This window comes from Nocardia sp. NPDC055053 (assembly GCF_053608285.1).
On the sequence record NZ_JBSGVD010000031.1, the window covers coordinates 1 to 57671 of the forward strand.

At 70.1% G+C, this 57671-nt stretch carries 53 protein-coding genes and 1 riboswitch; of the genes, 34 read left to right on the forward strand and 19 right to left on the reverse strand.

Annotation, left to right across the window (positions count from 1 at the left end; all coding sequences use genetic code 11):
- Positions 1 to 54 precede the first annotated feature (54 nt).
- The gene (locus ACWF82_RS26155) at positions 55 to 483 is read right to left on the reverse strand and encodes a DUF3040 domain-containing protein (RefSeq protein WP_189033688.1); all 429 of its coding nucleotides are present in this window, start codon (positions 481 to 483) and stop codon (positions 55 to 57) included.
- 125 nt (positions 484 to 608) lie between these two features.
- Positions 609 to 1058, reverse strand: a complete 450-nt coding sequence (locus tag ACWF82_RS26160) for an SAV_6107 family HEPN domain-containing protein (protein ID WP_189033687.1) — start codon at positions 1056 to 1058, stop codon at positions 609 to 611.
- 116 nt (positions 1059 to 1174) lie between these two features.
- Here ACWF82_RS26160 and ACWF82_RS26165 point away from each other — a divergent pair, with 116 nt between their 5' ends.
- From ACWF82_RS26165 to ACWF82_RS26185, 5 genes are all read left to right on the forward strand, one after another.
- A complete protein-coding gene (locus tag ACWF82_RS26165) occupies positions 1175 to 1807 on the forward strand; it encodes a GNAT family N-acetyltransferase (protein ID WP_189033686.1) in 633 nt (210 codons plus the stop codon).
- The gene (locus tag ACWF82_RS26170) at positions 1804 to 3381 is read left to right on the forward strand and encodes a phytoene desaturase family protein (RefSeq protein ID WP_452505281.1); all 1578 of its coding nucleotides are present in this window, start codon (positions 1804 to 1806) and stop codon (positions 3379 to 3381) included. Before ACWF82_RS26165 ends, ACWF82_RS26170 begins: the two co-directional genes overlap by 4 nt.
- Before the next feature lie 178 nt (positions 3382 to 3559).
- Positions 3560 to 4366: a carotenoid biosynthesis protein gene (locus tag ACWF82_RS26175; protein WP_452505283.1), complete on the forward strand. Its 807-nt coding sequence runs from the start codon at positions 3560 to 3562 to the stop codon at positions 4364 to 4366.
- A gap of 133 nt (positions 4367 to 4499) precedes the next feature.
- Positions 4500 to 5246: an LppM family (lipo)protein gene (locus tag ACWF82_RS26180; protein ID WP_452505390.1), complete on the forward strand. Its 747-nt coding sequence runs from the start codon at positions 4500 to 4502 to the stop codon at positions 5244 to 5246.
- Between the two features lies 1 nt (position 5247).
- The gene (locus ACWF82_RS26185; protein WP_452505285.1) at positions 5248 to 6420 is read left to right on the forward strand and encodes a glycosyltransferase; all 1173 of its coding nucleotides are present in this window, start codon (positions 5248 to 5250) and stop codon (positions 6418 to 6420) included.
- 41 nt (positions 6421 to 6461) lie between these two features.
- On the opposite strand, the gene ACWF82_RS26190 is transcribed toward ACWF82_RS26185, so the two are convergent.
- Positions 6462 to 7160 carry a hypothetical protein gene (locus ACWF82_RS26190; RefSeq protein ID WP_452505287.1) on the reverse strand — a complete coding sequence of 233 codons (699 nt, stop codon included), beginning with the start codon at positions 7158 to 7160 and terminating at the stop codon, positions 6462 to 6464.
- Positions 7161 to 7372: 212 nt separating this feature from the next.
- A riboswitch (SAM riboswitch) is annotated at positions 7373 to 7466 on the forward strand.
- 15 nt (positions 7467 to 7481) lie between these two features.
- Here ACWF82_RS26190 and ACWF82_RS26195 point away from each other — a divergent pair.
- From ACWF82_RS26195 to ACWF82_RS26240, 10 genes are all read left to right on the forward strand, one after another.
- On the forward strand, positions 7482 to 9101 hold the full coding sequence (locus ACWF82_RS26195) for an ABC transporter substrate-binding protein (protein ID WP_452505289.1): 1620 nt from the start codon (positions 7482 to 7484) through the stop codon (positions 9099 to 9101).
- Between the two features lie 2 nt (positions 9102 to 9103).
- A complete protein-coding gene (locus ACWF82_RS26200) occupies positions 9104 to 10135 on the forward strand; it encodes an ABC transporter permease (protein WP_452505291.1) in 1032 nt (343 codons plus the stop codon).
- A gap of 56 nt (positions 10136 to 10191) precedes the next feature.
- Positions 10192 to 11082, forward strand: coding sequence for an ABC transporter permease (locus tag ACWF82_RS26205; RefSeq protein ID WP_452505293.1), 891 nt, complete (start codon positions 10192 to 10194; stop codon positions 11080 to 11082).
- The gene (locus tag ACWF82_RS26210; protein WP_452505295.1) at positions 11079 to 12734 is read left to right on the forward strand and encodes a dipeptide ABC transporter ATP-binding protein; all 1656 of its coding nucleotides are present in this window, start codon (positions 11079 to 11081) and stop codon (positions 12732 to 12734) included. Before ACWF82_RS26205 ends, ACWF82_RS26210 begins: the two co-directional genes overlap by 4 nt.
- Entirely contained in the window at positions 12731 to 13852 is a 1122-nt protein-coding gene (locus tag ACWF82_RS26215) for an LLM class flavin-dependent oxidoreductase (RefSeq protein ID WP_452505297.1), read from the forward strand. Before ACWF82_RS26210 ends, ACWF82_RS26215 begins: the two co-directional genes overlap by 4 nt.
- A complete protein-coding gene (locus ACWF82_RS26220) occupies positions 13849 to 15216 on the forward strand; it encodes an NtaA/DmoA family FMN-dependent monooxygenase (protein WP_452505299.1) in 1368 nt (455 codons plus the stop codon). Before ACWF82_RS26215 ends, ACWF82_RS26220 begins: the two co-directional genes overlap by 4 nt.
- Complete coding sequence (locus ACWF82_RS26225; protein WP_452505301.1) at positions 15213 to 16022, forward strand: DUF1684 domain-containing protein; 810 nt, start codon at positions 15213 to 15215, stop codon at positions 16020 to 16022. Before ACWF82_RS26220 ends, ACWF82_RS26225 begins: the two co-directional genes overlap by 4 nt.
- On the forward strand, positions 16019 to 17170 hold the full coding sequence (locus tag ACWF82_RS26230; RefSeq protein ID WP_452505303.1) for an LLM class flavin-dependent oxidoreductase: 1152 nt from the start codon (positions 16019 to 16021) through the stop codon (positions 17168 to 17170). The genes ACWF82_RS26225 and ACWF82_RS26230 overlap by 4 nt, the downstream gene beginning before the upstream one ends.
- Before the next feature lie 115 nt (positions 17171 to 17285).
- On the forward strand, positions 17286 to 17888 hold the full coding sequence (locus ACWF82_RS26235; protein WP_452505305.1) for a DUF2867 domain-containing protein: 603 nt from the start codon (positions 17286 to 17288) through the stop codon (positions 17886 to 17888).
- Positions 17889 to 17930: 42 nt separating this feature from the next.
- Complete coding sequence (locus tag ACWF82_RS26240; RefSeq protein ID WP_452505307.1) at positions 17931 to 19415, forward strand: AAA family ATPase; 1485 nt, start codon at positions 17931 to 17933, stop codon at positions 19413 to 19415.
- Positions 19416 to 19492: 77 nt separating this feature from the next.
- On the opposite strand, the gene ACWF82_RS26245 is transcribed toward ACWF82_RS26240, so the two are convergent.
- Together ACWF82_RS26245 and ACWF82_RS26250 are read right to left on the reverse strand one after the other, a co-directional pair.
- Positions 19493 to 20635 (reverse strand): Fic family protein, encoded by a 1143-nt coding sequence (locus ACWF82_RS26245; RefSeq protein WP_452505309.1) that lies wholly within the window; start codon positions 20633 to 20635, stop codon positions 19493 to 19495.
- A gap of 158 nt (positions 20636 to 20793) precedes the next feature.
- Positions 20794 to 21795, reverse strand: coding sequence for a methylenetetrahydrofolate reductase (locus ACWF82_RS26250; RefSeq protein ID WP_452505311.1), 1002 nt, complete (start codon positions 21793 to 21795; stop codon positions 20794 to 20796).
- A gap of 278 nt (positions 21796 to 22073) precedes the next feature.
- On the opposite strand from ACWF82_RS26250, the gene ACWF82_RS26255 reads away from it, so the two are divergent.
- The 4 genes from ACWF82_RS26255 (at position 22074) to ACWF82_RS26270 (ending at position 27625) form a co-directional block, all read left to right on the forward strand.
- Positions 22074 to 23228 carry a polyprenyl synthetase family protein gene (locus tag ACWF82_RS26255; protein ID WP_452505392.1) on the forward strand — a complete coding sequence of 385 codons (1155 nt, stop codon included), beginning with the start codon at positions 22074 to 22076 and terminating at the stop codon, positions 23226 to 23228.
- Between the two features lie 7 nt (positions 23229 to 23235).
- On the forward strand, positions 23236 to 24807 hold the full coding sequence (crtI, locus tag ACWF82_RS26260) for a phytoene desaturase family protein (RefSeq protein ID WP_452505313.1): 1572 nt from the start codon (positions 23236 to 23238) through the stop codon (positions 24805 to 24807).
- Between the two features lie 101 nt (positions 24808 to 24908).
- Complete coding sequence (locus tag ACWF82_RS26265) at positions 24909 to 26570, forward strand: alpha-(1->6)-mannopyranosyltransferase A (RefSeq protein ID WP_452505315.1); 1662 nt, start codon at positions 24909 to 24911, stop codon at positions 26568 to 26570.
- 47 nt (positions 26571 to 26617) lie between these two features.
- Positions 26618 to 27625, forward strand: a complete 1008-nt coding sequence (locus ACWF82_RS26270) for a phytoene/squalene synthase family protein (RefSeq protein WP_452505394.1) — start codon at positions 26618 to 26620, stop codon at positions 27623 to 27625.
- An 11-nt stretch (positions 27626 to 27636) separates the two neighbouring features.
- Here ACWF82_RS26270 and ACWF82_RS26275 read toward each other — a convergent pair whose 3' ends face one another.
- A complete protein-coding gene (locus ACWF82_RS26275) occupies positions 27637 to 27996 on the reverse strand; it encodes an ArsR/SmtB family transcription factor (protein ID WP_452505317.1) in 360 nt (119 codons plus the stop codon).
- Positions 27997 to 28085: 89 nt separating this feature from the next.
- Between ACWF82_RS26275 and ACWF82_RS26280 the strand changes: the two genes are divergently transcribed.
- Positions 28086 to 30179, forward strand: coding sequence for a heavy metal translocating P-type ATPase (locus tag ACWF82_RS26280; protein WP_452505319.1), 2094 nt, complete (start codon positions 28086 to 28088; stop codon positions 30177 to 30179).
- 40 nt (positions 30180 to 30219) lie between these two features.
- Here ACWF82_RS26280 and ACWF82_RS26285 read toward each other — a convergent pair whose 3' ends face one another.
- On the reverse strand, positions 30220 to 30588 hold the full coding sequence (locus tag ACWF82_RS26285; RefSeq protein WP_379309518.1) for an Rv2175c family DNA-binding protein: 369 nt from the start codon (positions 30586 to 30588) through the stop codon (positions 30220 to 30222).
- A gap of 160 nt (positions 30589 to 30748) precedes the next feature.
- On the opposite strand from ACWF82_RS26285, the gene pknB reads away from it, so the two are divergent.
- Positions 30749 to 32686, forward strand: coding sequence for a Stk1 family PASTA domain-containing Ser/Thr kinase (gene pknB / locus ACWF82_RS26290; RefSeq protein ID WP_452505396.1), 1938 nt, complete (start codon positions 30749 to 30751; stop codon positions 32684 to 32686).
- A gap of 249 nt (positions 32687 to 32935) precedes the next feature.
- Here pknB and ACWF82_RS26295 read toward each other — a convergent pair whose 3' ends face one another.
- A complete protein-coding gene (locus ACWF82_RS26295) occupies positions 32936 to 34321 on the reverse strand; it encodes a class II 3-deoxy-7-phosphoheptulonate synthase (RefSeq protein WP_379309516.1) in 1386 nt (461 codons plus the stop codon).
- A gap of 154 nt (positions 34322 to 34475) precedes the next feature.
- Here ACWF82_RS26295 and ACWF82_RS26300 point away from each other — a divergent pair, with 154 nt between their 5' ends.
- Positions 34476 to 34853, forward strand: a complete 378-nt coding sequence (locus ACWF82_RS26300; protein WP_452505321.1) for a hemophore-related protein — start codon at positions 34476 to 34478, stop codon at positions 34851 to 34853.
- An 18-nt stretch (positions 34854 to 34871) separates the two neighbouring features.
- On the opposite strand, the gene ACWF82_RS26305 is transcribed toward ACWF82_RS26300, so the two are convergent.
- Together ACWF82_RS26305 and ACWF82_RS26310 are read right to left on the reverse strand one after the other, a co-directional pair.
- Positions 34872 to 36047, reverse strand: a complete 1176-nt coding sequence (locus ACWF82_RS26305) for a sensor histidine kinase (protein WP_452505323.1) — start codon at positions 36045 to 36047, stop codon at positions 34872 to 34874.
- Positions 36044 to 36700: a response regulator transcription factor gene (locus ACWF82_RS26310; RefSeq protein WP_452505325.1), complete on the reverse strand. Its 657-nt coding sequence runs from the start codon at positions 36698 to 36700 to the stop codon at positions 36044 to 36046. The genes ACWF82_RS26305 and ACWF82_RS26310 overlap by 4 nt, the downstream gene beginning before the upstream one ends.
- Before the next feature lie 172 nt (positions 36701 to 36872).
- Here ACWF82_RS26310 and ACWF82_RS26315 point away from each other — a divergent pair, with 172 nt between their 5' ends.
- Positions 36873 to 37370, forward strand: a complete 498-nt coding sequence (locus ACWF82_RS26315) for a polyadenylate-specific 3'-exoribonuclease AS (protein WP_452505398.1) — start codon at positions 36873 to 36875, stop codon at positions 37368 to 37370.
- 64 nt (positions 37371 to 37434) lie between these two features.
- Here the strand turns inward: ACWF82_RS26315 and qcrB are convergent, their stop codons facing one another.
- The 4 genes from qcrB to ctaE all read right to left on the reverse strand — a co-directional run bounded on the left by qcrB (position 37435) and on the right by ctaE (position 41848).
- The gene (gene qcrB / locus ACWF82_RS26320) at positions 37435 to 39060 is read right to left on the reverse strand and encodes a cytochrome bc1 complex cytochrome b subunit (protein ID WP_452505327.1); all 1626 of its coding nucleotides are present in this window, start codon (positions 39058 to 39060) and stop codon (positions 37435 to 37437) included.
- Positions 39057 to 40196 (reverse strand): cytochrome bc1 complex Rieske iron-sulfur subunit, encoded by a 1140-nt coding sequence (qcrA, locus tag ACWF82_RS26325; RefSeq protein WP_452505329.1) that lies wholly within the window; start codon positions 40194 to 40196, stop codon positions 39057 to 39059. Before qcrA ends, qcrB begins: the two co-directional genes overlap by 4 nt.
- Positions 40197 to 40317: 121 nt before the next feature.
- Positions 40318 to 41181 carry a cytochrome bc1 complex diheme cytochrome c subunit gene (gene qcrC, locus ACWF82_RS26330; protein ID WP_452505331.1) on the reverse strand — a complete coding sequence of 288 codons (864 nt, stop codon included), beginning with the start codon at positions 41179 to 41181 and terminating at the stop codon, positions 40318 to 40320.
- 55 nt (positions 41182 to 41236) lie between these two features.
- Complete coding sequence (gene ctaE / locus ACWF82_RS26335) at positions 41237 to 41848, reverse strand: aa3-type cytochrome oxidase subunit III (RefSeq protein ID WP_189033662.1); 612 nt, start codon at positions 41846 to 41848, stop codon at positions 41237 to 41239.
- 179 nt (positions 41849 to 42027) lie between these two features.
- Here ctaE and ACWF82_RS26340 point away from each other — a divergent pair, with 179 nt between their 5' ends.
- Together ACWF82_RS26340 and trpD are read left to right on the forward strand one after the other, a co-directional pair.
- Complete coding sequence (locus tag ACWF82_RS26340) at positions 42028 to 42447, forward strand: hypothetical protein (protein ID WP_452505333.1); 420 nt, start codon at positions 42028 to 42030, stop codon at positions 42445 to 42447.
- Positions 42448 to 42540: 93 nt separating this feature from the next.
- Complete coding sequence (trpD, locus tag ACWF82_RS26345) at positions 42541 to 43602, forward strand: anthranilate phosphoribosyltransferase (protein WP_452505335.1); 1062 nt, start codon at positions 42541 to 42543, stop codon at positions 43600 to 43602.
- Between the two features lie 9 nt (positions 43603 to 43611).
- Here the strand turns inward: trpD and ACWF82_RS26350 are convergent, their stop codons facing one another.
- From ACWF82_RS26350 to ACWF82_RS26370, 5 genes are all read right to left on the reverse strand, one after another.
- Complete coding sequence (locus ACWF82_RS26350; protein WP_452505337.1) at positions 43612 to 43887, reverse strand: Lrp/AsnC family transcriptional regulator; 276 nt, start codon at positions 43885 to 43887, stop codon at positions 43612 to 43614.
- Positions 43888 to 43891: 4 nt separating this feature from the next.
- Positions 43892 to 44443 (reverse strand): phosphoribosylanthranilate isomerase, encoded by a 552-nt coding sequence (gene trpF, locus ACWF82_RS26355; protein WP_452505339.1) that lies wholly within the window; start codon positions 44441 to 44443, stop codon positions 43892 to 43894.
- A 70-nt stretch (positions 44444 to 44513) separates the two neighbouring features.
- Positions 44514 to 46364 carry a DEDD exonuclease domain-containing protein gene (locus ACWF82_RS26360; RefSeq protein ID WP_452505341.1) on the reverse strand — a complete coding sequence of 617 codons (1851 nt, stop codon included), beginning with the start codon at positions 46362 to 46364 and terminating at the stop codon, positions 44514 to 44516.
- Between the two features lie 121 nt (positions 46365 to 46485).
- Positions 46486 to 47652 carry a tetratricopeptide repeat protein gene (locus ACWF82_RS26365; RefSeq protein ID WP_452505343.1) on the reverse strand — a complete coding sequence of 389 codons (1167 nt, stop codon included), beginning with the start codon at positions 47650 to 47652 and terminating at the stop codon, positions 46486 to 46488.
- Positions 47653 to 47662: 10 nt separating this feature from the next.
- Positions 47663 to 48883 (reverse strand): ATP-binding protein, encoded by a 1221-nt coding sequence (locus tag ACWF82_RS26370; RefSeq protein ID WP_452505345.1) that lies wholly within the window; start codon positions 48881 to 48883, stop codon positions 47663 to 47665.
- A gap of 666 nt (positions 48884 to 49549) precedes the next feature.
- On the opposite strand from ACWF82_RS26370, the gene ACWF82_RS26375 reads away from it, so the two are divergent.
- From ACWF82_RS26375 to ACWF82_RS26415, 9 genes are all read left to right on the forward strand, one after another.
- On the forward strand, positions 49550 to 50119 hold the full coding sequence (locus ACWF82_RS26375) for a C40 family peptidase (protein ID WP_452505347.1): 570 nt from the start codon (positions 49550 to 49552) through the stop codon (positions 50117 to 50119).
- A 228-nt stretch (positions 50120 to 50347) separates the two neighbouring features.
- Positions 50348 to 51361: an NlpC/P60 family protein gene (locus ACWF82_RS26380; protein ID WP_452505349.1), complete on the forward strand. Its 1014-nt coding sequence runs from the start codon at positions 50348 to 50350 to the stop codon at positions 51359 to 51361.
- Positions 51362 to 51368: 7 nt separating this feature from the next.
- Positions 51369 to 52382, forward strand: a complete 1014-nt coding sequence (locus tag ACWF82_RS26385) for a hypothetical protein (protein WP_452505351.1) — start codon at positions 51369 to 51371, stop codon at positions 52380 to 52382.
- Between the two features lie 32 nt (positions 52383 to 52414).
- Entirely contained in the window at positions 52415 to 53542 is a 1128-nt protein-coding gene (locus ACWF82_RS26390; protein ID WP_452505353.1) for a glycosyltransferase family 4 protein, read from the forward strand.
- A gap of 43 nt (positions 53543 to 53585) precedes the next feature.
- Positions 53586 to 53981: a polyketide cyclase / dehydrase and lipid transport gene (locus ACWF82_RS26395; RefSeq protein ID WP_452505355.1), complete on the forward strand. Its 396-nt coding sequence runs from the start codon at positions 53586 to 53588 to the stop codon at positions 53979 to 53981.
- 53 nt (positions 53982 to 54034) lie between these two features.
- Entirely contained in the window at positions 54035 to 54472 is a 438-nt protein-coding gene (locus ACWF82_RS26400; RefSeq protein ID WP_452505357.1) for an SRPBCC family protein, read from the forward strand.
- 26 nt (positions 54473 to 54498) lie between these two features.
- Positions 54499 to 55749, forward strand: a complete 1251-nt coding sequence (locus ACWF82_RS26405; protein ID WP_452505400.1) for an ArsA family ATPase — start codon at positions 54499 to 54501, stop codon at positions 55747 to 55749.
- On the forward strand, positions 55739 to 56614 hold the full coding sequence (locus tag ACWF82_RS26410) for a hypothetical protein (protein ID WP_452505358.1): 876 nt from the start codon (positions 55739 to 55741) through the stop codon (positions 56612 to 56614). Before ACWF82_RS26405 ends, ACWF82_RS26410 begins: the two co-directional genes overlap by 11 nt.
- Positions 56611 to 57606 carry an ROK family protein gene (locus ACWF82_RS26415; RefSeq protein ID WP_452505360.1) on the forward strand — a complete coding sequence of 332 codons (996 nt, stop codon included), beginning with the start codon at positions 56611 to 56613 and terminating at the stop codon, positions 57604 to 57606. The genes ACWF82_RS26410 and ACWF82_RS26415 overlap by 4 nt, the downstream gene beginning before the upstream one ends.
- Positions 57607 to 57671 lie beyond the last annotated feature (65 nt).

The following is a 57671-nucleotide window of genomic DNA, read 5'->3' on the forward strand; positions in this document are numbered from 1 at the left end:
CCCGATCGGGTGCGGCGCCGCCTTCGATGCCGTTACGCTCCGGCTACAGCCGAGCTACTCCTGCTCGAACCTTCGGCGGAACCGATCCTCCATCCGCTCGGAGAAGCCGCCCGACTTGCGGGGACGGCCACCGCGCCCGGTCGAGCCACCCGACGGGCCACTGCCCGCGGCGGGAGTCTCGGTCGAGTCCGGACGAGCGGACCTGCGCGAGTTGCCGATCATGAGCAGGACACCCGCGCCGAACATGGCGATGAAGCCGACGAGACTGATGATCGGGAAACCGCCCGGCTTGAACGGGGCGGCGATGCCGGCGACGAGCAGGAACAGGCCGATGGCGAACAACGCCGCGGCCTGGAGTCTGCGTCGACTCGACGTGGAGCGAAGTCGTCCGCCGCGGACGGACGAGGCGAACTTCGGATCCTCAGCATAGAGAGCGCTCTCGATCTGTTCGAGCATGCGCTGCTCGTGCTCGGAGAGTGGCACGGTACCTCCCCCGGCACTAGGCGTGGCTGGTCGCCTCCGGGTAGGCGACGGGTAGCCGACCTTGGCGGCTATCTGCTCCCCATGATACGAGTTCGATCGAAGCCGTACCACCTACTCGGTGATAACTAAGCAGTCATGTCCCGGTCGCGACTCGGCTGCGGGCGTGTCTTGGCCGCGGCTACCAGCGCATCGTCGACGTCGTAGAGGAATGCGCCGACCCGTGAACAGAACTCGTCGGCCCGGGTGTCGGTGATCGCGCGGTCCAATCCGGCCTCCAGATCGGCCCGCAGCTGCGAATGAGCCTCGAAGTAATCCGCCCACATCGCGAACTCGGGTGTCGCGCGTCTCAGCAGTACCCACGCGCTGCGCGACCTGGCCCGGGGCGCGCGGTCGGCACCGGTGAGCGCGATCATCGCGCCCGCTCCGCGCAGGGCGGCCAGGTAGGCGGTGCGGAATCGCTCGCCCGGCTCGTGTTCCCAGGCCGAATCGGTGAGCAAGGCGTCGGCCTGACGTAGCAGCCCGCCCGCGCGACCGTCGTGCCCCGCGTGCTCCCGACCATCGTTGCGACCAGCCATCTGCTGCCCCTTTCGCCCCTCGCACAGATCGAACAACCATTCGAACGTTTGAATTGAGATTGAATATAGGGACACCCACCGACAACTTCCGCGCCTGCGCGCTATCGACGAGAGCCATGACAGCCGTCAAGCCGAATCACACCCCCGCACCCGTCGTCGTCGACCTCACCGTCGCCGCCCTGCGGTCGCGCCTGCACGACGCCCTCTCGGTGTATGTCGCCGCGATGGACTATCCCCGCGGCACCGAACACCACCGCGCGCCGATGTGGACCGAGCACACCACCCGCGCCGGCTGGCGCGCCGTGGCCGCCCTGCTCCCCGACGACTCGGGCTCGGTCGACCTGCGCACCGCCCCGATCGTCGCGATCGCCTACGGCTACAGCGGCGCACCGCGGCAGTGGTGGCATCAGCAGGTGCACACCGGAATGCGCAGGTGCGGCTGGCCGGAAGCGGCCGCCCGCGACCTGCTCGCCGACTATTTCGAGCTCACCGAACTGCACGTGCACCCCACCGCGCAGGGTCGCGGAATCGGGTCGACGCTGCTCGAGCGCCTGCTGGCGGACCGGCCGGAGGCGGCCGTGCTGCTGTCGACGCCGGAGGTGCCCGAGGAGGCCAACCGGGCGTGGCGGTTGTACCGGCGGGCCGGATTCACCGATGTGATCCGCAATTTCGTGTTCGCGGGCGACACCAGGCCGTTCGCCATTCTGGGGCGGCGGCTGCCGCTGCCCGCGTCCGGCAGCCGAGCGTGAGGTCGGCGGGAACGACGGTCGTCGTCGGTTCCGGTCACAACGCGCTGGTGGCCGCCTGCTATCTGGCTAGGGCCGGGCAGCGGGTGCAGGTGCTCGAACGCGACGAGGTGCCCGGCGGCGCGGTATCGACGGTCGAGCGGTTCCCCGGTCATCTGGTGGATCGCGGGTCCTCGGCGCACATCATGATCCGGCACACCGGGATCATCGAGGAGCTCGAGCTCGCGCGATTCGGGCTGCGCTACATCGACTGCGATCCCTGGGGTTTCACGCCGTCCGACGGCGTGCGCCCGCCGATCGTCTTCCATCGCGATCTCGACCTGACCTGCGCGTCGATCGCCGCGGCCTGCGGTGCACGCGACGCCGAGGCCTATCGCCGTTTCGTCGCGGTGTGGGGTGAGCGCAGCGCGCGGGTGATGCGGTCCTTCGGTGGTCCGCCGACGCCGGGCAGGCTGCTGCGCTCGTTCTGGGGGCTGGACGCGCGCGACGGCGGCAGCGCGCTGTCACGGGAGTTCCTGCAGTCCGGTGACGCGCTGCTGGACTACTGGTTCGACGACGAACGGCTCAAGGCGTCGCTGGCCTGGTTCGGCGCGCAGTCGGGCCCGCCGATGTCGGAACCCGGCTCGGCGCCGATGGCCGGTTTCGCCGCGCTCATGCACACCCTGCCGCCGGGCCGGGCCGTGGGGGGAAGTGGGGCGCTCGGTGCCGCCCTGATCGCCCGGCTGCGCTCCGACGGCGGCGAACTGCACACCGGTGACGCCGTCACCGCGCTGCGCCGCACCGGCAGCGGCTGGCAGGTGACCACCGAATCCGGCCGAAACCTGCACGCCGACACCGTGGTCGCCGGCTCCCACATCCTGGCCACCCTGGATCTGCTGCGCGCGGGCGGTTTCGACGCAGGCACCCTCGACGACTGGCAGCGCCGGATCCGGGTCGGCCCCGGCATCGGCATGGTGGTGCGTCTGGCCACCGACCGGCTACCGGAATACCCCGGCGCCTCCCCCGCCGAATCCGCCCGCGGCCTGCAGTTCCTCGTCTCGGACCGTAACCAGCTGCGCCTGGCCCACGGCGCGGCACTGGCCGGTTCGCTGCCGCCGCGGCCGGTGGTGCTGGCGATGAGCTTCAGCGCCCTCGACCCGACCATCGCGCCCCCTGGCGAACATCAGCTATCGCTGTGGGCACAGTGGCACCCCTACGAGCTCGCCGACGGCAGCGACTGGGCGGCACACGCCGAAAGCGAGGCGGATCGGATCATCGCCGAGGTCGACCGGTACGCACCGGGGTTCGCGTCCTCGGTGCGGCAGCGATTCGTGCAGACCCCGGTCGATCTCGAACGGGAGATGGGACTGCGCGGCGGCAATGTCATGCACGTCGAGATGTCGCTCGACCAGATGATGCTGTGGCGGCCGCTGCCCGAGCTGTCGGGTCAGCGGGTACCGGGCGCTCCCGGCCTGTATCTGACCGGCGCGTCCACCCATCCCGGCGGTGGAGTGTCCGGTGCCAGTGGGCGCAGCGCCGCGCGGCTGGTCCTCGGCGATCGGAGGACCCGCCGGTTCTCGTTGCCACGCAGACGATGAGGGCGGGACCGAGCATGCGCGGCGCGACCGACTGCCCGCCACCCACGCAGGCCCACCGCACGCCTGCCTGTCCACGCGCCGTCGACAGGCAGCGCCCGTGATCGGCTCAGATCGATTCGATCGCCTCCGTTGGATCGCTCACCAGTCGGGACGCGGCGCCGCGGCGTTCGGCCAGTGGTTGCGTGCTGATCCACAGCGCGCGCTGCCGACCGCCACCGCGATTCTGCTTGTCCTGGTGCAGATCGCCTATCCGTTGAGTGCGGGCACGATCCGCGATCGGATCACGATTGTCGTCGTGGTCCTCTCGGCGGCGACTGCCCTCCTGCATGCGGCGACGACCCGCGGATGGCGCTGGGCCACCGGGTTCTTCGCCATCGTCTCGGGTCTCGGCCTCACCGCCGAGGTCATCGGTACGGCCACCGGGTTCCCGTTCGGTGACTATGCCTATGCCGTCGACCGGATCGGGCCCGCGCTCGCCGAGGTTCCGCTGGTCGTCCCGCTGGCGTGGACCGGCGGGCTCTACCCGATCTGGATCGTCGCGGGTCTGCTCGTGCACCGGGACGCGAGCATCGGGGCGGCCGTGCGACGCGCCGGGCTGTTCGTCGTCGGTGCGGTCGGCTGGGATCTGTTCCTCGATCCGCAGATGGTGGCCGACGGCCAGTGGACCTGGCGGGTCACCGGCGCGGGGCTGCCCGGTCTCCCGCAGATTCCGTACACCAACTACCTCGGCTGGGCGCTGGTCGCCGCGGTGATGGCGCTGCTGCTCACCGTCCTGGACCGGCAGGTGCCGCCTGCCCGTGACCCGTCGGTGGCGGTCCCGGTGGCCGTGTTCGGGTGGACCTGGCTCGGCTCTACGCTCGCGCACGCGGTCTTCCTCGGACTGCCCGCCTCCGCGGTCTGGGGTTTCCTCGGCCTGGCGCCGCTCGGCATACCGCTCCTGCTGCGCGCCCGATCGCGCGACACAGCCGCGGACCGCACGAGCTGAGGCGCCACGGCCCGGAATCATGGGCGAAATGCCTGTTCGGCACGGGTCGGCGCGACCTGGTGGGCCCGTCGTGTGGGTTCTCGGGCCCGGGCCTGGCACGATGTCAACCGTGCAGCCGAGTCTCGTCGCCGACATGCCCACTCCTTCGCCGCGTCGTCATGGGCCCGCGCGGCGCGTCGCGGCCGTCGCCGTCCTGCTGGCGCTGCTGGTGCCCGCGCTGGCCGGGTGCCTGCGCGTGCAGGTGTCGATGGGCGTGTCGTCCAACGACCGGGTGTCGGGGCGGATCGTCGCCGCCGTCGTCCCGACCGGCGCCGACGACAAGGGTCCGCAGCTGAAGGCGCCCGATGCGCTGGCGGCCAAGGTCCGCGTCGAGAACTACAACCAGGACGGGTACGTCGGCACGCAGGTGTTCTTCGACGACCTGTCCTTCGGCGAGGTCGGCCAGCTCGGCGGCCTGTCGGATCAGACCCAGGGCATGTTCACCCTGGAGTTCCAGCGCAACGGCGACCTGGTGAGCCTCACCGGCCGCGTCGACCTGGAGTCGGTGCCGCCGCAGGGCTCGGACGTGCAGTTCTCCATCGCGTTCCCGGCGCGCGTCGCCAAGACCAACGGCACCCGCGAGGGCGACAGCACCGTGTCGTGGAAGCTGCCCGCCGGTGAGGTCTCGACGCTGCGCGCCGAGGTGAAGTACGCCGACCCGAACACGCGCTCGTTCGCCGGCTGGGCAGGCATCGTCGGCGGCATCACCCTCGCCGTCGCCGCGCTCATCGCCGGCCTGGCCTTCCGCGACCGCAATCCCGGCCCGCCGAACGCGCCGCGCGGTGGTTTCTCGCCACAGGAGATGTGGCGCGAGATCACCAGCCGCAGGCTGGGCCGCTGACATGGGCGCGGCGGTCCGCTACCTGACCTGGGCAGGCACCGGGCTGGCCGCGCTGGGCGCGACCACCGCCGCCTACAACCTGGTCACGTTGCGTACCCTGCCGCGCCGCGTCGCCGGCGTGATCGAACCGGTGACGGTGTGCGTGCCCGCCCGCGACGAAGCCGACCGCCTGCCCGACCTGATCGCCGACCTGCGCGCCCAGACCGGCGTACCGCGCCTGCGGGTGCTCATCCTCGACGACGCCTCCACCGACAACACCTACGAGGCCGCACTCGCCGCGATCGGCGACGACGACCGCTTCAGCGTGCTCCGCTCGGCCGCCCACCCCGCCCCCGGCTGGACCGGCAAGGCCGCCGCCTGCGCCCGCCTCGCCGCCCGCACCGACGCGGCGGCCCTGGTCTTCGTCGACGCCGACGTTCGCCTCGCCCCGCACGCCGTCGCCGCCGCCGTCACCGAATTGCGCAGGCGCGCAGCCGGTCTGGTGTCAGCCTGGCCGGCGCAGGAGGCGGGGACGGCCACCGAGCGCCTGGTCCAGCCCCTGCTCGCGTGGTCGTGGGCCTCGACGCTGCCCCTCGGCCCGGCCAACCACAGCCTGCGCCCGTCGACCGCGGTCGCGTGCGGGCAGTTCCTCGCCGTCGACGCCGAGGCCTACCGCGCCGGCGGCGGTCACGCCGCCGTCGCCGCCAGCGCCACCGAGGACCTCGACCTGGCCAGAGCTCTGCGCCGCGCGGGCCACGGCACCGCCCTGGTGACGGCCGGTCCGGCGGCGCGCACCCGGATGTACACCGGCGCGGGCGAACTCACCAACGGCTACACCCGCTGGCTGTGGTCGGCCTACGGCGGCCGGATCGACGCGGGCGCCGCGATCGGAGCCCTTGCCGCCCTTGCCTATTGGATTCCCCCACTCGCCGCCCTCTGCGGCCGGGGCCGGACCCGCCGCGCGGGCCTGCTCGGCTACCTCGCCGCGGTAGCGGGCCGACTCACCGCCCGCAGCACCGAAACCCGCCGCGCGCCTACCCCCGCCGACATCACCTCAGCGGTAGCCCACCCCCTGGGCATAGCCCACTACCTGACCTTGTGGACGCGATCGCACCACCGCCACCGCACCGGCAGACTGCACTGGAAGCAACGTCCCCTCGTCGCCCCGGAAACCACGACCGCGCAGCGCGCCTGACAGTTTCCGTTCGCGGACACATCCGCACCGAGACCGCGACGCTAAGGGACCTCGGTGATGCCGACGGTCGGGAAGAAGAAGCAGGAGCGGCCCGCGTTGTCGGTGGTACCGAAGACGGCGGCCAGAACGGTGCCGTGGCCGGTGTCGACCGGGACCGCGCGCACGCCGCCGACAGGGATGGCGGTGAACAGGAAGTCGCGGATGGCGGTTTCGGCGAGGGGGCGCAGTTCGACGGGTACCTCGGGCGGGACCGTCGCGCGGACGATGTCGGTGATCGAGCCCATCGAGGCCAGGCCGCCGCGGCCGGTGCTGATGTTGAGCCAGGCCACCTGCATGCCGGAGGTCTTGGTGGTGGCGGTGTCCGGCGACAGGCCGTAGGGCAGGAAGGTGAACATCGTCTGGCCGGATTTCACGGCGGTGAGGTCGAGGCCGGGGATCTGGACGGTGTTCGACGGCCACGGGCCGGGGACCGCACCCGCGACGGCGGGAACGAGGCCGAGGTCGTCACCGGCGCAGTTCGCGGCGACCGTCGGATACAGGAACGGCTGGACGCCGAGCGCTTCGAGGGTGTCGACGACGGTCTGATACGCGCCGAGCAGGTCGCCGGGACCTGCCGCCTGCGCCGCCGGCGCATCCCTGGTTACCTCGGGCGCCGCCGCCGCGGTGGGCGCGGCCAGTAGCAGCGCGGCGGCACAGGCCGCCAGCGTGGTCGGTGTGGTGAAACGACGCGGCTCGGTCACGGCGTACTCCTCATGGACGCGAAGAAATCCGACGCTACTCCCGTACCGGACGCAATCCGCGCAGGTGAGATGACACCGAGCCGTCGGCGCGTCGCACAGTGTGCCCGAGTACGCCGCTGGTTCCAAGCTCTGCGCTCACGCTGATCCTTACCGTTGTGAAGGATCCCGGCAGTGCCACATGCTGATTCGGTACCGGCCCCTGCGGCCGGTCGTACCCATCCAGAGCGACCGAGAGACCTGGCTCGATGACGTCGCAGCAACCCGCCCGCTCCCGGGTGTGGGTGCTTCCGCCGGGTTCGATGGAGGAAGAAAGTGCACCCCGTGATCGGTCCCCGTCATCGTCTCGCCGCCGTCGCCGGCGTCCTCGCCGTCGCCACCTCCGTGGTCGCGTGCGGTAGCGACAGCGCAGGCTCGGGTGGGCAGGCCGGTCCGCCGCAGCCGGGCGGCACGCTGCGGTACGGCCTGTCACAGGCGCCGTCGTGCTCAGATCCGGCGCAGGCGGGCTCGAACCAGTCCATCTACGTCGCTCGTCAGATCGTCGACTCGCTCACCGACCAGGACCCGAAGACCGGCGCGATCACGCCGTGGCTGGCCACGAGCTGGGAGGTCAGCTCCGACGCGAAGGTGTTCACGTTCACGCTCGCCGACGGCGTCACCTTCAGCGACGGCACCCCGCTCACCGCGGACTCGGTGCGCGACACCTTCGACGCGGTCGTGAAGCTCGGTGGCGCGAAGGCGCCGCTCGGCTCGAGTTACCTCACCAACTACGTCGGTACGACCGCGGTCGACAAGCTCACCGCCCGAGTGGAATTCAGCCAGCCCAACGCCCAGTTCCTGCAGGCCTCGTCTACGCCGCAGCTCGGCATCCTGGCCAAGGCGACCAATGGCAAACCGGCCGAGGCCAGGTGCGCGGGCGACAATATCGGCAGCGGGCCGTTCACCTACGCCGGCTACAAGCAGGACGTCTCGGTGACGCTGGCGAAGCGGGCCGGATATCGCTGGGGCTCGGCGGTATTCGGACATGAGGGCGAGGCGTACCTGGACCGGATCGAATTCACCGTCGTCCCCGAATCCGGGGTGCGCACCGGCAGTCTCGTCTCCGGCCAGCTCGACGCGATCAGTGACGCGCTGCCCCAGGACGCGCCGCAGATCGAGGCGGTCGGCGGCCAGGTGCTGTCCACGTCCAACCCCGGCACGCCGTTCGGCCTGCACCCCAACGTGACTCGTGGTCCGCTGCGCGACCCCGCGGTGCGCCAGGCGCTGCTGCCCGCGCTGGACCGCAAGCAGCTCGTCGACACCGTGCTCGGCCCGCAGTTCAAGGTCGCGACCTCGACCCTGGCCTCGGCGACACCCGCCTACGCGGATCTCTCGGCACAGCTGCCCAACGACCCGGCCAAGGCGAAGTCGATCCTCGACCAGGCAGGCTGGGTTCCCGGCGCCGACGGCATCCGGACGAAGAACGGTGAGCGACTGAGCTTCTCGGTGACGTTCAGCCAGGTGTTCGCGGGCAACCAGGCGATCCTGGAGCTGGTGCAGCAGCAGCTTCGCCAGGTGGGCGTCGACCTGACACTGGACCTGGTGTCGCTGCCGGAGTGGACCGCCAAGATGAACTCCAAGGACTACGACTCCACCTACGGCAACTCCACGCGAGCCGACGGCGACATTCTGCGCACGTCCTTCTCCGTCACGGGGCGCAACCTCAACGCGCGCGGGCCGATTCCGGCCCTGGACGAGACCCTGGACAAGCAGCTGGCATCCAACGATCCGGCGGCCCGTGCCGCGTTGATCAAGACCGCGCAGCAGCAGATCCTCGACAACGGCCTCTACATCCCCACCGTCGAGCTGTCGCAGGCGATCGGCGCGGCCGCGGGTACCCAGGATCTGAAGTTCGAGGCCTCGGCCCGGCTGCAGTTCTTCGACACCTGGCTGAGCGGGCGCTGATCATGAGCCGATATGTGGGTTCCCGGGTGCTGCAGGCGATCTGGGTGTTGTGGGCGGCGTTCACGATCTCCTTCGTCGTGCTCTACCTGCTGCCCGCGGATCCGGTGTCGATGGCCGCCGACGGCGGTGGGCCCGGCACGGTTGTCGACAAGGCGGCGATCGCGGAACTGCAGGCTCGCTACGGCCTGGACAAGCCGCTGTGGGAGCAGTATGTGACCGCGCTCGGCAATGCGGTCACCGGTGACCTCGGGCGGTCCATCAACACCGGTCAGCCGGTCACCGAGGCGCTCGGCGACGCCCTGCCCCCGACTCTCGGATTGGCGCTGCTCGCCCTGCTTTTCGCCGCGGTAGGTGGCACGGCACTGGCCTTCGCCGCCACCTACACGCGGCGGCCGTGGCTGCGCAATACGCTCGGTGCCTTACCACCGCTGGCTGTTTCGGTGCCGACGTTCTGGACCGGCCTGATCCTGTTGCAGCTGTTCTCGTTTCGGCTGCACTGGTTTCCGGCCTTCGGCGGGACGGGACTGCGCGGCACCCTGCTGCCCGCGCTCACCCTGGCACTGCCGATCGGTGCGGTGATCGCCCAGGTACTCGCCGCCGGGCTGGAACAGACCTGGCGGCAGCCGTTCACCGAGGTCGCGCTCGCCAAGGGCGCCTCGCGGTGGTGGGTGCAGCGGCGCCACGTCGCCCGGCTGGCCAGCGTGCCGGCGTTCACCATCGCCGGTGTGCTGGTTGGCACCGTGCTGGCCGGGTCGGTGGTGGTGGAATCGGTGTTCGCCCGCGCCGGGGTCGGCAGGCTGACCCAGACCTCCGTGCTCAACCAGGACATCCCCGTCGTGCAGGGCGTGGTGCTGCTGTCGGCGCTGATCTTCGTCGTCGTGAATCTGACGGTCGATCTGCTGTATCCCCTGCTCGATCCGCGGATCACCGGTAACGGGTGGCAGCGCGCGAAGACGAACACCCGGCCCGGTGACAGCACCGAGCTCCCGGACACGAAGGCCGATGTCGCCGCGAAGGCGGTGCACGGTGCCTGACGGCATTCGGCCTCGGGACGCCGCCGGGACCACCATCGATACCGAAGGGAACGACCATGGTTGACCTCCTCGTGCGCCGTGGATCGGTCGCCGACAGCCCCGAAGTGGCCGATCACAGTGCTGTCCGGGCCACCGAGATCGCACGGTGGGTTCGGGCCCATCTGGGCCTGCTGGTCGCGGGTGTGGTGCTCGCCGTCGCGATCGGGTGGGCGGTGGCGCCGTCGGTCTTCGCCCCCGGCGACCCGCTGACCGGCGTGCCCGCCGAGAAGTTCCAGACTCCCAGCGCGGCGCACTGGTTCGGCACCGACAATCTCGGCCGCGATCTCTACACGCGGATGGTGCACGGCGCCGGTCTCTCACTCACCGCGACACTGACCGCGGTCGGCATCGCACTGGTGGTCGGCTCGCTGCTCGGGCTGCTGTCCGGCGCGGCGGGCGGCATCGTCGACACCACGATCATGCGGGTGGTCGACGTCCTGCTGTCGATCCCGGCGCTGCTGCTCTCACTGGCCCTGGTGACCGCGCTCGGCTTCGGCACCCGCAATGTCGCTCTCGCCGTCGGCATCTCGTTGATCGCGAACTTCGCCAGGGTGATGCGTTCGGAGGTGCTGCGGGTGCGGCACGCGCCGTATGTCGAAGCGGCGCACGCGTCGGGGGTGCGCTGGTACACGGTGCTGGCCCGGCACGTCCTGCCGAATTCGTTCCAGCCGGTCCTGGCGCTCGCCGCCGTGGAATTCGGGATGGCGGTGCTGGCGGTGTCCTCGCTGAGCTTCCTCGGCTACGGAACCAAACCGCCTACCCCCGAATGGGGTTCGCTGATCTCGGAGGGCCGCAACTTCCTGGCCTCCGCCTGGTGGCTGACCACTCTGCCGGGTCTGGTCATCGTCGCGGTCGTGCTGTCGGCACAGCGTCTCGGTCGTTTCGTAGGGAAGGCGGAGAACCGATGAGCGCGAACGAATCGTCGACCGGTCGAGACCAGACAGGACCGTTGCTGCGCGTTGCGGATCTGCACATCGCCTACCGATCGAGTTCCGGGCCGGTCGACGCCCTGCGCGGCGCCTCGATCGAGGTCGAGCGCGGCGAAGTGGTGGCACTGGTCGGCGAATCCGGCTCGGGCAAGTCAACGCTGGCGCACGCGGTGATCGGCTTGCTCGGTGATTCCGCGCGGATCGTCTCGGGCAGTATCGAATTCGCCGGCGAGCAGGTCGATCCGGCGGACGAGAAGGCGCTGCGCCGACTACGCGGCGCGCGAGTCGGCTTCGTCCCCCAGGATCCGGGCCTGTCGCTGAATCCTGTCCTGCGGGTGGGTGATCAGGTCGCGGAGGCGCTGCTGGTGCACCACCTGGCGGATCGGCGCGGCGCCCGGTTGCGGGCGCTGGACCTGCTCGAGGAGGCCGGGCTGGACCGGCCGGAGATCCGGGCACGGCAGTATCCGCACGAGCTGTCCGGCGGGCAGCGCCAGCGGGTGCTGATCGCGATCGCGCTGGCCTGCGGGCCGGAGTTGATCATCGCCGACGAACCGACCAGCGCGCTCGACGCGACGGTCGCCCGGCAGGTGCTGGACCGGCTGGCCGAGCGGATCGCGGCACGCGGCACTGCGGTGCTGCTGATCACCCACGATCTGGCCGTGGCCGGCGAGCGGGCCGATCGGCTCGTGGTGCTCGCCCAGGGTGAGGTCGTCGAATCCGGGCCGACCGCCCAGGTTCTGTCCCGTCCGGCGCATCCCTACACGCGACGCCTGCTGGCGGCATCACCGGCACTGGCGCCGACGGGGTTCCGTCCGGCCCGGGCCCGGGCCGAATCACCGCTGCTCTCGGTGCGCGCCCTGCACAAGCGATTTCACGCCGCCGACGTCACCGCCGTCGACGGGGTCGAGTTCACCCTCGATCGCGGGGAGACCCTGGCCCTGGTCGGAGAATCCGGGTCTGGCAAGTCCACCACCGCGCGTATCGCCTTGCGTCTGACCGAACCCGACAGCGGCACGGTGACTTTCGACGGGCACGACCTCACCACCGCGCGCCGCCGCCGTCTGCGCGAACTGCGCAGGCGCTTCCAGGTGGTGTATCAGAACCCGTACTCGTCGCTGGACCCGCGCTGGGAGATCGGCGACATCATCGCCGAGCCGCTGCGCGCCTACCGTGTCGGCCGGCGAGACGAGCAGGACCGCCGGGTGACCGAGCTGCTCGACCAGGTCGCGCTGCCCGCCGACTTCGGCACGCGCAAGCCCGCCGAGCTGTCCGGTGGTCAGCGCCAGCGGGTGGCGATCGCCCGCGCACTGGCGCTGCGGCCGGACCTGCTGGTGCTCGACGAACCGGTCTCGGCGCTCGATGCCTCGGTACAGGCGCAGATCCTCGATCTGCTCGACGGCCTGCAACGCGACCTGGCGCTCGGCTACCTGTTCATCTCCCACGACCTGGCCGTCGTCCGCCAGATCAGCGACCGGGTGGCGGTGATGCGAAACGGCCGCATCGTCGAAACCGGCCCGACGGCAACCCTGTTCACCGATCCCCGGCACGCCTACACCAGGGAGCTGCTCGCGGCGATCCCGGCGCCCGGCATCCGGATCGATCGCATCGACGGAAAGGACCTCACCCGATGAGCAAGGCCACACTGTTCCTCGGCATCGAAACAGCGGGCACCGGAACGCATCCCGCGTCCTGGCGGCGCGCGGATTCGCGGGCCGAGGATCTGTTCAGCGCTCGCTTCTGGACCGAGGTGGTCGCGCGGGCCGAACAACTCGGGTTCGACGCGGTGTTCCTGCCCGACTCGTTCGGCCTGCAGGAGGGCGGCACGGCGGTGACCCGCGGCAGGCTCGACGCGGTCGCGATCGCCGCCCGTACCGGGCCGGTCACCCGGCGGATCGGGCTGATCCCGCAGGTGCCGGTCACCCACACCGAACCGTTCCACGTGTCCAAGGCGATCGCCGCTCTCGATTTCGCGAGCCTGGGCCGCGCGGGCTGGGAAGTGGGGGTGTCCGCCGGCGCCGGGCAGGCGAAGGCGTTCGGCCGCAAAGATGTTCAATCCGGCGCGGCGCTATGGCGCGAGGCCGATGAAGCGGTCGAGGTGGTGACCCGCCTGTGGGACAGCTGGGAAGACGACGCCGAGATCCGCGATGTGTCCACCGGCCGGTTCATCGATCGGGATCGGCTGCACTACATCGACTTCGCCGGCGAGAACTTCTCGGTGAAGGGTCCGTCGATCACCCCGCGCTCGCCACAGGGCCAGCCGATCGTGACCGTGCGCGCCGCCGATCCCGCGTCCACCGATGTCGCGGTGCGCCGCGCCGACCTCATCCGGATCTCCGCCCCCGACCTCGCCACCGCAGGCGAACGCCGTATCGCGTTGCGTGCCGCCCTCGCCACGGCGGACCGCGACCCCGACACGGTGCGCGTCCTGCTGGATCTCCCTGTCCACCTGGCTGATTCGGCCGAACAAGCGAACGCCGAGGTCGCCGAGCTCGACAGGTGGTTCACGCAGGGCGCCGGCACCACGCTGCGGCACGTGGGCACAACCACCGCGCTCGACGAGATCCTCGACGAGATCGCCCACACCGGCGCCGCCGACGGTGTGGTCCTGCGACCGCTCGCGCTGCACGCCACGCTCGCGGCACTCACCGCTCGGCCCCCGGCCGGATCCGCACCGGGCACTCTCCGCGACCGCCTCGGTCTCCCCCGCCCCGCCAGCCGCTACGCGACCACGCAAGGAGCAGCGCTGTGACTTCGAAGCCACGCAAACAAGTCCATCTCGCCGCGCACTTCCCCGGCGTCAACAACACCACCGTCTGGGCCGACCCGGCATCGAAGTCGCAGGTCGACTTCGCCTCGTTCGAGCACCTGGCCCGCACCGCCGAACGCGGCCTGTTCGATTTCTTCTTCCTGGCCGAGGGGCTGCGGCTGCGCGAGCACCGCGACCGCATCCACGATCTCGACGTGGTGGGCAGGCCGGACACGTTCACCGTGCTCAACGCGGTCGCCGCGGTCACCGAGCGGCTCGGGCTGGCGGGCACCATCAACAGCACCTACAACGAACCGTTCGAGCTGGCCAAGCAGTTCGCCTCGCTGGATCACCTCTCCGGCGGCCGCGCGGCCTGGAATGTTGTCACCTCCTCCGACGCGTTCACCGGCGAGAACTTCCGGCGCGGTGGCTATCTGGAGCACAGCGAGCGCTACCGGCGCGCGGCCGAGGTGGTCGAGGCGAGCAGGGCGCTGTGGGACAGCTGGCCCGCCGACGCGCTCGTCGTCGACCGGGAACGCGGCATCTTCGCCCGAGATGTGCCCGGAACCGCCTTCCACAGCAGCCAATTCGACATCGACGCCACGTTCGTCCTGCCGCCGAGCCCGCAGGGTCACCCGGTGTTGTTGCAGGCGGGCGATTCCGACGAGGGACGCGAATTCGGGGCCAAGACCGCCGACGCGATCTTCACCGTGCACGGCACACTCGAGGCGGGCCAGAAGTTCTACGCCGACATCAAGGGGCGGCTCGCGAAATACGGTCGCACGCACGATGAACTGCTGGTCTTCCCGGCGGCCACCTTCGTCCTCGGCGATTCCGAGGCGGAGGCGCACGAGCGAGCCAGGGAGATCCGGTACCAGCAGGTGAGCCCGCAGACCGCGATCGCCTTCCTCGAACAGGTGTGGGGCCGTGACCTTTCCGGCTACGACCCCGACGGGCCGCTGCCCGGCATCGAACCCGACACCACCACCGAGATCACCCGGGGCCGGGTACGGCACGCGAAAGATCCACTGGCCGTGGCGAAGGCGTGGCGGGAACAGGCCGAGGCCGGGAAACTCAGCATTCGCGAGCTGATCATCGAGGTCACCGCCCGCCAGCAGTTCATCGGCACCCCGGTCCAGGTCGCCGAGCAGATCGACCACTACGTGCAGTCCGATGCCGCCGACGGGTTCATCCTCGTCCCGCACCTCACCCCCGCCGGGCTCGACGAATTCGTCGACACCGTGGTGCCGGAACTGCAGGAACGCGGCAGTTTCCGCACCGCCTACACCGGCACCACGCTGCGCGACCACCTCGGTCTGCGTCATCCCCATCACCCCGCCATCGCCGAAGGAGCACGCGCGTCATGACGATCACCGTCGATACCATCAGCACCGCAACAACGTTCACCGACGACTGGCACCGCTGGCACGACGCCCGCGAGGACGGCCTGCGCGACCCGCTCGGCTGGCTCAGCCTCGCCGGCCTGCACTGGCTCACCGACAGTCCCGAGCGCCTCGACGGCGTCCCCGGCACCTGGTGGGTGACCGACGAGAAGGTGTTCATCACCGCCCAGCCCGCCGACCGGCTCGACGTCGAGGGCGAGCGGATCGCGGGCGTGCGGATTCTGACTCCCACCGAGGGCGCGCCGGGGCTGAGCGTGGTCAACGAGAAGCGGGTCTTCGAAGTGATCCGGCGCTCCGGGCAGTTCGCGGTGCGCGTGCACGACCCGGCCGCGCGCACCCTGATCGGGTTCACCGGGGTCCCCGCCTATCCGGCCGACCCGCGCTGGGTCGTCACCGGCCGGTTCACCCCGTTCGACACCGCCCGCACGGTCACCACCGGCGCGGTCGTGGACGGGCTCGAACACCACCACAGCGCGGCGGGGACCATCGAATTCCGGATCGGCGACGCCGTGGAGACGCTGATCGCCTTCGGTACGCCCACGGATCTGAAGGTGCTGTTCACCGATGCCACCAGCGGCGTCACCACCTACCCGGCGGCGCGCTCGCTCGCGATCGCGGCGGTCGAGGCCGACGGCACCGTGACACTGGACTTCAACCGGGCGGTGAACCTGCCGTGCGCGTTCACCGACTACGCGACGTGCCCGGTGGCGCCTGCCGAGAACCGGCTGCGGGTGGCGATCGAAGCGGGAGAACAGGATCCGGCGCTATGACCGTTCCGCTCTCGATCCTCGACCTCGCGCCGATCAGCGAAGGGTCGACCGCCGCGCAGGCATTGCGCAACACGATCGATCTCGCCCAGCACGCCGAACAGTGGGGTTACCACCGGTATTGGCTGGCCGAACATCATTTCGTGTCGGTGGCCAGTTCGTCCTCGCTGACCCTGCTCGCCCTGGTCGCGGCCGCCACCTCCCGTATCCGGGTCGGTACCGGCGCGGTGCAGGTTGGTCATCACACCTCGGCCTCGATCGTCGAGGCGTTCGGTACCGTCGACGCGCTGCATCCGGGGCGGCTCGATCTGGGTCTCGGCCGGTCGGGGCATCGGCGCGGCCAGTTCGGGGCGGAGGCGTCCACCGCCAAGGGCGGGCATCCGGTGCTGGACACGGTCACCGGGCGCACCCGGATCCGCGACGGCGTGGTCGTGCCACCGCCGTTCGACCCGCGCGGGATCACCGACCGGTCCAGGTTCGTCGCCTCGCTGGAAGCGCTACAGCAGCCGCATGCCGAGGCGCTGGACTTCCCCGATCAGATCGCCGAGGTCCGTGCCCTGCTCGACGGCACCTACACCTCGTCCGATGATGTTGCGTTGCACGCGGTTCCGGGTGAGGGCGCCGAGGTCGAACTGTGGTTGTTCGGCAGCACGGCCGGGGAGAGCGCCGAAGTGGCGGGCAGGCTCGGGTTGCCGTTCGCGGCGGCCTATCACGTCGCCCCCGGCACCGCGCTGGACGCGGTCGAGGCCTACCGGGCGGCCTTCCGGCCCTCGCCCACCCTCGCCGCGCCGCACGTGATCGTGTCGGCCGATGTCGTGGTCGCCGCCGACGACGCCACCGCCCGCCACCGTGCGAGCACCTACGGCCACTGGGTCCACAGCATCCGCAGCGGTTCCGGCGCAGGCGAATACCTCGACCCCACCACCGCCTCCCCCCTCACCCCCGACCAGCTCCGCCTGGTCGAGGACCGCCTCGCCGCCCAGATAACCGGCTCCCCCGACACGGTCACCGAACGCCTGGAAGCCCTGGTCAAGGTCACCGACGCCACCGAACTCCTGATCACCACCATCACCCACGACCACGCCGACCGCCTGGAATCCCACCGCCTCCTGGCCGACGCCTGGAGCCTGCGCACCGCACGCGCGGCCTGATCCACGTCGCTGCGGGGTCGTCACGCAACTACGGCCCCGCAGCCCGCCTCTATACGTAGGCGTATATCAGGAGTAATCTCCCCTCCATACGCACCCGTACGGATAGGGGTTTCTCATGCGGCTTCCCACAGCGGCACATACCGATCGACCGTGGCGCATCCACGAGATCGCCGGGGATTTCGAGGTCGAAGACGTGTGGCGGTTCCGGACGCCCGGTGGCAGGGCGGGCGACTTTCCCGCGTTGCTCGCGGCATTGCAGGCGGCGAGGGCGTCCGACGACTCGGGTATCAGCGGGCTGCTGTTCAAGATCCGGTGGAAGCTGGGCGAGGTGTTCGGGTGGGATCGGGAGTCGGCCGGGACCGGGAGCAGGGTGGAATCGCTGCGGGACCGGCTGCCCGCCGATCTGCGGGACACGCCATGTCCCGATGACACGAACAGCCCGTTCACCAGCGTGTACGTCCTCGACGACGAGTACGCCGCGGAGATCGCCAACGGCACCATGCACGGCGTCATGCACCTGGGCTGGGTGCCCGACGGGACCGGCCAGGGCTACCACCTGCAGATGGCGGTGCTGGTGAAGCCGAACGGCCTGTTCGGCCGCGCCTACATGGCGTTCATCAAGCCGTTCCGGTACCTGATCGTCTACCCGGCGATGGCCAGGAGCTGGGAGCGCACCTGGAACGAGCTGGCGGCTACGCGCCGAGCGGGACACCATTAGGAGTACACTTCTAAGGACTGCACTCCTAATGACTGGGGAAGGTTGACGAAGCCGGACTACCTGTTCGACCGCGACACCGAGTGGAACGCCCTGGTCACCTTCGCGTCGCGGACGGCGCCGACGGCAATGCTCGGCATCGTCAGTGGTCGGCGGTGGATGGGCAAGACGTATCTCCTTCGGGCGCTGGCTGAACAGCGGGGCGGGTTCTACTTCGGTGCGACCACCGCGACCGGCGCCGAATCGCTGCGGCAGTTCGGGGCAGCGTTGGGTGAGTTCGCCGGCGCGGGCGCGCCTATCGCCTTCGACAACTGGGATCATGCGATCAGCTACCTGTTCGCGCTCGGCGCACGAGATCGGACAGCCGACCCGCTGGTGGTCGTTCTCGACGAGTTCCCCTATCTGGTCAAGGCAGTGCCGGAACTGCCGTCGCTGGTGCAGCGGGAGATCGACCGGTACCAGGTCGAGGCGAACGGTGTCCGGCTGTTGCTGTGCGGGTCCGCGATGTCGGTGATGGGTGGGCTCCTGTCGGCCAACGCGCCACTGCGCGGCCGAGCACAGCTCGAACTTCTGGTGCGGCCCTTCGGATATCGTGCCGCGGCCGAATTCTGGGATACCGCCCACGATCCGGCACTGGCAGTGCGGCTGCACGCCGTCGTCGGCGGAACTCCCGCCTATCGCAGACAGTTCCTCGCCGACGACGTGCCCACCTCCGCCGCCGACCTCGACGACTGGCTGTGCCGAACAGTGTTGTCGCCGTTGAGTCCACTGTTCCGGGAGGCCAGGTACCTCCTTGCCGAGGAAGCCGAGATCCGCGACACCGCGCTCTACCACTCGGTGCTTGCCGCCGTCGCTCAGGGACACAACACCCGCGGCGGCATCGCCGGGTATATCGGACGTAAATCGGTCGATATCTCCCACCCGCTCACGGTGCTGGAAGACTGCCACCTCGTCAGCCGCGAACAGGATGTATTCCGGTCCGGCAAGTCGATCTACCGCATCACCGAGCCGCTGATCTCCTTCTACGAAGCCGTCATGCGCCCGGCTTGGGCCCGCTTGGAAACCGGCCAGGCACAACAGGTGTGGCGCAGATCGACCGAGCGGTTCAACGCCCAGGTAGCCGGACCACACTTCGAGCAGATGTGCCGGACATTCCTGCTGACCGGCGGAGTCGACCAGCTCGAGTTGGACACCGAATTCGGTGCGGTCGGCTGCGGCGTGGTGACCGATTCGCACCGGCGGACCCAGATCCAGATCGACGCGGCAGTCACCGAACCCGGCGACGGGGGACGCGCACCCGCGATTTCCCTACTGGGCGAGGCGAAGTGGGGAACCACCGTCGGCATGAACCACCTCGAACGACTCGCTCGGGCCCGCACCTTGCTGACCGAACGCGGATGGAATACCGCAGCCTGCCGGCTGGCGCTGTTCAGCGGTGCGGGATTCAGTGATGCGCTCCGGCAGGAAGCCGACCGCAATCCCGAGGTCGCGCTGATCGGCGTCGACGACCTCTTCGTCTGCCCGGACTGACCGGTCACACGCTGAGCGTGGCGGCCGATACGCCATAGCCAAGGCTGGTGAGGACTTCGCCGTTGCCCGCCGAATCCTCAGGTGCCGTTCATCACCGCCAGCACGTCAGGGGCCGCGAAGAAGCGCGTGCGGCCGCGGGTGACTTCGACGAGAATGCCTGCCTCCACAAGCTTTTCCACATTCAGCGTGGCGGCACGGTGGGTGACGTCGAGCGCGTTCATCGCGATCGCGATGCTGATGATCGGCGAGCGGAACAGCTCGTCGACCAGAATCGGGAGCAAGCCGGATGATCTGGCTCGGGCGACCCGCAGCCGGAGTTCGGTACGCAACGCGTCCAGGCGCACCGCACGGGCGAGACTGTCGCGGGCTTGCTCCTCGATGACCTCGAGAAAGAACTCGAACCAGCCCAGCCAGTCGCCGTCGGTCGAAACACAGAGCAGGCCTTCGTAATACCGTTCCCGCCGTGGCTCGATATAGGACGAGAGATCGAGCAGCGGGCCGGGCAGCAGTCCCCATTCGACGAGCAGCATCACAGCGAGCAACCGGCCGATGCGACCGTTGCCGTCGATAAAGGGATGGATAGCCTCGAATTGATAGTGCGCAGCGGCGATCGCCAGGAGCGGCGGCAATTCGCCATCCGAATGCAGGAACTTCTCGAAGGAATCGAGACTCTGCCACAGAGATTCCGGTGGTGGCGGAACAAACTTCGCCGTCTCGATAGTGGACCCCGGCGGACCGATCCAGTTCTGGCTGCGGCGAAATTCACCCGGGGTGGCATAGTCGCCCCGAACGCCCGCCATCAGAATCTGATGCGCCTCACGCAGCAGCGACAGGCTCAGCGGCAGGCGCCTGCCCGGATCGAGGACATGATCCATGGCGCTCATGTAGTTGAACACTTCCTGAACGTCGCCCTGCGGCCGGGCCGGGCGCTCGGCCTCGTACATCGCCACGTCCGACAGCGACGCGACGGTCCCCTCGATCCGGCTCGACAGCACAGCCTCCCGCCGCACCAGCGCCCTGCAGAAGAGGTCAGGATTCGGCAACCCCCGCCCGAGACCGGCCAGCTCGCCGACTGCCCTGTCCGCACTGGACAGCCTCCGGACGAGCTTCGGCGACATCAGAACGGCCGGCGGCAGCGGGGGCGGTGAGAACGCGCGGTAACCGTTCTCCGCGCGCACTAGATTTACCCGCTGTTCGATGGAGAAGTCCTCCAGAAGCATCAGCCCAACCCCTCACCCTGGCTTCAGTGATACTTTTCGGATGAAAAGTATCACTAGGGCAGTGTAGTGATACTTAGGTTGCACCACCAGTGCTTTGTGATACTTTTGCGGCGAAAAGTAGCACAAGCATCCAGGTTGGCCCGGGGTCGGGCAGGGCCCTACGCGCTGAGCGGGGCGGCTGTGACGCCGTAGCCGAGGTTGGTGAGGACCTCGCTGGTGGCCTTGGCGAAGTTGAGGGTGATGAAGTGCAGGCAGGGGGCGCCTTCGTCGATGAGGCGCTGGGCCATTTCGGTGGCGATCTGGATGCCTTCGGCGCGGACGGCAGCCTTGTCCTCTTCGGGGCCGGTGCCCGCGGCGCGGGTCAGGCGTTCCATCACCGCGGGAGCGAGGGGGCGGCCGCAGAGTTCCTCGGCGCGCTGGACCGTGCGCAGCGAGGTGATGGGCATCAGCTCGGGGATGATCGGCTTGGCGCCCTCGATCGGGTCGGCGGCCAGTACCCGGTCGCGCAGGCGCAGGTAGTGCTCGACGTCGAAGAACATCTGGGTGATCGAATACTCCGCGCCCGCACGCAGTTTCGCGGCGAGGTGGCGGGTGTCGTGGTCGAGGTCGGGCGAGCGATGGTGGCCCTGCGGGAACGAGGCGACACCGACGTGGAAGTCGCCGAGGTCGCGCACGATGCGCACCAACTCCTCGGCGTACTCGACGCCGTCGGGGTGCTTGCGCCACTCACCGAGCGGATCGCCCGGCGGGTCGCCGCGCAGCACGAGCAGGTTGCGGATGCCCGAGTCGGCGTAGGAGCCGACCAGCGCGCGCAGTTCGCCCATGCTGTGGCCGACGGCGGTGAGGTGGGCGACCGGCAGCAGCGTGGTCTCGGTGGCGAGCTCACCGGTGATGCGCACGGTGCGGTCCTTCGTGGAGCCGCCGGCGCCGTAGGTCATCGACACGAAGGCGGGGTGCATCCGCTCGAACTCGCGGACCGCACGCCACAGCCTCGCCTCGCCCGTCGCGTCACGTGGCGGGTTGAACTCCACCGAGAACGGCACGCCGCTGCCCGAATGCGTGCGCAGGCTCTGCACCACCGAGGGGGTGTTCGAGACGATCGGCTGCTTCTGGGCGGGTCGATCTGGGGTCGAACGTCCCCGTCCATTGTCGAAAGTCACTGGTCCAGTGTAGTGGGACGGCGCTGCGGCGCCGCGGCGACCAGGAACGGGCGGCCCGGCGGCCAGGAATCGGGTGCGGACCAGCCGCTCGACCGTCAAGTCCGGTGGACGCATGCCGATCGCAAGCCCGGACACCGCCGAATCGCCAGGTGTGGGGTCGGTCGCAGCGGCCATGTGCGGCGACGACGCCCCCGCGTCACCCGCGTATTCTGCGACCAGACGCCGGTGATCGCACCGCCGCGTGTGACCCCGGTCCATCCGCTCGCCCACTTCCGCACCTGGAGGCCACCCTGTCCGCCGGAATCGGTACCCCGCTTTCCCGGTCCGTCGCCGACACGGCGGCCTCGGTCGACTTCGTCACGCTCACGCCGGGCACGCCCGCCTTCGTCACCGCGGTCGAGCAGGTGCTTGCCGGTTTCTTCGCCGGCAGGCGCGAGATCGTCGACCCGCTCGGGCCGGTGTTCGCCGACGCCGCCGAGGCGCTGGAACAGTTCGTCATCCGTGGCGGTAAGCGGACAAGGCCGGGCTTCGCCTGGACCGGCTGGCTCGGCGCCGGTGGCGACCCGGCCGGGTCCGACGCCGCCGCGGTGCTGACCGCCTGCTCGGCGCTGGAACTGGTGCAGGCGTGCGCGCTGGTGCACGACGACATCATCGACTCCTCGCAGACCCGCCGCGGTTTCCCGACCGTGCACATCGATTTCGAGGACCGGCATCGCGCGGCGGGCTGGCCCGGTGACGGCGCCGAGTACGGCAGGGCCGTTGCCATCCTGATCGGCGACCTTGCCCTGGCCTGGGCCGATGACCTGGTGCACGAGGCCGGGCTGACCCCGGCCGCGCTGGCCAGGTTCGCGCCGGTGTGGGCGCGGATGCGGACCGAGGTGCTGGGCGGGCAGCTGCTCGACATCAACGGCGAGGCCGGTGGCGACGAATCGGTCGAGGCCGCGCTGCGGATCAACCGGTACAAGACCGCCGCGTACACGATCGAACGGCCGCTGCACCTCGGCGCCGCGCTGGCCGGTGCCAACGACGATCTGGTGGCGGCGCTGCGGATCTACGGCACCGACGTCGGCATCGCCTTCCAGCTGCGCGACGACCTGCTCGGCGTGTTCGGCGACCCCGCCGTCACCGGCAAGCCGTCCGGCGACGACCTGCGTGAGGGCAAGCGCACGGTGCTGATCGCGGAGGCGCTGCGCCGGGCCGATCCGGAGTCGGCGGCACTGATCCGCACCGGACTCGGCACCGACCTCGACGACGCGGCCGTTGACCGGCTGCGCGCGCTGCTCACCGAGCTCGGCGCGGTCGACGATGTGGAACGCCGCATCACCGAGCTGACCGACACCGGCCTGCGCGCCGTGGCGGCCAGCGGCGCGACCACGCAGGCCAAGCAGCTGCTCCACGACATGGCGCTGGCCGCCACCCGCCGCGCCGCCTGAGGCTGATATGAAAAACGTTGTGGGACAAGCGAATCATGTCGTCGTGGTCGGCGCGGGACTGGCCGGGCTCGCCGCCGCGCTGCACCTGCGCGGCGCGGGCCTCGAGGTCACGGTGCTCGAACGGGCCGACCATCCCGGCGGCCGGGTCGGGCGCTACCGGTTCGACGACTACGAGATCGACAGCGGCGCGACCGTGCTCACCCTGCCCGAGCTGATCGATGACGCGCTGGCCGCGGTCGGGCAGACCCGCGAGAGCGTCTCCCCGCCGCTGCGCATCCATCGCCTCGCCCCCGCCTATCACGCACGCTTCGCCGACGGCACCGACATCCGGGTCTTCGACGACCCGGAGGAGATGGCCGCCGAGGTCGCCCGCACCTGCGGACCGGACGACGCGCGCGGCTACCGGCGGCTGCGGGACTGGCTCGGCCGGATCTACGAGGCCGAATTCGACGAGTTCATGGACGCCGACTTCGACTCACCGCTGGACCTGGTGCGCAGCCGCAGTGCCCGCGCCGCGCTCACGACCCTGGCCCGGCTCGGTGGATTCGGCAAGCTCGGGCCGCGCGTGCGGTCCTTTCTGCGTGACGAACGGCTGACCAGGCTGTTCACCTTCCAGGCGCTGTACGCGGGCACCGTGCCGGACAAGGCGCTGGCGCTCTACGGAGCGATCCCGAACATGGACACCTGCCTCGGCGTCTATTTCCCGGAAGGCGGGATGCGCGCGATCACGGTCGCGCTGGCGGATGCCTTCACGGCGGCGGGCGGGAGGCTCGTGCTCGACGCGGAGGTCGTCGGCATCGACTACACGACCGGAACCCGCCGCGCCGAGGCGGTCCGGATCGCCGATGGCCGCAGTTTCGCGTGCGACGCCGTCGTCCTCACCGCGGATCTCGGTTCGCTCCCCCGATTCGGTCTGCGTTATCGGCGTGGTCTGCGTGCCTCGCCGTCCGCGGTGGTCGCGCACGGCACCGTGCCGGCCGAGGTCGCCGCGCAGTGGCCGGTGCAGGCGCATCACACGATCGATTTCGGCGCCGCCTGGGCGACGACGTTCACCGAGATCTCCGCGCGCCGCGGGCATGGGAAGCTGATGAGCGATCCGTCGCTGCTGCTGACCAGGCCCGCGCTCACCGATCCCGGCCAGTTCGTCGACCGCGCCGACGGCCGCCACGAACCGCTGTCGGTCCTCGCGCCGTGCCCGAACCTGGACGCCGCGCCGCTGGACTGGGATCGTCTCGGCCCCGCCTATCTCGGCGAGCTGCTCGCGGAGCTGGAACGGCGCGGCTACACCGGCATCACCGAGCATTTCCGGGTCGACCACGTCGACACACCGGCGACGTGGGCCGCCCAGGGCATGATCGCGGGCACACCGTTCTCGATCGCGCACCTGTTCCGGCAGACCGGCCCATTCCGGCCACGCAATCTGCCAAGGGGCGTGGACAACGTCGTTCTCGCAGGTTGCGGCACCACTCCGGGGGTGGGTGTGCCCACCACGCTGCTGTCGGGCAAGCTGGCCGCGGCACGAATCACCGGCAGCCGGGCGCGCAACGCGACCGACCACCGGGTTAGTGTTCCAAGTTGAAGCCGTAAACTGACGGCCGAATTATCAGCTCGCGGTTGCGACCGCCGACCATCCGGGGGGACCGACCGCATATGCCGCCTCCCGAGACGACCGTAGGCACCATGGACAACACGCGCACTCTCGAGCGCCAGCGTCACCTACCCGCCGGGACCGATCCCGGCGTCCGGACCCGGCTGCGCACCGCAGGCGACTTCCTCCGCAGTCCCGAAGGCCACGCGGCCCTCCTCGGCTTCTTCGGCGCCACGATGATCACCTTCGGCGGCTTCGGTGCGGGCGCTGTCCGCAAACACGATCCGCTGCTCGAGGCGCTGCACCTGTCCTGGCTGCGATTCGGCCACGGATACGGGCTGTCGATGATCGCCGTCTGGGTCGGCGTGCTGATGATGATCACCGCGTGGGTTCGGCTCGGCCGCACCACGATCGGTAAGGGCGAGTCGACGGTCACCCTCAACGAGTTGCGGGCGATCGTCGGAATCTGGGTCACGCCACTGCTGTTCGCGGCACCGATGTTCAGTCGCGACGTCTACTCCTACCTCGCCCAAGGCGCGCTGCTCCGCGACGGTTTCGACCCCTATCAGGTGGGGCCGGTCGCCAATCCCGGTGTGCTGCTGGACAACGTGAGCGCGGTCTGGACCACCACCACCGCACCCTACGGGCCGGTGTTCTTGCTGATGGGCCGCGCGATCACCTCGCTCACCGGCGACAATGTGATCGCGGGGACCATCGCCTTGCGCATCGTCATGCTGCCCGGACTGGCGCTGATGATGTGGGCCGTGCCGTACCTGACCAAGCATCTCGGCGGGAAGCCGACGGTGGCGCTATGGTTGGCCGTCCTCAACCCGCTGGTCCTGGTGCACCTGATCGGTGGTGTGCACAACGAGATGCTGATGGTCGGGCTGATGTGCGCCGGCATCGCGCTGGTGCTCGAACGCCATCATGTGGCGGGCATCGTCGTCATCGCCATCGGTGTCGCGATCAAGGCGACCGCGGGGGTCGCGCTGCCGTTCCTGGTGTGGATCTGGATTCTGCACGAGAAGGAACGCCGGGCCGCCGAGCGCCGGGCCGCCGCCGACTCCGACCTGGGACCCGCCGAGGACCAGAATCACCCGGACGCGGCGCGACCGTCCGCCGATATGCCGCATCCGCTGCTTGTCTTCACCAAGATCGCCGGCATCGGCGTCGGTGTGTTCGCGCTGGTGTTCGGCGCCGCCTCGATGATCGCCGGTGTCGGCTTCGGCTGGGTCACCGCGCTGCAGGGCTCGAACAGGATCATCAACTGGCTGTCGCTGCCGACGATCCTCGCGTACATGGTCACCTGGGTGACGCCGCTGGATTTCGACCCGGTGCTGTGGGCTACCCGCAAACTGTGCCAGGTCGCCCTGGTGGTGTTGCTGGTCGCGACCTGGTGGCGGTTCCGGCACAGCGAGCGTGAGGCCGTGCTGGGCATCATCATCGCGTTCGTCGCGATCGTGCTGCTCTCGCCCGCCGCGCTGCCCTGGTATTACTCGTGGCCGCTGGCGCTGGCCGCCGGGTTCGCGCTCTCGACGCTGAGCTTGCAGTGGCTGGTCGGCATCTGCACCTGGTTGATGCTGGTGTTCCAGCCCGACGGGTCGCTCGGGCTGTACAACTTCTGGCACGTCGCGCTCGCGATCTTCGCCGCCGTCGTCGCCGCGCTGTCGCTGCGCATCGTCGACCCGCTCCACCTGCGTTCGGCCAGTTCCCGCCCCGCCGCCAGGGAACCGGCGCCGACCGTCCAGGCATGAGACGTCCGGGTGCGGTCGCGCCTGCTGACCTCGCGGGGCGTTCTGCCATGCCGAACAGCGAGAACGCGCCGGCCACCGGACACGGCACGGTGACTCCGCTCGATGCGGCGTATGCGAGCTGTCGGCGGATCGCCGCCGAACACGGGCGCACGTACTACCTGGCGACCACCTTGCTCACACCACCGCGGCGCCGGGCGGTGCACGCGCTGTACGCCTTCGCGCGGATGGTCGACGACATCGTCGACCACGCCGACAACCCGGCCCGCGTGCTCGACCCGCGCGACGGCACGCACGCGGCGGTCCCGGACGGCCCCGCCGAGATCAGCCCGGCCCAGCACATCGATCTGGTGGAGAAGCAGCTCCGGCTCGCGCTCGAACACGGCGACATCGGCACCGCAGACCCGCGCCGCCACCAGATCCTCACCGCGGCCGCCGACACGATCCGCCGCTACGACATCGCCCACACCCACTTCTGGACGTTCCTCGACGCCATGCGCATGGACGTCCCCGGCACCGCCACCCACCGCACCCGCTACGCGACGATGACCGAGCTCCGCGAGTACATGCGAGGTTCCGCGGCCGCCATCGGCCTGCAGCTGCTGCCGGTGCTCGGCACGGTCGTGCCCGTCGCCGAGGCCGAGCCCGCCGCGGCGGCGCTGGGCGAGGCGTTCCAGCTCACGAACTTCCTGCGCGATGTCGCCGAGGATCTCGACCGCGACCGGATCTATCTGCCTGCCGACGAGCTCGCCGTCTTCGGTGTCGACGAAGCCCACCTGCGCGCGTGCCGGGCCACCGGCCGCACCGACCAGCCACTGCGCCGGGCGCTGGCCCATCTGATCGCCGTCAATCGCGATATCTACCGCCGCGCCGAACCCGGTATCGACTTGCTAGAGCCACGGGTACGTCCGGCGATCCGCACCGCGGCCGTGCTCTACGCCGAGATCCTCGACCGCATCGAGGCGGCGGATTTCCAGGTGTTCGAACGCCGGGCGACCGTGCCGAACCATCGCCGGATCCTGGTCGCCGCCACAGGGTTCGCTACCTCGCTCCGCTGACGCGGCTCCGGTCAGCCCGCGATCTCCGGGCGCTCGGCGAGACCGAGGCGCAGGTGCTCGCTGTGGTAGATGGCCTCGTCGAGCAGTTGGGCGACGTGCTGGTCGTAGAGGCTGTAGACGATGCTGCGTCCGGCGCGGGTGCCGGTGACCAGGCCCAGATTGCGGAGCAGGCGCAGCTGATGTGAGACGGCGGACTGTTCCATCCCGATCGCCTCGGCGAGTTCGGTGACCGGGCGCGGGCCCTGGCGGAGTTCGGAGAGGATCAGCAGCCTGCTCGGGGTCGCCAAAGCCTGCAGGGTGGTCGCCACGTGCGCGGCGGCGGCGGCGTCCAGCCGTGTCGCCGGGCGGTCACCTTCCACACCGTGTCCCATGGCGTGGAGCTTAGCGGACAGTAACACATGAAAACCTCTTCATATGATCTGTTATTCTCAGGTCCCCGTTCCCACCTCGGAGGTGCCCTGTGGTCCCGTCCACCGCCACGCCCACCCGCCCGGCCGTCACCGCCTCGCGCGGTCCGACCACGCGGACCCGGCTGTTCGCGATCCCCGAGACGCGCTGGGCCGCCGCGGCGACCGCGTTGTTCGCGCTCGGGCTGGCGGCGAAGCTGACCGGTGGGCCGTCGTTGGTGTGGTGGTCGCTACTGCTGGCCTGCTACCTCACCGGTGGCTGGGAGCCGGGGCTCGACGGTCTGAAAGCCTTGCGGGACAAGACACTCGACGTCGACCTGCTGATGGTGGTGGCCGCGATCGGGGCCGCGGCGATCGGTCAGGTCGTCGACGGCGCGCTGCTCATCGTCATCTTCGCCACCTCGGGTGCGCTCGAAGCGCTGGCCACCGCCCGCACCGAGGATTCGGTGCGCGGGCTGCTCACGCTGGCTCCCGACACGGCGACCCGGCTCACCGGCGACGGTGAACAGACCGTCGCCGCGGCCGATCTCGCCGTCGGTGATGTCATCCTGGTCCGGCCCGGCGACCGGATCGCCGCCGACGGACGCGTCGTCGACGGGGCGAGCGAGGTCGATCAGGCCACCATCACCGGCGAACCGCTGCCGGTGGACAAGACGCCCGGCGACGACGTGTTCGCCGGGACACTCAACGGCACGGGCGCACTGCGGGTCCGCGTCGAGCGCAAAGCCGAGGACTCCGTCGTGGCGCGGATCGCGGCGCTGGTCGAGGAGGCGGCCCGCACCAAGGCCCGGACCCAGCTGTTCATCGAGAAGATCGAGCAGCGCTATTCGATCGCCATGGTCGTCGCCACGCTCGCGGTATTCGTGATTCCGCTGATTCTCGGTGCGGCGCTGCGGGATTCGCTGCTGCGCGCGATGACGTTCATGATCGTGGCCTCACCATGCGCGGTGGTGCTGGCCACCATGCCGCCGCTGCTGGCCGCCATCGCCAACGCCGGGCGCCACGGCGTGCTGGTGAAGTCGGCCGTGGTGATGGAACAGCTGGGCGCGACCACGCGTGTCGCGTTCGACAAGACGGGCACGCTGACCCGGGGCACGCCGGAACTCGCGGAGATCCATCCGCTCAACGACAGCACCGAGGACCAGGTCCTGTGCCTGGCCGCCGCGGTCGAGCACCCCAGCGAGCATCCCCTCGCGGCCGCCACCGTCCGTGCCGCCCGTCGGCGTTGTCTCGCGATCCCCGCCGCCGCCGACTTCGCCGCCCAGCCGGGACGGGGCGTGTCCGGCCGGGTCGACGGCAGCTTCGTGCGCGTTGGCTCGCCGGTTGTCCTCGTGAGCGGCGGAACCGGCAAGGCAGCACCCGGCGCCGCCACACCGGCGGCCCGCCCGAGCGGCGAACACGGCGACCGGACAGCGCCCGCCGACCGCTCGCCACAGCCCTCCTCAGCCAGGGATCTCGTATCGGTCGTGCAGTCGCGCGGCCGTACCGCGGTGGTCGTCCTCCGTGACAACGAGCCGATCGCGGTGCTGGGCTTCACCGATCAGATCCGGCCCGAGGCCGCGGGCGCCGTCGCCGCCCTCACCGAATCCACCGGCAGCGCACCGGTTCTGCTGACCGGCGACAACCACGCGACCGCCGCGCGGCTCGCGCGGCAGGTCGGCATCACCGAGGTACGCGCCGGATTGCTCCCGCACGACAAGGTCGCCGCCGTGCGCGCACTCGAGCGCGACGGCGCACGGGTGACCATGGTCGGCGACGGCATCAACGACGCGCCCGCACTGGCCGCCGCGCACGTCGGGATCGCGATGGGTGGCGCCGGCTCGGATCTCACGTTGCAGACCGCGGACGCCATCGTCGTCCGGGACGACCTGACCACGATCCCCGCTGTGATCGCGCTGTCCCGCCGTGCACGCCGGGTGGTACTGGCCAACCTCGCCATCGCGGCCGGCTTCATCGGGGTCTTGGTCGTGTGGGACCTGGTCGGCCATCTCCCACTGCCCCTCGGCGTTCTCGGGCACGAGGGCTCCACCGTCATCGTCGGCCTCAACGGCCTGCGACTGCTGCGCTCGTCCGCCTGGCGCCGTGCGGTGGGACAGGCTCAGGCCGGCGGCCGGTCGAACGCTCAGATCGACCGATCGGCGCGATAGTGAATGTTCAGCGCGGTGATCGAGGCCGGTAACGCCGGGGTCAGAAGGGTTCGGCGGCGGCGCGGCGGACGACTTCGCGGGCCAGGGGGCCGTGCAGGGCGTCGACGGGGCGGCCGGGGAGGGAGTCGTCCTCGGTGTAGATCCAGCGCAGGATGTCCTCGTCGCTGTACTTGCCGTCGCGCATCACCGTGATCAGGCCGGGGAGCATCCGGACGATCTCGTCGTTGTCGTCGAAGAACCGGGACGGAATGCCTGCGACACCGTTGCGGCGGATCGCGAGAATCTGGTGGTCACGCAGCAGCTGGTGCACCGCGGTGACCGGGATACCGAGTATGTCGGCGGCCTCGGGGAGCGAGACGACGGTTTCGGTGTCGGGCAGCACATCGTCGCTGCAGGGGAAGGCACTCACCCCGACAACCGTAGTACGTGTGGACTGGCCCGCATCGGCTGGCATGCCATCGTCACCCGGTTACGATCGTGGAGGCCGCACACGGTGGCCGTTCGCTTGTCGCAGTGTCGCGAGGGGTGAGAAGTTTGTGAAAGCCGGAGGACATCACTTGATCGGCCAGATGCTGGAAGGGCGCTATCGCATCGATGCGCCGATCGCCCGCGGCGGAATGTCGATGGTTTTCCGGGGAACCGATACCCGGCTGGATCGCCCGGTGGCGATCAAGGTGATGGATCCGAAGTTCGCCGGGGATCCGCAGTTCCTGACCCGCTTCGAGTTCGAAGCGCGCGCGGTCGCGAAACTGAAGCATCCGTCGCTGGTCGCCGTGTACGACCAGGGCGTCGACGGCGAGTACCCGTTCCTGATCATGGAATTGGTCGAGGGCGGCACGCTGCGCGAACTGCTGCGCGAACGCGGCCCGATGCCGCCGCACGCCGTGCGCGCCGTCGCCGAGCCGGTGCTGCGCGCGATCGGCACCGCACACGACGCGGGTCTGGTGCATCGCGACGTCAAACCGGAGAACGTGCTGATCTCCGACGCGGGCGAGGTGAAGATCGCCGACTTCGGCCTGGTCAGGGCGGTCGCCGCCGCCAACACCACCTCCGCCAGCGTCATCCTCGGCACCGCCGCCTACCTGGCCCCCGAACAGGTGACCACCGGCACCGCCGACGCCCGCTCCGACGTGTACGCCTTCGGCATCCTGGTCTTCGAACTGCTCACCGGCCGGGTGCCCTTCACCGGCGACAACTCGCTGTCGGTGGCGTATCAGCGCGTCGAGAACGACGTGCCGCCGCCGAGCCAGTTCATCGGTGGCGTGCCGCCGGAGTTCGACGCGCTGGTGGCCAGGGCCACCTCCCGTGACCCCCAGCAGCGGTATGCCGACGCCAACGAGATGGCCGCGCACCTGCAGACGATCGCGATGGAACTCAACCTGCCGCCCTACCGGGTTCCCGCGCCGCGGGATTCGGCCGAGCACCTCAGCGAGAGCTACCGCACCGGCGACGCGCACCATCCCGGCGACCGGCCACTGACCCCGAATCCGGTTGCCGCACATCCTGTTCCGGCGCCCGACCAGCGGCCCCAGCACACCAGGGTGGTGACCGCCCCCCGGCCACGACCCGACGAGTACCAGCACGCGCACTCCCCCGCCGCGGCGCACAACCCGTTCGCGGCGAACGAGGGCACGTCCCGCCGCACCGGCGTCGTGTGGGCGGCGATCGTCACCGCGCTGACCCTGCTGGTCGGGATCGGCGGCTGGTGGCTCGGCGTCGGCCGCTACACCGCGGTGCCGCCGATCGCCGGGATGGACTCCGAGCGCGCCGTCGCGGTGCTGCAGGAGGCCGGCTTCGAGACCGTGCTGCGCAACAAGGCGTCGGACACCATTCCGGTGGGCGGCGTGGTCGGCACCGATCCGTCGGCGGGCTCGCGGGTCACCAAGAGCTCCACGATCGCGGTGCTGATCTCCAACGGCAAGCCCCGGGTGCCCGATATCAAGCCGGGCGACCAGATCAGCGCGACCAACCAGGCGATCCGCGACGCGGGCCTGCAGCCGATCGACAGCGGCGAGGCGGCCAGTACCGCGCCGAAGGGCTCGCTGGCCAAGGTGGAGCCTGCGCCGGGCACGATCCTGCCGATGGGCGCGCAGGTGAAGGTCTACCGCAGCAAGGGGTCGCAGCCGGTCAATGTGCCCGATGTGCGTGGCAAGACCGCCGAGGAGGCCGCCCGCGCCCTGACCAGCGCCGGGCTGACCGTGCGCGAGACCCGCGTGCAGTACGACAAGAGCGTCGAGGGCGACAAGGCGATCGGTACCGACCCCGCCGTCGGCACCACCCTGCAGTCCGGCGACAGCGTGACGCTGATCGTGTCGAGCGCGGTGAAGGTGCCCAATGTGATGGGTCAGAGCGTCGGCAGCGCCCGCTCCAAGCTGCAGCAGCTGGGTCTCCAGGTGGAGGTCAAGTCCCTCACCGATTCCGACAGCTCCCTGGTGATCGGCCAGGTCCCTGGCTTCAACTCGAATGTGGAGGCGGGCAGCGTCGTGACGCTCACCGCCTTGCCTTGAAGAGATCAGGCCCCGGACAAGGACGACAAAGACAAGGAAAAGCCCGGGCGCGGTCACCGCTGACCGCCCCGGGCCTTTCCCGAACTCCCGGCCACGCACATCCCGACCCCGAGGAGGGATCGGCCACGCAGTGGCCGGTTCGCGGCCGTCCCGTCGATCAGGCGCCGTTGCGTAGGCGACGAAGGAGCAAGCAACGGTGCCTGATCGCGGGACCAAGGGGCCGCGAACTCGAGCGCGCCAGCGCTCCGACTAACGCAGCATCTCGGCGACCAGGAAGGACAGTTCCAGCGACTGCTGGGTGTTCAGGCGCGGGTCGCAGGCGGTCTCGTAGCGGTCCTCGAGATCGAGGTCGGAGATGTCCTGCGCGCCGCCGAGGCACTCGGTGACGTTCTCGCCGGTCAGCTCGATGTGCAGGCCGCCGGGGTGGGTGCCCAGGGCGTGGTGCACCTCGAAGAAGCCCTGCACTTCGTCGACGATGCGGTCGAAGTGGCGGGTCTTGAAGCCGGTCGAGGACTCGTGGGTGTTGCCGTGCATGGGGTCGCACTGCCAGATCACCTGGTGGCCGGTGGCCTGGACCTTCTCGATGATGGGCGGCAGCACGTCGCGGACCTTGCCGTTGCCCATCCTGGCGACCAGGGTGAGCCTGCCCGGCTCGTTGTTCGGGTCGAGGCGCTCGACGTACTCCACGGCCTGGTCGGGCGTGGTGGTCGGGCCGATCTTCAGGCCGATCGGGTTGGCCAGCAGCTCGGCCAGCGCGATGTGGGCGCCGTCGAGCTGACGGGTGCGCTCACCGATCCACAGGAAGTGCGCGGACAGGTCGTAGAGCAGCGGCTCGCCGGTCTCGCTTTCGCTCAGCCGCAGCATCGCGCGCTCGTAGTCGAGGACGAGGGCCTCGTGCGAGGCGTAGATGCGGGCCGACTTCAGGCTCGGGTCGTTGACCTGGCAGGCGGTCATGAACCGCAGGCCGCGGTCGATCTCCTCGGCCAGCGCCTCGTAGCGGGCGCCCGCGGGCGACTGGGCGACGAAGTCACGGTTCCAGTCGTGCACCTGGTGCAGGTCGGCCATGCCGGCGCTGGTCAGCGCGCGGACCAGGTTCATCGCCGCGCTGGCGTTGGCGTACGCGCGGACCAGGCGCGACGGGTCGTGGCGGCGGACGGCCTCGTCGGCGACCAGCGAGTTGACCATGTCGCCGCGGTAGGACTTGAGGCCGAGCGCGTCGACGTCGGAGGAGCGCGGCTTGGCGTACTGGCCCGCGATCCGCGCCACCTTCACCACCGGCAGGCTCGCGCCGTAGGTGAGCACGACGGCCATCTGCAGCAGGGTGCGGATGTTGCCGCGGATGTGCGGTTCGGTGTTGTCGGCGAAGGTCTCCGCGCAGTCACCGCCCTGCATGAGGAACGCCTCACCGCGCGCGACGGCGGCGAGCTGGGACTTGAGCTCCTCCACCTCGGCGGGCAGGCAGATCGGCGGCACGCTCTCGAGCACGGTGCGCATCGTCGCGGCCTCCTCGGCGTCCCACGACGGCTGCTGCAGGGCGGGCCGAGCCAAGGCGGCGTCGAGTCGGCTGCGCAATTCCGCGGGAAGCGGCGGCAGTTCCGGCAGGCGGTCAATGGGTACGTCGACGGTCCAGGTCACCAGATCAGAATACGTAACCCGCGCGCAGAACCCCACCGCCGGGCCGGTCGAGGTGAAGCTGGCTTCGCTGCCCTCACGCCGGGCAAACACGCGAGTTGGTGAAGTGGCATCCGGGTCGCGACACCGCGGCCACCCCGAGAAAGGTTTACCGACGATGAAGTGGAACTACCTGGCATCGCGCACCAGTGTTGGTACGGCGCTGGTGACCGGTCTGGTCGCGCTCGCCACCGCGGCCACCGTCGGCACGGCGACCGCCGCGCCGGGCGACCGAACCCATCCGATGCTCGACACGACGTGCTCGGCGGAACAGATCGAGGCGGCCCTCGCCGCGGTCGCGCCCGATCTCGCCCAGAAATTGGCGCAGCACCCCGAGCATCGCGCGAAACTCGCCGAACTGCTGGCGAAGTCGCCCGAGGAGCGGCGCATCCTGTTCCAGCAGCGCCAGGGCGAGCACACCGGTCACCACGACGGGAGCCGCGACGGACAGCATGACCGGATGCTCGAAGTGCTCAGGGTGTGCGACACCTACTGATCGACCGAGTGGGTAGCGCTAGGGCGTTGCGGCGGCGGGCACCGACACCGTGATGATCAGCCCGCCGTCGGGATCGGCCGCCGCGTGCACGGTGCCACCGTGCGCGTCGGCCACCGATCGGACGATGGACAGTCCGAGGCCCGCGCCGCGGCGGGCGCCGGGGTCGGTGGCACGGCGGGTGGTGTCGGCGGCGCGGCGGAACGGCTCGAACAGGCCGTCGAGTTCGAATTCCGGCACCACCCGGCCGGTGTTGGCGACGGTCAACCGGACGACTCCGGTCTCGGTCGCGCACTCGATGCGCACCCGGCCGCCCGGTCGGTTGTACCGCACCGCGTTGTCGACGAGGTTGTGCACCAGCCGCTCCAGCAGGATCGGGTCGCCGTCGACCGGCGCGGGCGCCACGTCACAGTCGATCGACACCTGCGCCCCGGTGGCCTCGGTCGTGCTGAGTTCTGCCACATGCCGGGCGATACCCGCCAGGTCACAGCGCTTGCGCTCGATGAGCTGCTGTTCGCTCGAGACCAGCAGCAACAGCCCGTCGATCAGACGTTCGTGACGTCCGTTGACCGCGAGTAGGGTCTCGCCGAGCTGCCGCAACGATGCGGGGGCGTCCGGCCGGTCCAGTGCCACCTCGATCAGGGTGCGGTTGATCGCCAGCGGGGTGCGCAGTTCGTGGGAGGCGTTGGCGACGAAGCGGCGCTGGCCGTCGAAGGCACGGTCGAGTCGTTCGAGCATCGCGTCGAACGTGTCGGCGAGGTCTTTGATCTCGTCGGGCGGCCCTTCCAGCGCGATGCGTTCGTGCAGGCTGCGGTCGGCCACCCGGCGCGCGGTCGCGGTGACCCGCTGTAGCGGCTGCAGTGCCCGCCCGGCGAGCAGCCAGCCGAAGCCCGCGGCCGCGATCCCGACCACGGCGAGCGCTGTCAGCGACGAGATCAGCATCGCCCGCAGCACGTCGCGGCGCTCCTGTTCGGCCTGCGCGGTGATGGCCTCGGCGAGCCGTTCGGTGCCGGGCATCCGGTCGCCCAGCGCCAAGTGCTTGCTGATGATCATGTGCGTCGCTGCCACGGGCCGCCGGTCCAGCCATTGCTCGAGCGAGAAGTACATCACCGCGATCAACACCGCGCCGGCGACGAAGAACGACGCCGCGTACAGCAGGGTCAGCCGCAGCCTGATGGTCGAGCGTGGGCGGCTCATCGGATGCGGTAGCCCGCGCCGGGCTCGGTCTCGATCAGCGCCGGCTCCCCGAGCTTGCGGCGCAACATCATGATCGTGTACCTGACCACGCCGGTGAACGGGTCGATGTTCTCGTCCCATGCCTTCTCCAGCAGTTGTTCGGCCGACACCACACCGCCGTCGGCGCGCATCAGCTCACGCAGCACCGCGAACTCCTTGCGTGACACCGTGATCGGCAGACCGTCGCGGGTCAGCGCGCGGCGGTGCACGTCGAGGCACAGCCCACCGCGGCGCAGGACCGGAGGGGTGGCCGGGTGCGCCCGGCGCCCGAGCGCCTGGACCCGGGCGACCAGTTCGGCGAAGGCGAACGGCTTGGTCAGGTAGTCGTCGGCGCCCAGCCCGAGACCGGCGACCCGCTCCCCGATCCCGGCCGCCGCGGTCAGCATCAGCACGCGGCTGTCCACGCCGTGCTCGATCATCCAGCCGCACACCTGGTCGCCGGACGCGCCGGGGATGTCGCGGTCCAGGACGACGACGTCGTAGTCGTTGACCGGCACGCGTTCCAGTGCCGCGTCACCGTCGTAGACCACATCCACCGCCATCGCGTGCCGTCGCAGCCCCGTGCCGATCGCGTCGGCCAATATCGTCTCGTCTTCGACCACAAGCACCCGCACGGGCGATATCTTGCCCGCCGACCCTGTTTGTTCGCTGTGAGGTCACAGCCATACCCGTGCGCGGCGCGCGCGAACCGCCGACATAGGGTTTCGGTCAACCCATCGTGGGTTACGGACCGTGCCGTCCCGCCGGACGGTCACGGCCGCCCACCGGCACGAAGAGGCGATCTCCCTGCGATATTTCTACGACTCGGAATTCATCGAGGACGGCGTGACGATCGATCTGATTTCGATCGGCGTCGTCTGCGAGGACGGGCGCGAATACTACGCGGTGTCCACCGAATTCGACGCGGGGCGGGCTGGGCCGTGGGTCCGCAGGCACGTGCTGCCGAAGCTGCCGCAGGCGGGATCACCGCTGTATCGCACCAGGGAACAGATCCGCGACGACCTGTTCAAGTTCTTCCTGCCCCGGCCGAGCGTGCAGCCGGAGCTGTGGGCCTGGGTGGGCGCCTACGATCACGTCGCGCTGTGCCAGCTGTGGGGTGACATGACCGCGCTGCCCAAGGGCATGCCGCGCTACACCAACGAGTTGCGTCAGCACTGGGTCGCGCACGGCAGTCCCGAGCTGCCGCCCATCCCCGGCGACGCGCACGACGCGCTGGCCGACGCCAGGCACAACCTGGCCAAGTTCGAGGCGATCGAGGCCTACCGGCGCACCCCGCGCCTTTGAGCCGAAACAAGGGAAAGGCCCCGAGTCGCAGCGACTCGGGGCCTTTCTCGTTGTGCTAGCGCGGTCAGTGACCGTGCGGTTCGTCACCGTTGGCGCGTGCCTGCTCGTTCGCGAGCGCGGTGAGCATCTTGTGCTCCTCGATGTGCTCGTTCTCGAAGTAGGCGTCGGACTCGGCCTTCGGGTCGGCCCGCAGGAAGCTACCGGTGCCCGGCTTGCCCGCCGAACCCAGCTTGTTCATCTTCTTGGGCACCGGGGCGCCCTGGTACTCCAGCGGGATCGCGTGGCCGTGGTCGTCGACCGGGCCGAGCGGCTGGTGCACCTCGATGTACTCACCGTGCGGCAGGCGCTTGATGACACCGGTCTCGATGCCGTGCTCGAGCACCGCCCGGTCACTGCGCTGCAGGCCGATGCAGAACCGGTAGGTCACGAAGTACGCCAGCGGCGGCAGCAGCAGCACGCCGATGCGGCCGATCCACGTCGTCGCGTTCAGCGAGATGTCGAACTTGAACGCGATGATGTCGTTGACACACGACAGCGTCAGCACCACGTAGAACGCGATGGACATGGCACCGATGGCGGTACGGACCGGCACGTCGCGCGGACGCTGGAGCAGGTTGTGATGCGCCGTGTGATCGTTGGTGAGGCGCTTCTCGATCCACGGGTAGGCGATCAGCAGGGTGAACACCAGACCCATGACGAGGGCGACCCAGAACACCGCCGGGATCGTGTAGCGACCCAGGTAGAGCTCCCACGGCGGCATCAGGCGCGCCATGCCGTCGGTCCACATCATGTAGAAGTCGGGCTGCGAACCCGCCGAGACCTGCGACGGGTTGTACGGGCCGAGGTTCCAGATCGGGTTGATCTGCAGGACACCACCCATGATGCCGACGATGCCGAGGGTGAACGCGAAGAACGCGCCCTGGTCCGCGGCGAACACCGGCACGATGCGCGCGCCGACCACGTTGTTCTCGGTCCGGCCGGGGCCGGGGAACTGGGTGTGCTTCTGGTACCAGACCAGCGCGACGTGCGCGCCGATCAGCGCCAGGATGATGCCGGGCAGCAGCAGCACGTGCGCGACGTAGAGGCGCGGGATGATGATGTCGCCGGGGAAGTCGCCGCCGAACATCAGCCAGTGCATCCAGGTACCGATCACCGGGATACCGATGGTGATACCGGAGAACGCGGCCCGCAGACCGGTACCGGAGAGCAGGTCGTCGGGCAGCGAGTAGCCGAAGAAGCCTTCGAACATCGCCAGGATCAGCAGCAGCGAGCCGATCACCCAGTTCGCCTCACGCGGCTTGCGGAACGCGCCGGTGAAGAAGATGCGGAACAGGTGGATGATGATCGACGCCGCGAACAGCAGGGCCGCCCAGTGGTGGATCTGCCGGACGAACAGACCGCCGCGCACCTCGAAGGAGATGTTCAGCGCGGTCTCGTAGGCCCGCGACATGCCGACGCCGCGCAGCGGCTGGTAGGCGCCGTCGTAGGTGACGTGCGCCATCGACGGGTCGAAGAACAGCGTCAGGTACACACCCGACAGCAGCAGGATGATGAACGCGTACAGCGCGATCTCACCGAGCAAGAACGACCAGTGGGTCGGGAAGACCTTGTTGATCGACCGCTTCATGAACGCGGCGGCGCGATACCGCTCGTCCATCTCGTTGGCTTGGTTCGCCACCAGAGTGCTCATGAACGACGCTCCCAGAAGGCCGGGCCGAGCGGCTCGATGAAGTCGCCGTTGGCGACCAGGAAGCCCTCGGAGTTGACGGTGATCGGCAGCTGAGGCAGCGCGCGGGCGGCCGGACCGAAGACCGGCTTACCCCACTCGGTCGCCGAGAACTGCGACTGGTGGCAGGGGCACAGGATGCGGTTGGTCTGCTGCTCGAACAGTGAGGTCGGGCAACCGAGGTGGGTGCAGATCTTCGAGTAGGCGAAGTAGTCGCCGTAGTTGAAGCTCTCCTGGCCCTTGCGCTTGATCGCCTTCTCCGCGTCGGCGGTGCGCAGACGGATCAGCATGACCGCGTTGCGGATGCCACGCAGCGACTGCAGCGTCTCGTGCGCGTCGCCACGCCACTTCTCTTTCCACGGGAACACCGTTTCCATGGCGCCCGCGTCCAGGTCCTCCGGACGCACCAGCACGATGTCATCGGGACGGCCGGTGTCGCGGCGGATGTAGATGGTCTCGCCCGGGTAGTCCGGGGTCCAGCCCGACACCCACAGCGGCGACTTGTCGCGCTTGGCCCACGGGTTCTTCACCATGCCGCCGATGAACACCAGCAGCGAGCCGATGCCGAGCACGCCGACGCCCGCACCCGCGGTGCCGAGCATCATCTTGCGGCGACCCAGGGTGGAGGTGTCGAGCGCGTCCTGCAGCTCGGCCGCCAGGGTCCGGCGCTCGACCTCGTCCGACGGGCCGTCGTGGCGCTGCTGGATCGAGATCTCGGCGGGGATGAACCGCTTGCGGATCAGCACGACCGCGATACCGATGACCAGCACCGAGATGCCGAAGGTCAGGCCGACGAGCGGGGTGAACAGCGCGTAGGCCTGGTGGCCTTCCTGGCGGTTGCCCTTCCACTCCCACGGCCAGAACAGGAAGACACCGATCAGCGCGGCCGCGGCGAGGCCGGAGATGGCGAACCAGAACGTGACCGCACGCTCGGCGCGCTTCTCGGCGCGGGTGCCAGGCACCGGCCACCGCTCGCCGCGGTACGCGACCTCGACGTCGTCACGCGCGGTGCCGAGCTCGACCAGCTCGTCGCGCGTCATCGCGTCCAGTTCGTCTTCGGTGGGTTCGCGACCCATGTCGCTTCGCTCCTGTCCACTCATGACTGCGTCCTATCCGACATGCTCGCCTTCGCGCGCTGACCGATCATGGCTGCGCCCCGTCCGGACATGCTGGGGCGCGCTGCGTGGTTACGCTGCGCTGCCGCCTCCGCGCGCTGACCGATCATGTCCGTGATCCGATCCACATCGCGGCGCCGACCACGGCGGTGATGCCGATGACCCAGATCGCCAGGCCTTCGGTCGCCGGACCGAAACCGCCGAGGTCCCAGCCGCCGGGCGCCTTCTCCTCGGCCGCGTTCTTGACGTAGGCGACGATGTCGCGCTTCTCCTCCGGCGACAGCTGCCGGTCGGAGAACTTCGGCATGTTCTGCGGGCCGGTGACCATCGCGTTGTAGATCTGCGCCTCGTTGGCAGGCGCCAGCGTGGGCGCGAACTTGCCGCTGGAGAGCGCACCACCGCGGGCGGTGAAGTTGTGGCAGGAGGCGCAGTTCATGCGGAACAGCTCCGAGCCACGGGCGATGTCGTCACCACGCAGCGATTCCTGCGCGATCTCGCCGTTGGCGTCGCGGATCACCGAGGGGCCACCGCCGTTGGCGGCGACGTACGCGCCGATCGCGTCGGTCTGATGCGCGTCGAACTTCTCCGGCTTGCGCATCGCCTGGGCTTCGTTGCGGGTCATCGGCATGCGGCCGGTGGACACCTGGAAGTAGACGGCGGCCTCGCCGACACCGATCAGGCTGGGACCACGTTCTTCCACACCCTGCAGGTTGGCGCCGTGGCAGGTGATGCACGAGGTGTCGTAGAGCTGCTTGCCCTCGCGGATGAGCGCGGACTGATCCTCGTGCGCGGTGGCGATCTGCGGCTCGGGAGTGAGCGCCGTGGCCAGGAAGCCGGCCCCGACCAGACCCACCAGCAACGCGAGACCGCCCGCGATACGACGGCGAACGCGACGCTGCTTACGCGTCTTGGCGGCCTGACCGTTGCCGGGGCCAGCGGGCTCTGGGGCCGACGGGGGAGATGAACTCATCTGTGTCCCTTTGGAGTAGACGGAACCGACTTGTGCAAATGCTGTGCGCCCGCGCCTAGCGGACGAAGTAGATCGTGGCGAACAACCCGATCCAGACGATGTCGACGAAGTGCCAGTAGTAGGACACCACGATCGCGGCTGTCGCCTGCGCGGGCGTGAACTTGCTCAGCGTGGTGCGGATCAGCAGGAACACGAACGCGATCAGACCGCCGATCACGTGCAGGCCGTGGAAGCCGGTGGTGATGTAGAAGACCGAGCCGTAGGAGCTGCCTGCGATCGAGGTTCCCTCGTGGACCAGGTGGTAGTACTCGTAGCCCTGGCCGAACACGAAGAAGGTGCCCATCGCCAGGGTGATCATGTACCAGCGGCGCAGGCCGAACACGTCGCCTCGCTCCGCGGCGAACACGCCCATCTGGCAGGTGAACGACGATGCGATCAGCACGGCCGTCACCGGGATGGCGAGCGTCATGTTCAGCTCGGTCGGCTCCGGGGGCCAGTTGCCGTGCGCCTGCGCGCGCGCAACGAAGTACATGGCGAAGAGGCCGGCGAAGAACATCAGCTCGCTCGACAGCCAGATGATGGTTCCGACGCTGACCATGTTGGGCCGGTTCAGCGAATGCACACGCTGAGTAATGGCCGATCCTGGGGTGCCTACTGCGGTCGTCACGGGGTAAGTATGACTCTTCGTAGTACGACAGCTGTACCCGGGTACGAAACTTTGTCGCGCACGGCGGAAAACCCACGCACAGAGGGGGTCCGCGACCCCCGTCGGCGTGTTGGCGACGATCACGTGACGGCTCATTGTGACAGCGTTGGATGTGGATAACCTGAGACGAGGAGGCGGCGATGGTCGTGGTGCGGATGTGGCGGCGGTTGTTCGGTGGAAACGCGCAGGCGCTCGACCCGGCGCGGGCCGATCTGGTCGTGGTCGCGTCGAGTTTCGACGATGTCGAGGCTTGTTCGGCGGCGCTGGACCGGGCGACCGGCCTGGATCGGGAGGCCGAGGCGGTTTTGCGCCACCACCTGCGCCTGCCCGCCGGGCAGCTCGACGCGGCCTGTGAGATCGCGGGTTACGACGGCTACACCCGCGCCGAGCCGGTGCGGGCGGCCGACGACGAGCTGGTGCCGATCATCCTGCAGCGGGTGCAGGTACTCGACCCGCTGAGCTGCTCGCAGGAGCGTTCGCGGATGGCCGGGCTCGCGCAGCGTCACGACGGTGTCGCCGACGGCTGGGACGCGCTGCAGCCGCCTCGTCCCGCCCCTTAAACTTGCGCAGCGGCGCAATAGGGTTGCGCAATACAGGCGCGCGCGAGAAGAGTTCGCGCGACGGTGTCGGTCGAGAAGAAGGATGCGGAGCAGATGAGCGTGCGCAGCTGGCCCCAGGTGCTCGGAACCCTCGCCGACGGTGGTGACCTGGCCGCGGACGACACCACCTGGGTGATCGACGAGATCTTCACCGACAACGCCACCGCGGCCCAGATCGCGGCCTTCGGCGTCGCCATGAAGATCAAGGGCCCCACTCCCACCGAGCTGGCAGGCATGGTCGCGGGGATGCTCGGGCACGCGCGCCTTGTCCATGTCGACGGCGACGCGGTCGACATCGTCGGCACCGGCGGCGACCGGTCCGGCTCGGTGAACATCTCCACCATGTCCTCGGTGGTCGTCGCCTCGGCGGGTGTGCCGGTGGTCAAGCACGGCAATCGGGCCGCCTCGTCGAAGTCCGGTGGCGCCGACGTGCTGGAGGCGCTGGGCGTGAAGCTGGCGCTGGGCCCGGAGTCGGTGGCGCGGTCGGTGCGCGAGGCCGGGATCGGCTTCTGTTTCGCGCCGCTGTTCCATTCCGGGCTGCGGTTCGCCGGTCCGGCGCGCAAGGAGATCGGCATCCCGACCGTGTTCAACGTGCTCGGGCCGCTCACCAACCCGGCACAGCCGCGGGCGGGGCTGATCGGCTGCGCGTTCGCCGATCTCGCGCCGGTGATCGCTGGCGTGTTCGCCGAACGTGACGCCAGTGCGCTGGTGGTGCGTGGGCGCGACGGGCTCGACGAGATCACCACCTCCGACCTCACCGATGTGTGGGTGGTCAGCGGTGGACGGATCAGGCAGACCGTGATCGATCCGACGCGCCTTGGTATTCCCCGCGTCGAGCTGGACGCGCTGCGCGGTGGCGACGCCGAGGTCAACGCCGGAATCGCCCGCGAGGTGTTCGCCGGGACGCCGGGCCCGGTCCGCGACGCGACCCTGCTGAACTCCGCCGCCGCGATCGTCGCCTACGACCTCTCGCGCGGGGTCGGCGACGCCGACCTGGATCTGGATGCCGCGCTGGCGGGCGGGCTCGAGCGCGCCGCGGCCGCCGTCGACAGCGGCGCGGCGGCGAAACTGCTGCAGAGCTGGGCCGAGCTCACCAGGACCCTCGACGAGGGCTGAGCGAAAGCCTCACTCCCCCAGCGAGAATCCGGCTTCCACGTCGTGGCTGGAATACGACTTGAACGCGATGTGGGTGGTGGTGCGGACGACGCCTGCCACCTTGTCGATGCCGCTGGTGACGACCTCGGCGATGCGTTCGTGATCGCGGACCCGCACGATCGCGATCAAGTCGACGTCGCCCGCGCAGGAGTAGACCTCGGCGACTCCGGCGGTGTCGGCGAGCGCCTGCGCGGTCTCGGGGATGCGAGAGTTCTCGGCCTGGATCAGCACGATCGCGGTAATCATGGGATCAGCCTAGAACTTGTGGCCGCTCGGTGGCCGCTTTGAACCGTCGCATCAGCTCACGGCTCTTCACACCGGGCGCCGATTCCACCGAACTGGACACATCGACGCCGTAGGGGCGGTGGCGGGCGATGGTGTCGGCGACGTTGCCGGCGTCGAGTCCACCGGCCAGCACGACCTTGCCCGGCAGTGCGCGCACCCAGTCGGGGAACTCCTCGAAGATCCCGGAGCCCGCGCTGGCGTCGTAGAAGAAGTATTCGCTGGTCTGCCCGGGTGCGGGCGGGGTCGAGGAGCAGAAGGCGAGGTTCGGCAGGTCGGCCCACTGGTAGAGCTGCACGACGTCGAACGCGTCGGCCACCTCGGCGACCTCGGCCGCTTCCAGGGCGACGACGAACGTGGTGATCCGGCCGCGCGCGTAGTCGGCGAGGGCGCGGGCCTGCTCGGGGGTGCGGTACCGCTTGCTCTTGGGCGTGACCATGACGCCGATCGCGGAGTACCCCAACTCGACGGCCCAGTCGATCTGTTCCTCGGTGGTCAGGCCGCACACCTTCACGAACATTCGCGCCTTCGCCCTTTCTCCCGCTGTCACCGGACGTGACAGGCGGTTCCATGATCCTCCCGCCGGGAGGTCACCGTTGCGCCAGGTACTGCTCCTCCGCGCTGACGGTGGTCGCGGCGGTGCGCGCCAGCTGGGCCCAGCCCTTCCAGCGGGCCGCGCCGTGCAGTGGTTCGCGGTAGCCCTCGCTGGTGCGGACGATGCGGGCGCCGGGCTTGGTGAGCCAGCGGGCGATGACGCCCACCTCCTCGGGGGATGCGCCGCGCAGCGGGGGAATGTCGTCGTCGGGCAGTGGTCCGCAGCCGAACAGGGCGTCAGCGGCTTCCGTCGCGACACCCTCGATTCGCCGTCGCGACCTGTTACCCGACGATGCCGCATCACCCAGGTCCGGAATCACGGTTTCGGCCGCCACGACGATCTGGTCGACGACGGCCATCGGCGGAGTCCCCCGGCGGGCAGTGCCCGCGGCGGCGAGGCGTCCGTAGCGGATGACCGAGAATTCCCAGCCGCCCGCGCCGTCGGGCAGGGCGACGATCAATTCCGCGACGCGCGCAAGTGCGGCCAGGCGCTGGGTGCGGTGCAGCATGGTGACCACCGCGGCCGTGCGGTCGCGCAGCCGGGCGGCAGCTTCGAAATGTTGGGCTGCGGAATGGATTTCGACGCGATCGAGCATGGCGCGCAGCAGCGTGTCGGCGCGGCCGGTGAACAGGTCACGGACCGCCTGCACGGCGGGCGCGTAGCTCGCGGCATCGAGGTCGCCGTGCTGGCGCGCGGCTGGACAGCCGCCGACGACCGCGGGCGGGCAGGTGTGTTTCACCGCGCGGGTGAGGCGGGTGGCGCAGGTTCGCAGTCCGGCGAACTCGGCGATCGTCGCGGCCACGTCGACGGCGTCGGTGCGAGAACCGAACGGCCCCAATGCTGTTCGCGTCGGGGTGCGCACGGCGACGAGCCGGGGGAATGCCTCGTCGCTTATCGTGAGCCACCAGCCGCGCCGGGGGAACTTCGAGCGGCGGTTGTACGGCGGCGCGTGCGCGGCGAGCAAACGCAGCTCGCGCACACCCGCTTCCAGACCGTGCGCGCACACCACATGGTCGACCCGGATCGCCAGTGCCACCATCTCTTTCATCCGGCCGCGGGTCTCCGAACCGGTGAAGTAGGTGCGGACGCGGCGGCGCAGATTGACCGCGGTCCCTATATAGAGGACTTCGTCGGACGGACCGCGGAACAGATACACCCCGGGCGAAGTCGGCAGATCGCCGGCGAAAGTGCGCTTGGCCCGCTGGGTTCCGGTGACGCCGGGCAGGTAGTCGAGCAGTTCGGTGAGGCTGTGCACGCCCTGGTTGCCGACCCTGCCGATCAGCGCGTGCAGCACGTCGACGGTGGCGCGGGCGTCGTCGAGGGCCCGGTGGGTCGGGGTGGTCGACGCACCGAGGATCTGGGCAAGCACCCCGAGTCGCGCCGAGGGCGCCTCGTCGCGGGTGAGCACCCGTCGCGCCAGTTTCACCGTGCACAGCACCTGCGGGTTGGGCCAGGTGATGTCCTGGCGCGCCGCGGCGGCTTTCAGGAACGCGGTGTCGAAGCGGGCATTGTGCGCCACCAGCACCGCGCCCGCCGCGAACTCGAGAAAGCCCGGCAGCACAGCCTCGATCCGCGGCGCCTCGTACACCATCGCCGTGGTGATCCCGGTGATCTGCACGATCGCGGGCGGGATCGCGAACCCCGGATTCACCAGGGTCGCGAACTCCCCCAGCACTTCTCCCCCGCGCACCTTCACCGCCCCGATCTCGGTGATCGAATCCCCGTCCGGGCTGGTCCCGGTCGTTTCCAGGTCGACGACGACGAAGGTGGTGTCGTACAGCGGAGTATCGAGTTCGTCGAAGGCCAGCTGACGGGCGGCAGCCGGGAGCGGAACGGGATCGGGCACGGCGAGCAGCGTAGGACGGGGGTCCGACACGCTCGCCGTGCCCGACGGTCCGCGCGGTGGTCGCCGCAGGCAGGCACCGACGCCTGGGGCAGGCGCAACGGATCCGGCTGCGGCGCGGGGGTCAGCGTTGGGTCGGCGGTGACCAGTTCGGCGGGAGCGTCAGGCGAGGTCGCGGTGTCGGCCAGAGGTTCCCCGTCGGCGATCGGTCCATCGGGAGCTGCGACGGGATCCGCGGCGGCTGGATGTACTCCGACGGCAGCCGGTAGTGCGAAGGCAGGGTCCGCGAGGCCGGGATATTCGACGGGGCATCGGAACCGGCGGTCATCACGCCGCGAGCTATCGCGACCACGAGGAACACCACCAGTCCGACCGCGAGTCGTCCGCCGCCACCACCTCCCGATCGGCTCTTCCCCAGATATTCCTCGCGCCATTCCGGGGCCGGTCGCGCGGGAGCTGGTCGCACAGCGGCCGGTCGCACGGGAGCCGGTCGCTCTGGTTCCGGCAGCTCGGAGGACTCCGGTGCGGTCTCGGCCTCCTGCGGACTCGACAGGGTCGGCGGCGGCGCGTCGTCGGCATCGTCCACCAAGCCGGCAATCTGCGCCAGCAGCTCGCGAACCTCAGGCGCATAGGCCGGATCCAGCTGGGCGACCCGCACCAATCGCTCTCGCGCGGCGTCCCAGTGTTCCTTCTCCAGGTCGTGGCGCGCGAGCAGATACAGCGCCTCGGTGTTGTCCGGGTCGAGGCGGAGCGCTTCGACGAAGGCCGCACGGGCCGCCACTCCCCGTTTCGACCACGCGCCGGAGTTGTGCCACAGCACCCGGCCGCGAACCACGTGCAGCAACGCGTCTTCCGGCGCCAGCTCGATCGCGTCATCGATGGCCGCGAGCGACTCGTCCCGGTCACGGTGCACGAGGGTGGTGGCCAGCAGGCGATGGCACTCGGCTGACCACGGATCGAGTTCGACACATCGGCGGGCAGCGGCCAGTGCCGCGTCGTCGTGCTCGGCGCCGTCGGCACCCACCGCGATGCACGCGCGCATGAGCCCGTGCTCACTGATCGCGAGCAGCTTCCACGCGAACAAGTTCACCGGATCGAGGCGCAATGCCGTGCGCACCGGCTCGACTGCCTCGGCGTACCTGCCCGGCCGCAGCCAGGAATAGGCCAGGTGCGCGTGCGCTTGACTGCTGTCCGGTTCCGCGGCGAGCATCGGCGCCAGCATCGTCCTGGCTGCCTCGTAGCGGCCCAGGTCGATCAGGAGCTTGACCTTGTCGAGTTGTTCCTCGCTCATCGCGCTCGGCTCAGCGCTGCTTCATCCGCTTGAGATAGATCGCCAGCTCGTCATAGCTGCCGTCGCCGTTGGCGAATTCGACCACATTGCGGGCGGATTCGAACCAGGCGCCGGTGCTCGGCCGGATCTGGGCCAGCGCGGTCCGCACGTCGGCCATGCCGATCGGGCGCACCTCCCCCGAGCGCATGGAGTCCGCCATCGCCAGCTGGGTAGCGGAGGTGCACACGTGGGCGAGGTCGGCGCCGGAGAGGCCATCGGTGTGCGCGGCCAGCGCGGCCAGGTCGATGCCCGCCACCGGGCGGTCGCGCAGGTTGTAGTGCAGGATCGAGCGGCGGGCGGGCGCGTCGGGCAGGCCGACGAAGACCATCCGGTCGAACCGGCCCGGCCTGCGCAGCGCGACGTCGACATCCCACGGATGGTTGGTCGCGCCGAGCACGAACACGCCCTCGTTGCTGTGGGTGGCCGAGTCCATCTCGGTGAGCAGCTGGTTGACCACGGTGCGCATGGTCGAGGAGCCGTGCATCTGGCTGCGCTTGTGGCCGAGCGCGTCGACCTCGTCGAGGAACAGCACGCACGGCGCGTTACGGCGGGCCATCTCGAAGATGCTGTGCACATTGCGCTCGCTGGCGCCCGTATAGATATCGAGGATGTCCGCGATCTCGATCGGATAGAAGTTGGCGCCCAGCTCACCGGCGACCGCCGAGGCGAGGAAGGTCTTGCCGCAGCCGGGCGGGCCGTAGAGCAGGAGCCCGCCGCGCGCCGAGGTGCCGAACGCCTTGGCCAGTTCCGGATTGCGCAGCGGGGCGAGCAGGGTCAGGTCCAGCTGGCGCTTCACCTCGTCCATGCCGCCGACATCGGCGAGGCGCAGGGTCGGGCGCTCCATCGTGGCGGCGTCGTCGTCGGTGACGAACTCGGTGGGCGCGGCGTCGACGAAGGCCGGTTCGATGATGTCGCCGACCTGATCCTCCGCGGCGGCCCAGTCGTACTCCGGCGCCGGGCCGGTTTCCGGCGCCGGTGAACCGCCGGACAGTGCGTTCGTGCAGCGCGTCATCAGGGCCAGGACCTGCGCGTTTCCCGGATGGTGGCCGAGCGCGACGCCGCAGTGGGCCAGCGCGTCGGCGTAGCGACCCCGGTCGAGATACAGCTCGATGACGCACACGCGCAGCGCGAGCACCTCCGGACTGCGCTCCACCATCGTCAGCAAGTCGGTCAATACCTGGTCGTCGGCCACCCGCGCCCCCTTCGAACTGCGAACATTCGGCCGTACCCTAACCGCCGCAACGGGATTCACGGAACCGGTAAACGTCAAGTCCCATCCACCGGGACGGCGCCAGGGCGCCGGGCCGACATGCTCGCCGCCGGCAATTCGCCGCGAGACTTTCGTTCCGATGCGAACAAAATAACCTTGGTCAGACCCGATTGAGACCGGGCTCACAGTTTGCTGGAAATCACATGACCGCGCCGAATTTCATCGGGTAAGAGCGATTACCGATCTGGGCATGCCGGAGCAGGCGACGCGCCGCCCGCGCGTACGACTGGTCGACCGACCGGTCGAAAACGCGACGCGCGGAGGCGACCTGGGGGTTCCCCCCTAGGGGTAGACCAATAGGCCGCGAAGAAGCCCGTCGGCGACGCGCCGGGTAGCGGCCAGGAAGCCCGCAGAAGCGACCTGGCGTTATCTTTTCGTGATTGGTGTGACGCAGCTCGCAGGCGAAGTCGGCTGATATCGCGGAATTTGCTTCCCGGACCGATGTCCGACTTTACAAACCACCGTGATGTCTTCGTAACCTTTTCGAGACCTCACGGAGTCCCCTCGGACCGGAAACGGTGCAACGGGATGAAGCCCGCCGCGTCATACGGACACGGCGTCGTGGGGCAGATTGGAAGTACCCGCATCATGGCGACCAACACCGTCAAGCGTCAGGCGCAGCGAGCCGTTGCCGCCGGAGCCGTCGGCGCTGCCACCATCGGCGCGTTCCTCCTGCCGGCCGCTCCCGCGTCGGCGACGCCGGTCACCGTTCCCGGTATCGGCACCTTCGAGGTGCCCAACGAGATCCCGATCCCCCAGGGCATCCCCGGCATCGAGGCCCCCGGCGTGCCGCCGGTGTTCACCGCGCCGCGTGCCACCGCCGCTGACATCGCGCTCGACGCCGCCCTGAGCAAGGTCGGCTCCCCCTACGTCTACGGTGCCGCGGGCCCGGACGCCTTCGACTGCTCGGGTCTGGTCCAGTGGGCCTACCGTCAGGCCGGCATGGAGCTGCCGCGCACCAGCGGCGCCCAGCTCGGCGCGGGCACCCCGGTCTCGATCGACGACCTGCGCCCCGGCGACCTGGTGTCGTTCTACGGCGGCGGCCACTCGGGCCTGTACGCGGGTGACGGCAATGTCGTGCACGCCTCCACCGCGGGCACCCCGGTGCAGCTCGCCTCGCTCTCCTCGATGCCGTTCGCTGGCGCTCGCCGCTTCTGATCGACGGGTACGGTGCGTCGTTCGCGGGGAAGGGCGCACCGTGACCTCTCCGTGGCCTACTGGACACGGGCATACGCAGTTCCGTAACCTGATCGAGACCTTCTCGCGAGACGAGAAGGTCCGCTTCGGGTAAAGCGCTGTATCGGCGGACAACAAGAGAACGGGGCACGGCGCACTGTGACTGCACACCACCGGAATCCGCGCGTGCCGCGAGGCATCGCCGGAGCCATGTCCGCCGCGATCCTGGTGTGCGCCGCCTATGCCGCGGGCCCCTCCCTCGCCGATCCGGTCGCGCTGCCGGCCACCGCGGGCGACGCGATCGCCAGAATGGTCGACCTGTCCCGGCAGGCCGAGGCACTCAATCAGGCTTCGCTCACCGCGCAGCAGGACCTCGACGCCAAGCTGTCGGTCCAGCGCGAGGCCGACGACAAGCTCGCCGCGAGCACCGCCGTCGCCGATGCCGCCCGCGCCGAGGTGCGCAAGTTCCAGCCGATGATCGATCGCACCGCGATCGCCACCTACACCGGCGCGCGCACCGATCGCATGTTCGCGGTGCTGTCGAGCAATTCGCCGCAGCAGCTGCTGGACAAGATGTCCATGCTCGACGTGCTCTCCCAGCAGACCGCCGCGAGCGTGCGCGAGTTCAAGAAGGCCGCCGACAGCGCGACCGCCGCCGAATCCGTCGCCCGTGCCGCCGCCGACACCGCCCGCGCCGCGACGACGGCCGCGGAGTCCGTGCGCGCCGACGTCGACCGCAAGCGCAACGACCTCACCGTGGCCACCACCCAGGTCGTCGAGGCCTGGGGCGCGCTCTCGGCCAGGGACAAGTCCACGCTGGCCGGTTCCCCGTTCCCGCCCGGATTCGATCGCGATTCGCTGCTACAGGGCCTGGTCCCCGGCAGCGGCACCAGCGCGCTGGCCGCGGCCCTGACCCGCGTCGGCGATCCGTATGTGTGGGGCGCCACCGGCCCCGACCAGTTCGACTGCTCCGGGCTCGTGCAGTGGGCCTTCAAGCAGGTCGGCAAGAACGTGCCGCGCACCAGCTCCCAGCAGGCGAACTTCGGCACCCCGGTGGCCAAGGACGACCTGCAGCCCGGCGATGTCGTGCTGTTCTATCCCGAGATCTCGCACGTCGGTATCTACGCGGGCAACGGCATGATGGTGCACGCCTCCACCTTCGGAGTGCCGGTGGCCGTCGCGCCGATCAACACCACCCCGTACCACTCGGCCCGGCGATACTGAGCCGACGGTGACCGACCCGTCGCGCCGCTCGTCCGGCCTCCGTTCCTGGTTCTCGGCCAACGGCCGCCTCGAATTCGCCCTCACGCTCGCCTCGGTCACCCTGCTGACCGGGGCGTGCCTGGCCCTGATCCTGGTGCCGCGCAACGCGGGTCCGCTGCAACTTGCCACCGACGAGGCCGAGGTGCTCGACACCACCGAGGGCATCGACGACCCCCGGCTGACGCCGGTGCGGCGCGAGCTACAGCCGTTCGGCCCGATCCTGGTGCGCCGGGTCGCCGCGGGCGGCGAGGCCGACGCGCTGCTGGTGGCCCATCCTGGTCACCGTGCCGATCTGGATGTTCTCGAACGCGAGCTCGAGCTGGCGATCACCGATGTGAGCGCCGCGTGGGGTGTCGACTGGAATCGCGCGCCGGTGATCGTCGTCGCGGGGACCCCCACCGAGTTCACCGCCCTGACCAGGGCGGCGGGCGCGACGACCACCGCGGACGTGGCCGCCGTGTCGCTCACCGGCTCGTACGCGCCCGGTACCAGGCCCACCGACCAGCGGATCGTGTTCAATCCCGACGCGCGCCGCCGGGTCGGCGACGAGGGCCTGGCGACCCTGCTGCGCCACGAGCTCACCCACGTCGCGACCAGGGGCGCCACCACCGACGGCGCGCCGCTGTGGATGCTCGAGGGCTACGCCGAGTACGTCGCCCAGCGCGGCCAGGGCACCACTTTCTCCCAGGTCGCGCCGACCCTGACCACCCGGCTGCGCGCGGGCGCCCTGCCCACCGACCTGATCGCTGACGCCGACTTCACCGGGACCGACGCCGCCTACGCCTACGAATCCGCCTGGAGCGCTTGCGCTTTCCTCGCCGATCGCTACGGCCCCGCCACCCTCACCGAGTTATACAAACGGCTCGCGACCGGCCCACAGTCCCCCGCCGCCCAGGACGCCGCGTTCACCGCCGTGCTCGGCGCCTCGCGCGCCGAACTGCTCGACGGCTGGCGCGCCTGGCTGCGCGGCCGCGCCGTCTGACCACCGACGCTCACCTATTAGGTTGTTCACTTATGGCCCGAACTCTGCTGGTTACCAACGATTTCCCACCTCGGCCGGGTGGAATCCAGTCGTATCTGCACGCGCTGGCGAATCAGCTGCCGCCCGACGACCTGGTCGTCTACGCACCGCGCTGGCGTGGTGACAGTCACGAGAAGTTCGACGCCGCACAGAAGTTCCGCGTCGTTCGGCATCCGACGACGCTCATGCTGCCGACGCCCGGCGTGATCAAGCGGGCGGGCGCGCTGCTGCGCGAGCACGACTGCGACACCGTCTGGTTCGGCGCCGCCGCACCGCTGGCCGCGATGGCGCCGATGCTGCGGCGCGCCGGCGCCGAGCGCATTCTGGCCAGCACCCACGGCCACGAGGTCGGCTGGTCGATGCTGCCCGGCGCGCGGCAGGTGCTGCGCTCGATCGGCGAGAACACCGATGTCGTCACCTACGTCAGCAAGTACACCCGCGGCCGGTTCGCCTCGGCGTTCGGCCCGCGGGCCGCGCTCGAGTACCTGCCGCCGGGTGTCGACCCCGCCGAATTCCGGCCCGACCCGGCCGCACGCGCCGAACTGCGCGCCCGCTACGGCCTCGGCGACCGGCCGACGGTGCTGTGCCTGTCGCGCCTGGTCGCGCGCAAGGGCCAGGACATGCTGATCGTCGCCATGAACGAGGTGCGCGAACGCGTCGACGGCGCGGTCCTGGTGATCGCGGGCGGCGGACCCTACGAGACGCGGCTGCGCGGGCTGGCCGAGGCGCTCGGCGTCACCGACAGTGTCGTGTTCACCGGCCGGGTGCCCTCGGGTGAGCTGGCCGCCCATCACACCATCGCCGACGTCTTCGCCATGCCGTGCCGCACCCGCGGCGCCGGCCTGGATGTGGAGGGCCTCGGCATCGTCTTCCTGGAGGCGTCGGCGACCGGGGTGCCCGTTGTCGCCGGCAGCTCCGGCGGCGCGCCCGAGACCGTCCGGGAGGGCGAGACCGGGCTGGTCGTGCACGGACGCTCGGTCGAGCAGATCAGCGACGCGCTCGTCGAGCTGCTCACCGACCGCGACAAGGCGGCCGCGATGGGCGCCGCCGGCCGCGCGTGGGTGGAGCGGAACTGGCATTGGGACCGGCAGGGCGCCCGCTTGCGGGAGCTGCTGCGGTGACACCCCGGCCGGTACCGGTGTGGCGTCCACTACGCTCAGCGAGGTGAGCAGTATCCAGGTCGCAGATCAGACCTTCCTCGCGGCGCCGCCCGCCGCGATCGCCGACGTGCTGAGCGCCACCAACAACTGGCGCCGCTGGTGGCCCGACCTGCGCCTCGACGTGCGCGAGGACCGCGGCGACAAGGGCATCCGCTGGACGGTGGCAGGCCCGCTGACCGGCACCATGGAGGTGTGGCTGGAGGCCTGCGCCGACGGCGCCATCCTGCACTACTTCCTGCACGCCGAACCCACCGCGGCCAAGCCGATGTCGCCGCGCGCGCTGGCCGCGGCGAACCGGGCCCGCCGGGTCGCGGGCAAGACCATGTCGTTCGAACTGAAGGCCCGGCTCGAAGCCGGTCGACCCGCGGGCGTCGCGCCCGCGGCCGTCGCGGCGCCCTGACGACGCCACCGGCACCGACTGCTCGTCCCGCACGAAAGGAACCGTTGTCCGCCATGGCCGACCGGACCCAGAGATCGATTGTCATCGAGGCGCCGTCGAAGCAGGTGATGGCCGTCATCGCGGATCTGGAGTCCTACCCGGAGTGGGTGGCGGCCGCGCAGTCGGTCGAGGTGCTCGACACCGACGCGGCTGGCCGGGCGGCGACCGCGCGGTTCGTGCTCGACGCGGGCGTCGTCAAGGACACCTACGTGCTGACCTACACCTGGCGACCCGACGGCAACGCGGTGAGCTGGCGGCTGCTCAGCGGTGACCTGCAGAAAGCCCAGGACGGCAGCTACGAACTGCGTGAGCGGCCCGACGGCAGCACCGAGGTGATCTACGAGCTGACCGTCGACTTGAACATCCCGATGATCGGCATGTTCAAGCGGAAGGCCGAGAAGGTGATCACCGATACGGCCTTGAAGGAACTGAAGAAGCGGGTCGAGGGCTGAGCGCCCCGGGCGGTACCCGCGTCGAACTGTTCGTCGGCAAGGGCGGTGTCGGGAAGACGACGCTGGCCTGCGCGACGGGCATGAGCTACGCCCGCGCCGGGCGGCGGGTGCTGATCGCCTCGCTCGATCAGGCGCATTCGCTCGGCGACGCGCTCGGCTTCCGTTTCCCGCACGATCCGGGCACCGTCGCCGGGGTTGCCAGGGTGGCGCCCGGGCTCGAGGTGATCGAGATCGATTCCCTCGCCCTGCTCGAGGACCGCTTCCGTGACGTGGTGCGGATGCTGGCCAAGGGCGGCGGGCACGACCACGGCGTCGACCTGACCGCCATCGACCCGGCCGAACTCACCGGCCTGCCCGGCGTGCAGGAACTGCTGATGCTGGTGGAGATCGCCCAGTACGCGGAGGAGGACGACTGGGACGTCATCGTCGTCGACTGCCCGCCCTCGGCCGACATGCTGCGCATCCTCACCGCCCCGGACACCCTGCTCAACTATGTGGAGCGCCTGTGGCCCCGGCATACCCGCACGATGAGCGCGATCGGCCTCGATCTGCGCAAGGCGGTGCTGGCGGCCACGGTCGAGCGGATCGTCGGCGCGGTCACGCAGGTCCGCGACCTGCTCGCCGACCGCACCCGCACCAGCGCGCGGCTGATCACCGGACCCGAGCAGGTCGCCGTCGCCGAGGCGCGGCGGGTGCGCTCGGCGGCCGCGCTGCTCGGCCTGCGCCTGGACGCGGTGGTGGTGAACAAGGTGCTGGCCCCGGTCCCGCCGACCGGCGACAACGCCCATCCGGCCGTGCACTGGTACCTCAACCGGCGGGCCGAGCAACTCGAGGTGGTCGCGCGGCTGCACGAGCAGCTCACCGACGTCCCGATCCTGCTCGCCCAGCACGCCGGCGCCGAACCGGTGGGGGTGAACGCGCTGGTCGCGTTCTCCTATTCGGTCGACACGCTGCCCGGCCCGCACGCTCCGGGCGCGGATTCGGGCGAACCGATGGTTCGATGGGAGTCGGGTTCCGGTGTCGACTCCGTGTACGCGATGCGGATTCGGCTACCGGTTGTCGATCCCGGCACCTTGCGGCTGGGCCGAGTGGAGGACGATCTGATCGTGGGAGCCGACGGGGTGCGCACACGCGTACGGCTCGCGCCGGTGCTGCAACGCTGCACGGTGGCGGGCGCCGAACTCGACGACGGTCACCTCGTGGTCCGCTTCCGGCCCGATCCGCAGGTGTGGCCCGCCGATCCGAACTACACGAAGGCCACCGCAGATGAGCAGTGACAGGCAGTCCGACCGCCACGGCCACCCCGACGGTTTCGCCGAGTTCACCGAGGAGCTGCGGCTGCTGGCCGAAGTGCTCCTGGCCAGAGTCGAACCGGTGCTGCGCCGCACCGCCGCCGACGGCCAGGCCGATCTGGGCGGCTGCGCCTGGTGCCCGGTCTGCGCGGCCGCCGCCCTGGTGCGCGGCGAACACCACGACGTGGTCGCCGCCCTTGCCGACCACGGTACGTCGATGGTGACCGTGCTGCGCGAAGCGCTCGCCGGTGTCCCCGTCGAGCCGGTGCTGCCGCCGGAGTGGGCCGAACACGCCGCGGGACACCATGATTCGTCCGTCCACAACGGCACGACGCCCCACGGCCCGGCCACCGGCGCTCCCGAAGGCACCACCACTCGCCCCCCAGCTGCCGCGGCCGAAGGCGCACCCACCCGGGCCGCTGCCGCACCCACCGGCGCACACGCAGGCTCCGCCGCAACCGACCCCCGCAGACCGGACCGTCCCGCCGCTGCCCGAGCAGATCACGCGGATGCCCCTTCGGCCGACCGAGCCGCGACGGGACCGCACCACAACGGCACCACGGCGCAGCCCGAACACCCTGGCACCGCGGGCCGTTCCCGCCTGCGCTGGGGCACCGCGCGTCCCGACCCGGCAGCCAATCCCCGCCCCCGCCGGGTCGACGAATTCGCCGCTCCCCGTCAGCAAGGCGCACCGACCGGAACCGCGGCGGGCCCCACGGTGCGGCCGACGGATACACCGGGCACCGGACTCTTCGCGACGCCCCCGGCCGACGACCGGGACGACCGCTCGCGCACCACCCGCGCGCCAGGCTCGCGTTATGTCGACATTCCGGTGACGATCCGGGGATGACCCAGCGGATCGACCGTCAGCACCTGCTCACCGTCGGCATCGACGTCGGCGGCACGAACATCCGCGCCTCGGTCGTCGACGCCGAGGGTGAGGTGCTCGACAGCGTGCAGGCTCCGACCCCGCATTCGGCGCGCGCGCTCGAGGACGCCATCGACCGCTCGGTGCGCGAGCTGGCGCGCAGGCATCCGATCGCCGCGGTCGGCCTCGCGGTCGCCGGCTTCATCTCCGACGACCGCTCGACCGTCCTGTTCGCCCCGCACCTGCCCTGGCAGGATGCCCCGGTCGCGCAACGGCTCTCCGCGCGCCTCGGCCTGCCGGTGATCCTGGAACACGACGCCAATGCCGCGGGCTGGGCCGAATACCACTTCGGCGCCGCCGCGGGCGGGCACACCGTGGTCCTCGTCGCCATCGGCACCGGCATCGGCGCCGCCCTGCTCATCGACGGTCAGCTCTACCGCGGCAGCCACGGGGTCGCCCCCGAGCTCGGCCACCTGCAGGTGGTGCCCGCAGGCCGGGCCTGCGCCTGCGGCAAACGCGGCTGCTGGGAGCGCTACTGCAGCGGAACGGCACTGGCCGACACCGCGATCGAAATGCTGGCGACCGATCCGGTGCGCTCGGTGCTTGCCCGCGACGTGATCCACGATCCCGGCTCGCTGACCGGACGCCGGGTGGCAGGCGCCGCCCAGGACGGCGACCCGCTCGCGGTCAGGGTGATGGCCGACTTCGCGCGCTGGCTCGGGCTCGGCCTCGCCTTCGTCAGCGACATCTTCGATCCCGATCTGGTCGTGATCGCCGGTGGCGTGAGCAGTTCGGCGCCGCTGTTCCTGGACGAGGCGCGCGAGCACTACGCGCGCGCGGTCACCGGCGCCGGGCACCGGCCGCTCGCGCGGCTGCGCACCACCCAGCTCGGTGAGGCCGCGGGCATGATCGGCGCGGCGGAATTGGCCAGGGCGGCGGTCGACGCCCCGGTCGCGGGCCGGAGTGGGAGATGAGTGTCACAACACTGTGACTTGGCTACCGTCCTGGGTTGGTTGTGACCTGCGACCAGCGGTAAAGT

Bases quoted from the DNA above. Each gene is read 5' to 3' on its own strand.
- ACWF82_RS26215 (WP_452505297.1), top strand. From the start codon at position 12,731: ATGAGCAAGGCCACACTGTTCCTCGGCATCGAAACAGCGGGCACCGGA.
- ACWF82_RS26365 (WP_452505343.1), bottom strand. From the start codon at position 47,652: ATGAGCGAGGAACAACTCGACAAGGTCAAGCTCCTGATCGACCTGGGC.
- ACWF82_RS26390 (WP_452505353.1), top strand. From the start codon at position 52,415: ATGGCCCGAACTCTGCTGGTTACCAACGATTTCCCACCTCGGCCGGGT.
- ACWF82_RS26305 (WP_452505323.1), bottom strand. From the start codon at position 36,047: ATGAGCCGCCCACGCTCGACCATCAGGCTGCGGCTGACCCTGCTGTAC.
- ACWF82_RS26415 (WP_452505360.1), top strand. From the start codon at position 56,611: ATGACCCAGCGGATCGACCGTCAGCACCTGCTCACCGTCGGCATCGAC.
- trpD (WP_452505335.1), top strand. From the start codon at position 42,541: ATGAGCGTGCGCAGCTGGCCCCAGGTGCTCGGAACCCTCGCCGACGGT.
- qcrC (WP_452505331.1), bottom strand. From the start codon at position 41,181: ATGAGTTCATCTCCCCCGTCGGCCCCAGAGCCCGCTGGCCCCGGCAAC.
- trpF (WP_452505339.1), bottom strand. From the start codon at position 44,443: ATGTTCGTGAAGGTGTGCGGCCTGACCACCGAGGAACAGATCGACTGG.
- ACWF82_RS26200 (WP_452505291.1), top strand. From the start codon at position 9,104: ATGAGCCGATATGTGGGTTCCCGGGTGCTGCAGGCGATCTGGGTGTTG.
- crtI (WP_452505313.1), top strand. From the start codon at position 23,236: ATGAAAAACGTTGTGGGACAAGCGAATCATGTCGTCGTGGTCGGCGCG.
- ACWF82_RS26270 (WP_452505394.1), top strand. From the start codon at position 26,618: ATGCCGAACAGCGAGAACGCGCCGGCCACCGGACACGGCACGGTGACT.
- ACWF82_RS26225 (WP_452505301.1), top strand. From the start codon at position 15,213: ATGACGATCACCGTCGATACCATCAGCACCGCAACAACGTTCACCGAC.
- ACWF82_RS26380 (WP_452505349.1), top strand. From the start codon at position 50,348: ATGTCCGCCGCGATCCTGGTGTGCGCCGCCTATGCCGCGGGCCCCTCC.
- ACWF82_RS26160 (WP_189033687.1), bottom strand. From the start codon at position 1,058: ATGGCTGGTCGCAACGATGGTCGGGAGCACGCGGGGCACGACGGTCGC.
- qcrB (WP_452505327.1), bottom strand. From the start codon at position 39,060: ATGAGCACTCTGGTGGCGAACCAAGCCAACGAGATGGACGAGCGGTAT.
- ACWF82_RS26350 (WP_452505337.1), bottom strand. From the start codon at position 43,887: ATGATTACCGCGATCGTGCTGATCCAGGCCGAGAACTCTCGCATCCCC.
- ACWF82_RS26210 (WP_452505295.1), top strand. From the start codon at position 11,079: ATGAGCGCGAACGAATCGTCGACCGGTCGAGACCAGACAGGACCGTTG.
- qcrA (WP_452505329.1), bottom strand. From the start codon at position 40,196: ATGAGTGGACAGGAGCGAAGCGACATGGGTCGCGAACCCACCGAAGAC.
- ACWF82_RS26165 (WP_189033686.1), top strand. From the start codon at position 1,175: ATGACAGCCGTCAAGCCGAATCACACCCCCGCACCCGTCGTCGTCGAC.
- ACWF82_RS26235 (WP_452505305.1), top strand. From the start codon at position 17,286: ATGCGGCTTCCCACAGCGGCACATACCGATCGACCGTGGCGCATCCAC.
- ACWF82_RS26300 (WP_452505321.1), top strand. From the start codon at position 34,476: ATGAAGTGGAACTACCTGGCATCGCGCACCAGTGTTGGTACGGCGCTG.
- ACWF82_RS26180 (WP_452505390.1), top strand. From the start codon at position 4,500: ATGCCCACTCCTTCGCCGCGTCGTCATGGGCCCGCGCGGCGCGTCGCG.
- ACWF82_RS26245 (WP_452505309.1), bottom strand. From the start codon at position 20,635: ATGCTTCTGGAGGACTTCTCCATCGAACAGCGGGTAAATCTAGTGCGC.
- ACWF82_RS26230 (WP_452505303.1), top strand. From the start codon at position 16,019: ATGACCGTTCCGCTCTCGATCCTCGACCTCGCGCCGATCAGCGAAGGG.
- ACWF82_RS26185 (WP_452505285.1), top strand. From the start codon at position 5,248: ATGGGCGCGGCGGTCCGCTACCTGACCTGGGCAGGCACCGGGCTGGCC.
- ACWF82_RS26205 (WP_452505293.1), top strand. From the start codon at position 10,192: ATGGTTGACCTCCTCGTGCGCCGTGGATCGGTCGCCGACAGCCCCGAA.
- ACWF82_RS26400 (WP_452505357.1), top strand. From the start codon at position 54,035: ATGGCCGACCGGACCCAGAGATCGATTGTCATCGAGGCGCCGTCGAAG.
- ACWF82_RS26340 (WP_452505333.1), top strand. From the start codon at position 42,028: ATGGTCGTGGTGCGGATGTGGCGGCGGTTGTTCGGTGGAAACGCGCAG.
- ACWF82_RS26275 (WP_452505317.1), bottom strand. From the start codon at position 27,996: ATGGGACACGGTGTGGAAGGTGACCGCCCGGCGACACGGCTGGACGCC.
- ACWF82_RS26265 (WP_452505315.1), top strand. From the start codon at position 24,909: ATGGACAACACGCGCACTCTCGAGCGCCAGCGTCACCTACCCGCCGGG.
- ACWF82_RS26375 (WP_452505347.1), top strand. From the start codon at position 49,550: ATGGCGACCAACACCGTCAAGCGTCAGGCGCAGCGAGCCGTTGCCGCC.
- pknB (WP_452505396.1), top strand. From the start codon at position 30,749: ATGCTGGAAGGGCGCTATCGCATCGATGCGCCGATCGCCCGCGGCGGA.
- ACWF82_RS26410 (WP_452505358.1), top strand. From the start codon at position 55,739: ATGAGCAGTGACAGGCAGTCCGACCGCCACGGCCACCCCGACGGTTTC.